The sequence below is a fragment of the Bifidobacterium asteroides genome (assembly GCF_019469425.1).
In the GTDB taxonomy this organism is placed as follows: Bacteria; Actinomycetota; Actinomycetes; order Actinomycetales; family Bifidobacteriaceae; genus Bombiscardovia; species Bombiscardovia asteroides_I.
Window position 1 is genome coordinate 1,095,630 of the sequence record NZ_CP048272.1, and the last position, 55,824, is coordinate 1,151,453.

Annotated in this window: 55 protein-coding genes and 4 tRNA genes (2 of these 59 running past the window's edge); 14 read left to right on the forward strand and 45 right to left on the reverse strand. The window is 60.2% G+C overall.

Going from position 1 to position 55,824, the window contains the following annotated elements:
- Window positions 1-29, forward strand: the 3' end of a protein-coding gene (locus GYM67_RS04435; protein WP_220237298.1) for an alpha/beta hydrolase family protein. 1,072 nt of this gene lie to the left of the window's left edge; only the last 29 of its 1,101 coding nucleotides appear in the window; the start codon falls outside the window, past its left edge; it ends in the stop codon at window positions 27-29.
- 69 nt (window positions 30-98) lie between these two features.
- On the opposite strand, the gene GYM67_RS04440 is transcribed toward GYM67_RS04435, so the two are convergent.
- From GYM67_RS04440 to GYM67_RS04460, 5 genes are all read right to left on the reverse strand, one after another.
- Window positions 99-773: a response regulator transcription factor gene (locus tag GYM67_RS04440; protein ID WP_220237299.1), complete on the reverse strand. Its 675-nt coding sequence runs from the start codon at window positions 771-773 to the stop codon at window positions 99-101.
- Window positions 770-2,050: a sensor histidine kinase gene (locus GYM67_RS04445; RefSeq protein ID WP_220237300.1), complete on the reverse strand. Its 1,281-nt coding sequence runs from the start codon at window positions 2,048-2,050 to the stop codon at window positions 770-772. Before GYM67_RS04445 ends, GYM67_RS04440 begins: the two co-directional genes overlap by 4 nt.
- A gap of 108 nt (window positions 2,051-2,158) precedes the next feature.
- Window positions 2,159-2,959, reverse strand: a complete 801-nt coding sequence (locus GYM67_RS04450) for an ABC transporter permease (protein ID WP_220237301.1) — start codon at window positions 2,957-2,959, stop codon at window positions 2,159-2,161.
- A complete protein-coding gene (locus GYM67_RS04455) occupies window positions 2,956-3,807 on the reverse strand; it encodes an ABC transporter permease (protein WP_220237302.1) in 852 nt (283 codons plus the stop codon). The genes GYM67_RS04450 and GYM67_RS04455 overlap by 4 nt, the downstream gene beginning before the upstream one ends.
- Window positions 3,804-4,823, reverse strand: a complete 1,020-nt coding sequence (locus GYM67_RS04460) for an ABC transporter ATP-binding protein (protein ID WP_220237303.1) — start codon at window positions 4,821-4,823, stop codon at window positions 3,804-3,806. Before GYM67_RS04460 ends, GYM67_RS04455 begins: the two co-directional genes overlap by 4 nt.
- A 330-nt stretch (window positions 4,824-5,153) precedes the next feature.
- Between GYM67_RS04460 and GYM67_RS04465 the strand changes: the two genes are divergently transcribed.
- Window positions 5,154-5,957: a MerR family transcriptional regulator gene (locus GYM67_RS04465; RefSeq protein WP_220237304.1), complete on the forward strand. Its 804-nt coding sequence runs from the start codon at window positions 5,154-5,156 to the stop codon at window positions 5,955-5,957.
- A 197-nt stretch (window positions 5,958-6,154) separates the two neighbouring features.
- Window positions 6,155-6,568, forward strand: coding sequence for a VOC family protein (locus tag GYM67_RS04470; RefSeq protein ID WP_220237305.1), 414 nt, complete (start codon window positions 6,155-6,157; stop codon window positions 6,566-6,568).
- Window positions 6,569-6,672: 104 nt separating this feature from the next.
- On the opposite strand, the gene GYM67_RS09400 is transcribed toward GYM67_RS04470, so the two are convergent.
- From GYM67_RS09400 to GYM67_RS04500, 6 genes are all read right to left on the reverse strand, one after another.
- Entirely contained in the window at window positions 6,673-6,795 is a 123-nt protein-coding gene (locus tag GYM67_RS09400; RefSeq protein WP_220237408.1) for a LuxR C-terminal-related transcriptional regulator, read from the reverse strand.
- Window positions 6,796-7,156: 361 nt separating this feature from the next.
- On the reverse strand, window positions 7,157-7,690 hold the full coding sequence (locus tag GYM67_RS04480; RefSeq protein WP_220237306.1) for a ClbS/DfsB family four-helix bundle protein: 534 nt from the start codon (window positions 7,688-7,690) through the stop codon (window positions 7,157-7,159).
- Between the two features lie 380 nt (window positions 7,691-8,070).
- Window positions 8,071-8,787: an ABC transporter ATP-binding protein gene (locus GYM67_RS04485; protein WP_258561577.1), complete on the reverse strand. Its 717-nt coding sequence runs from the start codon at window positions 8,785-8,787 to the stop codon at window positions 8,071-8,073.
- Between the two features lie 318 nt (window positions 8,788-9,105).
- A complete protein-coding gene (locus GYM67_RS04490) occupies window positions 9,106-10,161 on the reverse strand; it encodes a zinc-dependent alcohol dehydrogenase family protein (protein ID WP_220237307.1) in 1,056 nt (351 codons plus the stop codon).
- Between the two features lie 263 nt (window positions 10,162-10,424).
- Entirely contained in the window at window positions 10,425-11,102 is a 678-nt protein-coding gene (locus GYM67_RS04495; RefSeq protein WP_220237308.1) for an endonuclease III domain-containing protein, read from the reverse strand.
- 64 nt (window positions 11,103-11,166) lie between these two features.
- Window positions 11,167-11,841 (reverse strand): HAD family hydrolase, encoded by a 675-nt coding sequence (locus GYM67_RS04500; RefSeq protein ID WP_220237309.1) that lies wholly within the window; start codon window positions 11,839-11,841, stop codon window positions 11,167-11,169.
- A gap of 281 nt (window positions 11,842-12,122) precedes the next feature.
- Here GYM67_RS04500 and GYM67_RS04505 point away from each other — a divergent pair, with 281 nt between their 5' ends.
- The 3 genes from GYM67_RS04505 to GYM67_RS04515 are packed head-to-tail and all read left to right on the forward strand — an operon-like array spanning window position 12,123 to window position 13,502.
- On the forward strand, window positions 12,123-12,458 hold the full coding sequence (locus GYM67_RS04505; RefSeq protein WP_220237310.1) for a metalloregulator ArsR/SmtB family transcription factor: 336 nt from the start codon (window positions 12,123-12,125) through the stop codon (window positions 12,456-12,458).
- A gap of 11 nt (window positions 12,459-12,469) precedes the next feature.
- Window positions 12,470-13,222 carry an SdpI family protein gene (locus GYM67_RS04510; protein WP_220237311.1) on the forward strand — a complete coding sequence of 251 codons (753 nt, stop codon included), beginning with the start codon at window positions 12,470-12,472 and terminating at the stop codon, window positions 13,220-13,222.
- A gap of 37 nt (window positions 13,223-13,259) precedes the next feature.
- Complete coding sequence (locus tag GYM67_RS04515; protein ID WP_220237312.1) at window positions 13,260-13,502, forward strand: hypothetical protein; 243 nt, start codon at window positions 13,260-13,262, stop codon at window positions 13,500-13,502.
- A 169-nt stretch (window positions 13,503-13,671) separates the two neighbouring features.
- On the opposite strand, the gene GYM67_RS04520 is transcribed toward GYM67_RS04515, so the two are convergent.
- From GYM67_RS04520 to GYM67_RS04530, 3 genes are all read right to left on the reverse strand, one after another.
- Window positions 13,672-13,917, reverse strand: coding sequence for a hypothetical protein (locus GYM67_RS04520; RefSeq protein ID WP_220237313.1), 246 nt, complete (start codon window positions 13,915-13,917; stop codon window positions 13,672-13,674).
- Between the two features lie 232 nt (window positions 13,918-14,149).
- The gene (gene der / locus GYM67_RS04525; RefSeq protein WP_220237314.1) at window positions 14,150-16,258 is read right to left on the reverse strand and encodes a bifunctional cytidylate kinase/GTPase Der; all 2,109 of its coding nucleotides are present in this window, start codon (window positions 16,256-16,258) and stop codon (window positions 14,150-14,152) included.
- Window positions 16,255-17,028, reverse strand: coding sequence for a pseudouridine synthase (locus tag GYM67_RS04530; protein ID WP_220237315.1), 774 nt, complete (start codon window positions 17,026-17,028; stop codon window positions 16,255-16,257). The genes der and GYM67_RS04530 overlap by 4 nt, the downstream gene beginning before the upstream one ends.
- Before the next feature lie 171 nt (window positions 17,029-17,199).
- On the opposite strand from GYM67_RS04530, the gene GYM67_RS04535 reads away from it, so the two are divergent.
- A complete protein-coding gene (locus GYM67_RS04535; RefSeq protein WP_220237316.1) occupies window positions 17,200-18,372 on the forward strand; it encodes an MIP/aquaporin family protein in 1,173 nt (390 codons plus the stop codon).
- A gap of 29 nt (window positions 18,373-18,401) precedes the next feature.
- Here the strand turns inward: GYM67_RS04535 and GYM67_RS04540 are convergent, their stop codons facing one another.
- The 17 genes from GYM67_RS04540 to GYM67_RS04620 form a co-directional block, all read right to left on the reverse strand.
- Window positions 18,402-18,749 (reverse strand): DUF3017 domain-containing protein, encoded by a 348-nt coding sequence (locus GYM67_RS04540; RefSeq protein ID WP_258561578.1) that lies wholly within the window; start codon window positions 18,747-18,749, stop codon window positions 18,402-18,404.
- A gap of 161 nt (window positions 18,750-18,910) precedes the next feature.
- Window positions 18,911-20,284: an NAD-dependent succinate-semialdehyde dehydrogenase gene (locus GYM67_RS04545; RefSeq protein ID WP_220237317.1), complete on the reverse strand. Its 1,374-nt coding sequence runs from the start codon at window positions 20,282-20,284 to the stop codon at window positions 18,911-18,913.
- Between the two features lie 131 nt (window positions 20,285-20,415).
- Complete coding sequence (gene purH / locus GYM67_RS04550) at window positions 20,416-22,017, reverse strand: bifunctional phosphoribosylaminoimidazolecarboxamide formyltransferase/IMP cyclohydrolase (RefSeq protein WP_220237318.1); 1,602 nt, start codon at window positions 22,015-22,017, stop codon at window positions 20,416-20,418.
- Between the two features lie 52 nt (window positions 22,018-22,069).
- Window positions 22,070-23,446, reverse strand: coding sequence for a cell division protein PerM (locus tag GYM67_RS04555; protein WP_220235819.1), 1,377 nt, complete (start codon window positions 23,444-23,446; stop codon window positions 22,070-22,072).
- A complete protein-coding gene (sucD, locus tag GYM67_RS04560) occupies window positions 23,443-24,366 on the reverse strand; it encodes a succinate--CoA ligase subunit alpha (protein ID WP_220235820.1) in 924 nt (307 codons plus the stop codon). The genes GYM67_RS04555 and sucD overlap by 4 nt, the downstream gene beginning before the upstream one ends.
- Window positions 24,363-25,577 carry an ADP-forming succinate--CoA ligase subunit beta gene (sucC, locus tag GYM67_RS04565; RefSeq protein ID WP_220235821.1) on the reverse strand — a complete coding sequence of 405 codons (1,215 nt, stop codon included), beginning with the start codon at window positions 25,575-25,577 and terminating at the stop codon, window positions 24,363-24,365. The genes sucD and sucC overlap by 4 nt, the downstream gene beginning before the upstream one ends.
- Before the next feature lie 23 nt (window positions 25,578-25,600).
- The gene (locus GYM67_RS04570; protein ID WP_220235822.1) at window positions 25,601-26,185 is read right to left on the reverse strand and encodes an adenine phosphoribosyltransferase; all 585 of its coding nucleotides are present in this window, start codon (window positions 26,183-26,185) and stop codon (window positions 25,601-25,603) included.
- A 108-nt stretch (window positions 26,186-26,293) separates the two neighbouring features.
- Window positions 26,294-26,929, reverse strand: coding sequence for a preprotein translocase subunit YajC (locus GYM67_RS04575; protein ID WP_220235823.1), 636 nt, complete (start codon window positions 26,927-26,929; stop codon window positions 26,294-26,296).
- A gap of 66 nt (window positions 26,930-26,995) precedes the next feature.
- Entirely contained in the window at window positions 26,996-28,072 is a 1,077-nt protein-coding gene (gene ruvB / locus GYM67_RS04580) for a Holliday junction branch migration DNA helicase RuvB (RefSeq protein ID WP_220235824.1), read from the reverse strand.
- A gap of 3 nt (window positions 28,073-28,075) precedes the next feature.
- Entirely contained in the window at window positions 28,076-28,687 is a 612-nt protein-coding gene (gene ruvA / locus GYM67_RS04585) for a Holliday junction branch migration protein RuvA (RefSeq protein WP_220235825.1), read from the reverse strand.
- A gap of 42 nt (window positions 28,688-28,729) precedes the next feature.
- Window positions 28,730-29,311 carry a crossover junction endodeoxyribonuclease RuvC gene (ruvC, locus tag GYM67_RS04590; protein WP_220235826.1) on the reverse strand — a complete coding sequence of 194 codons (582 nt, stop codon included), beginning with the start codon at window positions 29,309-29,311 and terminating at the stop codon, window positions 28,730-28,732.
- 4 nt (window positions 29,312-29,315) lie between these two features.
- Window positions 29,316-30,071 carry a YebC/PmpR family DNA-binding transcriptional regulator gene (locus GYM67_RS04595; protein ID WP_220235827.1) on the reverse strand — a complete coding sequence of 252 codons (756 nt, stop codon included), beginning with the start codon at window positions 30,069-30,071 and terminating at the stop codon, window positions 29,316-29,318.
- 61 nt (window positions 30,072-30,132) lie between these two features.
- Window positions 30,133-31,419, reverse strand: a complete 1,287-nt coding sequence (locus GYM67_RS04600; RefSeq protein WP_220235828.1) for a glycosyltransferase family 4 protein — start codon at window positions 31,417-31,419, stop codon at window positions 30,133-30,135.
- A complete protein-coding gene (locus GYM67_RS04605) occupies window positions 31,394-32,404 on the reverse strand; it encodes a phosphatidylinositol mannoside acyltransferase (protein WP_220235829.1) in 1,011 nt (336 codons plus the stop codon). The genes GYM67_RS04600 and GYM67_RS04605 overlap by 26 nt, the downstream gene beginning before the upstream one ends.
- 4 nt (window positions 32,405-32,408) lie before the next feature.
- Window positions 32,409-33,083 (reverse strand): phosphatidylinositol phosphate synthase, encoded by a 675-nt coding sequence (gene pgsA / locus GYM67_RS04610; protein WP_220235830.1) that lies wholly within the window; start codon window positions 33,081-33,083, stop codon window positions 32,409-32,411.
- 3 nt (window positions 33,084-33,086) lie between these two features.
- Window positions 33,087-35,132 (reverse strand): threonine--tRNA ligase, encoded by a 2,046-nt coding sequence (thrS, locus tag GYM67_RS04615; protein WP_220235831.1) that lies wholly within the window; start codon window positions 35,130-35,132, stop codon window positions 33,087-33,089.
- 76 nt (window positions 35,133-35,208) lie between these two features.
- Complete coding sequence (locus GYM67_RS04620; protein WP_220235832.1) at window positions 35,209-36,039, reverse strand: PAC2 family protein; 831 nt, start codon at window positions 36,037-36,039, stop codon at window positions 35,209-35,211.
- A 162-nt stretch (window positions 36,040-36,201) separates the two neighbouring features.
- On the opposite strand from GYM67_RS04620, the gene GYM67_RS04625 reads away from it, so the two are divergent.
- From GYM67_RS04625 to GYM67_RS04640, 4 genes are all read left to right on the forward strand, one after another.
- A tRNA-Gly gene (locus tag GYM67_RS04625) sits at window positions 36,202-36,274 on the forward strand.
- A gap of 27 nt (window positions 36,275-36,301) precedes the next feature.
- Window positions 36,302-36,372: transfer RNA gene (locus tag GYM67_RS04630), tRNA-Cys, on the forward strand.
- 21 nt (window positions 36,373-36,393) lie between these two features.
- Window positions 36,394-36,465: transfer RNA gene (locus GYM67_RS04635), tRNA-Val, on the forward strand.
- Between the two features lie 31 nt (window positions 36,466-36,496).
- Window positions 36,497-36,569: transfer RNA gene (locus tag GYM67_RS04640), tRNA-Val, on the forward strand.
- A 653-nt stretch (window positions 36,570-37,222) separates the two neighbouring features.
- Here GYM67_RS04640 and GYM67_RS04645 read toward each other — a convergent pair.
- Complete coding sequence (locus GYM67_RS04645) at window positions 37,223-37,876, reverse strand: helix-turn-helix transcriptional regulator (protein WP_220235833.1); 654 nt, start codon at window positions 37,874-37,876, stop codon at window positions 37,223-37,225.
- 723 nt (window positions 37,877-38,599) lie between these two features.
- Window positions 38,600-39,475: an undecaprenyl-diphosphate phosphatase gene (locus tag GYM67_RS04650; RefSeq protein ID WP_220235834.1), complete on the reverse strand. Its 876-nt coding sequence runs from the start codon at window positions 39,473-39,475 to the stop codon at window positions 38,600-38,602.
- A 145-nt stretch (window positions 39,476-39,620) separates the two neighbouring features.
- On the opposite strand from GYM67_RS04650, the gene GYM67_RS04655 reads away from it, so the two are divergent.
- Window positions 39,621-40,415 carry a fructosamine kinase family protein gene (locus tag GYM67_RS04655; RefSeq protein WP_220235835.1) on the forward strand — a complete coding sequence of 265 codons (795 nt, stop codon included), beginning with the start codon at window positions 39,621-39,623 and terminating at the stop codon, window positions 40,413-40,415.
- A gap of 1 nt (window position 40,416) precedes the next feature.
- On the opposite strand, the gene dnaJ is transcribed toward GYM67_RS04655, so the two are convergent.
- The gene (gene dnaJ, locus GYM67_RS04660; RefSeq protein ID WP_220235836.1) at window positions 40,417-41,553 is read right to left on the reverse strand and encodes a molecular chaperone DnaJ; all 1,137 of its coding nucleotides are present in this window, start codon (window positions 41,551-41,553) and stop codon (window positions 40,417-40,419) included.
- Between the two features lie 84 nt (window positions 41,554-41,637).
- Window positions 41,638-42,711 carry a heat-inducible transcriptional repressor HrcA gene (hrcA, locus tag GYM67_RS04665; RefSeq protein ID WP_220235837.1) on the reverse strand — a complete coding sequence of 358 codons (1,074 nt, stop codon included), beginning with the start codon at window positions 42,709-42,711 and terminating at the stop codon, window positions 41,638-41,640.
- A gap of 184 nt (window positions 42,712-42,895) precedes the next feature.
- Here hrcA and tkt point away from each other — a divergent pair, with 184 nt between their 5' ends.
- Both tkt and tal read left to right on the forward strand, forming a co-directional pair.
- Entirely contained in the window at window positions 42,896-44,998 is a 2,103-nt protein-coding gene (gene tkt, locus GYM67_RS04670; protein WP_220235838.1) for a transketolase, read from the forward strand.
- 156 nt (window positions 44,999-45,154) lie between these two features.
- Window positions 45,155-46,264 carry a transaldolase gene (tal, locus tag GYM67_RS04675; RefSeq protein ID WP_220235839.1) on the forward strand — a complete coding sequence of 370 codons (1,110 nt, stop codon included), beginning with the start codon at window positions 45,155-45,157 and terminating at the stop codon, window positions 46,262-46,264.
- Window positions 46,265-46,382: 118 nt separating this feature from the next.
- On the opposite strand, the gene hemH is transcribed toward tal, so the two are convergent.
- From hemH to uvrC, 10 genes are all read right to left on the reverse strand, one after another.
- Window positions 46,383-47,306: a ferrochelatase gene (gene hemH, locus GYM67_RS04680; protein ID WP_220235840.1), complete on the reverse strand. Its 924-nt coding sequence runs from the start codon at window positions 47,304-47,306 to the stop codon at window positions 46,383-46,385.
- Window positions 47,299-48,696, reverse strand: a complete 1,398-nt coding sequence (locus GYM67_RS04685; RefSeq protein ID WP_220235841.1) for an MFS transporter — start codon at window positions 48,694-48,696, stop codon at window positions 47,299-47,301. The genes hemH and GYM67_RS04685 overlap by 8 nt, the downstream gene beginning before the upstream one ends.
- Before the next feature lie 4 nt (window positions 48,697-48,700).
- On the reverse strand, window positions 48,701-49,459 hold the full coding sequence (hemQ, locus tag GYM67_RS04690; protein WP_220235842.1) for a hydrogen peroxide-dependent heme synthase: 759 nt from the start codon (window positions 49,457-49,459) through the stop codon (window positions 48,701-48,703).
- 288 nt (window positions 49,460-49,747) lie between these two features.
- Window positions 49,748-49,996, reverse strand: coding sequence for a preprotein translocase subunit SecG (gene secG, locus GYM67_RS04695; RefSeq protein ID WP_220235843.1), 249 nt, complete (start codon window positions 49,994-49,996; stop codon window positions 49,748-49,750).
- Window positions 49,997-50,056: 60 nt separating this feature from the next.
- Window positions 50,057-50,839, reverse strand: a complete 783-nt coding sequence (tpiA, locus tag GYM67_RS04700; protein WP_220235844.1) for a triose-phosphate isomerase — start codon at window positions 50,837-50,839, stop codon at window positions 50,057-50,059.
- Between the two features lie 90 nt (window positions 50,840-50,929).
- On the reverse strand, window positions 50,930-52,126 hold the full coding sequence (locus tag GYM67_RS04705; protein WP_220235845.1) for a phosphoglycerate kinase: 1,197 nt from the start codon (window positions 52,124-52,126) through the stop codon (window positions 50,930-50,932).
- Window positions 52,127-52,205: 79 nt separating this feature from the next.
- On the reverse strand, window positions 52,206-53,165 hold the full coding sequence (whiA, locus tag GYM67_RS04710) for a DNA-binding protein WhiA (RefSeq protein WP_220235846.1): 960 nt from the start codon (window positions 53,163-53,165) through the stop codon (window positions 52,206-52,208).
- Between the two features lie 120 nt (window positions 53,166-53,285).
- Window positions 53,286-54,185, reverse strand: coding sequence for an RNase adapter RapZ (gene rapZ, locus GYM67_RS04715; protein WP_396019979.1), 900 nt, complete (start codon window positions 54,183-54,185; stop codon window positions 53,286-53,288).
- Complete coding sequence (locus tag GYM67_RS04720; RefSeq protein ID WP_220235847.1) at window positions 54,182-55,165, reverse strand: shikimate dehydrogenase family protein; 984 nt, start codon at window positions 55,163-55,165, stop codon at window positions 54,182-54,184. The genes rapZ and GYM67_RS04720 overlap by 4 nt, the downstream gene beginning before the upstream one ends.
- A gap of 61 nt (window positions 55,166-55,226) precedes the next feature.
- On the reverse strand, window positions 55,227-55,824 hold the final stretch of the coding sequence (uvrC, locus tag GYM67_RS04725) for an excinuclease ABC subunit UvrC (RefSeq protein WP_220235848.1). 1,703 nt of this gene lie beyond the right edge of the window; the window shows 598 of its 2,301 coding nt (coding positions 1,704-2,301); its start codon lies beyond the right edge, outside the window; it ends in the stop codon at window positions 55,227-55,229.

A 55,824-nucleotide genomic window follows, 5' to 3' on the forward strand; every position in this document is an offset into this window, starting at 1 on the left:
CGGACCTCTATCGCCAATATATGGATTGAGACGCAAAAAATACAGCCGGATGCGGTCTTCTTCCGTCGTCCAATGAGCGAGACCGTATTCGGTGTTGCTTATCGGTTTGACATGTCGGCCTGATACCAGAGAACGGCGATGTTGATCCGGTCCCTGACCTTGAGTTTGGCCAGTATGCGGCTGACGGTCTTTTTGACTGAGTTAGGCTGCAGCTGGAGGCGCTCGGCAATCTCCGCATTCGACAGACCTTGGCTGACCAGCGATGCGACCTCAAGCTCTCGTTTGCCCAGCTGATCGAATTGTTCGCGAGCCTCAGACTCATCATTGGCTCTTGGCCTCGGGACTCCTTTTCTGATCACTTCGGCCGTGATGCGCGGGGTGAGAATGGCATCGCCGGCATGAACCGCGTGGATGGCTCTGTTCAGGTCAACTGTCTTGACGTCTTTGAGCAGGAATCCGGATGCGCCCGTTCCTAAAGCCGTAAAGGCATAGTCGTCCTCGTCGTAGGTGGTCAGAATGAGAACACTGATTTCAGGATAGAGTTTCTTGATACGGCTGGTGGCGTCCAGCCCGTCCATGACCGGCATGCGCACATCCATCAGAATCACATCTGGCAGAGGCTGCTGATGCATAGCGGCTGTAGCCAGCTGATCCAGAGCCTCTTGGCCATTGGCCGCCTGTGCTACGACATGCAAGGCCGGATCCTTGGCGACCATCAGTGCCAGTCCCATGCGGGTCGGACGCTGGTCATCGACGATCATGACGCCGATCATGCGTGCTCTTCCTTGCTTGTATTGTTGGCTGCTGGTCCCGCTAGGGAGGGTATGCGTGCCTGTAATGTCCAACCGTCAGGACCAGGACCTGAGCTGAAGCTGCCGCAGTGCGCTTGCACTTCGGCTCTTAACCTGGCAAGGCCGGTACCGTTGCCATTGGCATTGTCGACATCATGGTTCAAGAGTCGGCCATCATCCCGAACGGTGATGTCAATGCCGCCCTGGCTGTTGTGATCCCAGGAGACCACAATACGGTTGACCTCCTGCCCGTGGCGGAGGGCGTTGGTGACAGCCTCCCTGGTAACGGTAAAAGCGAGGTTGGCCTGCCCGGGATCCTGTGGTCGACGGCCTGTCTCCGTCAGGGCAGTACTGATGCCAACATGTCGAGCATGGTCGAGGACGGGTGTGATGTCATCCCAGCTATGCCTCTCCCCTACGGACTGCAGTGGGTCGTTTTTCGGATCTTTCTCTGATCGCAGGGCTTTGACAGCAGTTCGGGTGTCCTCCAATCCCTGCCGTGCCAGATCGTTGATCATCAAGATGGCCTCATCCATTTCCGGCTTTCCGCTGGCATGATCCAGTCCCTCCGATAAGGCGATGATGGCGGTCAAGTCGTGACCCACGCTGTCATGCAGCTCGGCGGCAATCCTGGACTGATGCATGGCCTGGTCTCGCTCTCGGGTCAGGGTCAGGGCATGCGAGCGTTCCTCTTTCAATGCCTGCTCTGACATACGTGACTGCCTCACGGAGCGTGAGAGAAAGGCAATTGTCAGGCAGAGAGCAAAAGCCAATCCAGTCGGATACAGAAGGTCAGTGAAGTGGACATCATGATGCCAACTGGCAGAGAATGCAATGCTGAGCAGGCCTAGCATGGCCGAACTGCCCAGCCCAGATGCCAAAGTTGCCATGCTCTTGGCTTCTACAGCGCAGGCATAAAGGCTGACAATCCAAGGAATGACCAGGTAGGTGCATCCCGAGCCGTAAATTGCTGCAGATAGGGCAAGCAGGCCGCTGACCGTCAGGAGGATGGCCAACGGGTGCAGGCGACGCAGGCAGAGGGCCAGCACAGCCATAAGCATAATGACCACGAACAGAGGCAAGCCCCAGCCTGTATTCCTTAGGACTTGGTAGAGGGTCCCATTGGCACTGCTCGGGGCGAGAATCAGCCTGGTCAGCATCATCGTCTCGTAGAGAGCGCAGAAAAAGACCGCCACGAAGGCCATGTATGGCCGGTTCCACAATTGAATCCAGTCTTGAGCCTTCTTGCCTGCCCTCATCGGTGAGCCTCTTCCTGATAATCGCTGGTATTCCATTATGCTGTCAGACACTGAGAAGTGCGACCTAGCAAGTGTGGCATCCTCCATTTATGGATTGTGTACTTGAGACTAAATGGCTTTGCGGGCCTGGTGCCGGAACATGAGAAGGCTGAACAGTACCCAGATGATTGCCGCCATAGACGGAGCCATCATAGAGGCCGTGGATGCGATATTGCCCATGTCACGGGCTGCGGATGCAGTAGTAATCAGGGCCAGCGGATACGGCAACGCCAAGGCCGGTGCGGCAACCGACAGCGCACAGCCTGCCAGCGTGAGCAGAAACATGATGCTCATGGTCGAGGCGAAGGATTCGGCTCTAGCAGCTATGGCCTGGGTCAGAGTCATAATGGCCCACACTGCCAGCGTCATTGGTACGCCACGCATGAGATATGGGCCTAGTTCCGCTGGATCGAAGCCTCCTGCCAAAACACCCACGAGCATGAATTCGGCTTCGAAGATTACGACGGTCAGAAGGGAGGCCAGCAGTCCGTGCAGCATCTTACCGGCTATGGCAGTCCCAACCATTCCGGAGGCATTAAGACGCTGCCAGTTGCGTCCCTTGTGCTCGTTGGCTTCAACCTGGGCGGCAAAGGCCGCGACCAGGACGGGCATGAAGACCATGCTTGGAAGAAGGATCGCCTGCCCCCAGACCGCAGCCCAGGTCACCCCCTGAGCCTGAAAGTCCGGCTTGTAGCTCTGATACTGGTCCCAACCGTTGAAGATGCCTATGGCATTGAAGAGCACGATGGCCAGCCAGTACCAAAGATTGCCTGCCTTGCGGATCTCCCATTTAAAGGCGGCAGCGATCGATGGCCTGGGGCGATGAATCGTAGTGATGGTTATAGCGTTTGTTGGGTATTGCCTGGTCATCGGCGTGACTCCTTGACCTTAATGATGAATGCTGATATTCCCGACCAGACAATGCAGGCCAGAAAGCTGGTCAGGACCTTCTGCCATGGATCAGCGACCAAGGCCATTCTGGCAAAGCCGTCAGAGCTGGCTGAAGACATGAAGGGGCTGGCTGCGGAACTGATGCCGGCCGGAAAGAGCCAGCCCAGGCTTGGCATATTCATTGGACCCAGTCCAGTCCCGATTAGACCGGCTATCACACCCATACCCAGTCCTATGGCTTGTCTATCGATTGCCAGAGAGAGGACGAGTTGTATGGCTGTGACAGCCGTGGATGAAAAGCAGGCGATCAGTGCCGGAATGAGCATGTATGCGGCCAGACTGCCATCGAGACGGAACCCTTGTGCTGAAGCCGCCAGCGGTATCCAAGTCAGAGGAATCACGAAGCAAAGTGCAAGCGCGCATCCAGCAACTATGAGTTTGGCAAGAAACCTCCCAGCCGCACTCTGACCCAGTGAACGCCATTTGAGATCCATGCGCTCGCTGCTTTCCAGGACGGCAAGCCGGCTCGTCAGCAGGGCTGCAAGGATGGGTGCCAGCAGACCGACGGTCTGGAAGATCTCACCTTGGGCAAGAGCAATGGTGCGAGTGGCGAGGTTCGCAGATTCGGCTCGTTTCATGAATGCCAAACCCGACCATGCAGAAACTAGAGCAATCATGCCTAAGGCCATCCACCAAAATGAGGAGCCTTTCAACTTGCGAAGCTCCATCGAAAGCAGAACTAGTCGGCCTCTAGGATGGAGTAAACTTGGCGACTTTTCCGATAGGAATTCTCCTGGCCTTGTGGGAATTGATTCCATGGCGCTCATCGTATGCTCCTCTGTTTATGACCAGACGGGTTCATAGGGCACTGCGCTGCATTGTTCTGCAAGACACCGCTCTGTTGAATATGGTTCTGCGGTTTTTCCACCAATTCGAGGAAGGCCTCCTCCAAGCTCTTGCGTTCGGAAGCGACACGGTACACCTGCAGACCTTGCGATACCAGCTGAGTCACCAGCACCCCGATTTGCGAATCAGGTATCTCGGGAATGCGCAGGGAAGCGCTTTTCCTGACATATTCACAGTGAATGCCCCGGGCTTTGAGTGTCTCTGCCGCCAACTCTGGGTCAGACACCCGCAGACGGATATGCCCCCTCTCGCGCAGGTCCTCCAAAGACCCTTGGTAGAGCAGATGACCGTCGGCAATGATGCCAACCACCGGAGCCATCTTTTCGATCTCGGAGAGGATATGGCTGCTGATAATGACGGTGACTCCCTCGGAAGCGGCCAGGTCCATGATCATCTGCCGCACTTCGACAACCGCCTCAGCATCCAAGCCATTGGTCGGCTCATCCAGGAGCAGGAGCTCCGGCTGCGAGATCAGTGCCATGGCGATGCCCAGCCGTTGCTTCATCCCCAGGGAGTAGGTACCCGCCTTCTTTTTCTCGCATCCCTGCAATCCCATCTTTGCCAGTGCCCCTGTGGCAGTCGAAACTGGCAAACCCAGATAGTCGGCCACCATGCGGCAGTTGTCCAGGCCCGACAGGCTTGGGTAAAAGCTGGGTCCTTCAATCATGGAGCCCACACGTCCCGGCTGTATCGGGCTATCGTTTCCAACCTGTTGACCCAGCAGCCACATGCTTCCTGCAGTTGGTTTTGTCAAACCAAGAAGGAGCTTCATGGTGGTCGATTTTCCGGCTCCGTTTGGTCCCAGCAGTCCGTAGATCCCGCCATCCGGCACCTGTAAATTCAGGCTATCCACGGCTTTGAAACCACCATAGGCCTTGACCAGCCCCTGTGTGCGCACAGCCAGCTGCGAGTGATTGTGTCCGTCTGCATATGCCATTGTGCTTCCTCTTCCAATCGGAGTTCAACTGATTCCTATGCAAGTTCGGAGCGCACAGGCCTTCAACGCCGGAAAAGAAAATGTCCCCTGCAGGGGACATATCGATGCTGACGAGGCGAATTTGTATCCGCAGGAAAGACACCTGACTGGATTTAGTCATCTTCATGATTAGATAAGGAATTTTTTTGCAAGCGAGCAGAACCAAAAGCGACTTCTTTAAGAACCTGTCATTGGGATGCCTTAGACCTGTTTGCGCATGCACTCCCCCACCCCACCTCCACGAAACAATCGATTTGACCTTGACATAATGGCAGGGTTTAAGGTCAAGGCATGACAGGAGAGAGTAAGCGCAGTGGCAAGGGCTATAAAGACGGCTTGAACATCGGTCAGGTCTCTGAGCTGACCGGGGTCAGCCGGAGAATGCTGCGCCATTGGGAAAGGGAAGGACTGATTTCTCCCATTCGTAGTCAGTCAAATTACCGGCAGTATATGCAAGAAGATGTCGCACGGCTGGAGCGAATTGTGATCTATAGGGAGATTGGATTCAACGCCCGACAAATCAAGGCAGTGCTCAATTACACGCCACCCCGAGCCCTGGACGAGTTGCTGGGCGAGCGCTTGCGCATTGAGGAAAGAGTTCAGCTTCTTAGGAAAGCTGCAGATCGTTTGGACCGTCTCATAGCCCTCACCGAGGGGAAGTCGGGTAATGATTCAGCTGCTGCAAAAAACAATCGAGAAAATCAGTACTTTTCAGAAGCGCACGAACGCTGGGGGTCCAGCAGGCAGTGGCTTGAGTATGCGGAGCGAAAAGCTTCGCGCTCCGAGCAAGAGCAGAAAAAGGACATGGCCCGGCTCAGGGACGTGGAAAGCAAGCTTGCACAAGCCAAACGGAAAGGTCTGGCTCCCACCTCGGATGAGGTTCTCAAGCAGATTGATGAGCATCGGCAGGCTCTCTCATGGTTCCACGTGACCCCGTCCATGCACGTCATTATGGGGCGTATGTATATGGCCGACGTGCGTTTCAGGCGCCATTACGAACAATTGGAACCCGGATTGGCGCAATGGATGCTGACCGCTATTGAATCTGCAGCGTATGCAAACGGGATAGATCCGGCCACCGCCAAATGGGAATAAGACAGGTCAGCATGTTCCGTCTGAGCAACAGATTCTGTTTCACAACCCAATCGGAAGTCCCTCAACGAAGAGACGAGGCAACCATGCATAGTCATAACCAGTCCAAAGCTTCTGCTTATGCAGGCGTAAGCATTAGTCCTGTGCCGGAGCCAGGGAAGGATGCGGAACCGCCTGAGCCTTACAGGGGCATCTATCTCATGCCCATGTTCATGTGCTTGTACAGCCACGATCTAGAAGAATCAGAGGTTTTCTGGACGCAGGGACTGGGCTTCATCAATCTCTACACCATGCCAGGCATGATGATTCACTTGAGGCGCTGGGCCTTTCAAGATGTGCTGATCCGCAAGAGTGGTTCCAATGTAGGCGGCGCTTATTCGGACATGGAGTCCATAGGAAACCTAAGCATAGCAGTCACCGAACAGCAGATCGGCAAGATTGTGGAAATATGCGAGCACCTCCGTCCGGGCTCTACTTCAACACCTGCTCGTAAGCCGTGGAACTCGCTTGAAGCTACGATTCTAACTCCGGAGGGTCTGGCCCTTACCCTCACAGCCGCCATGGCTTTCGACAAACAGCGGACTGACGCTTATCTGAACAGGCGCGCTCAATGAGCAAATATTACCCCCCCCCCCCTTGAACTATGATTCGATTCCACGGGCAACGATTCAATGTCGCGAACGGCGGACGGGGAAATCAATATATTCTCAGTGCCGGTTTACCCCCCGGATCTAAAAGTTGCTTCGAAGATGTATAGGTGCCCTGCAATTTGCCGATTGGCAGTGCCTTTCGCAGCCAACCGCAGAACACGTGTCTCTTGTTCAGATAATGCAGGTGTGATTACTGGGCGTCATGCCTTGCTGACTGCTTCCACGGAGGTCGTGTTCATAACAATGGACCCAGCAACAGCTTCGTTGATAACTGGAGCAAGACATGAGGCTCCTACGTCTCTCCGCAGATAATCATGGCCTTCGGCCCCTGATGTCGGCAGAACAGGGAGGGTGCTCTAGTTGCATTGCCAGTCGGGTGGGCAGCACGGTGATAGAAAATGCAAGTGCACACATCCTAGATACGGTTTTAAATATTGCTATCACGAATATGTTGAGAGATTGCTTTTTGGGTCGCCTATCCTGTGAATCTGGTCGCAAGGCAACCTATTACCGTCTGCTTATGAAACAGCTCCTTATCAGATATCCGAGCGCCTATTTTAGCCCCTTCAAGTACTTACGTATCTTCTTCAGGGCCCAGTTATAATGGCTGGAGGTCGAGGAGATGAAGGCAGAGCCCAAGGTAGAGTTTCCGGTCCATGGAAGGACGCCCTTGGTGAACAGCTGCTCATTGGTGAACGATTGCGCCAGGGCCATGACCTTCTTATGGGATTCGACGAACAGATCCAGAGCCTGATCGCAGGTGGTGTCATTGTGTTTGTCCCGCAGTTTCACATTCAACTCGCCGTAATTACGCCAGTTGTAGCCGTCAGGAAGAAAGGCGTGGGTCCTGCCCTGCTGGTTGTCCTCCACCCAATTCAAAAGAAGCTGATGCCACTCGTGGAGATGGACGAGCACATCTTTGATGTTCCTGTCGCGTGCCCAGTGGGCCCCCTTCTCCTTGCTCAGGTCGAAGGAAAAGCGGCCATTGCGTTCTTCAGGTGTCAGCGACTCAAGCAACGCCATGAGTGTGTCAAAGCCCCCTTCGGCCGCCTCGATGAGTTCTTCCTTGGTGGTAGGTCGTGCCATGACGGTCCTCTATTTCTCTCTGGTTGATAAGGTCTGACCGGTTCATTGTCACCTGTCTCGGTTTGTCATCGACTCTACACTATTTGAGCCTTGCAAATGCTCATGTGTAGGGATCAATCGCATGCGCCAGTTGATGTCGGCGTTGATTCAGTGCTGAGTTCATAACCCCATAGCATCACAACTACGGTGATGATCAGGCTGAATACTAAGGCAGGACCAATGTGGGTGGATCCAAGATCCTGTTCCGGGCCCCTGATAGCTCTGATCAATGATTGTGGAAACTGCGAGGATCGAGCAGAGGACAGTCTGGGATACGACCATGGACAGCAAGACGGCGCTCCAGACCATGGGTGCTGCTTTGAGTTCGGACAGAGCGCCTCTCATGCCATGGGCGCTTTCGCAGAGAATGACTGGCTGATGCGGCCATCGCGCACGGCAAACAGCCGATCGCACTGACCTGCCACCTCATTGTTATGCGTCACCAGTACGATGGTTTTCTCTTCGTGATTGGCGAGTTCCTTCAGCACTGATATGACCTTTTCTCCGGATTCTTGATCCAGAGCACCGGTTGGTTCGTCCGCGAATACTACATCTGCGTCGGATAGCAGGACGCGGGCCAGGGCAACACGTTGCTGCTCGCCGCCCGACAGCAGGGTGACGCTTTTCTTTTTCTGATCGATTAGGCCAAAATACTTCAAGAGGGAATCCGCCTTCTTTCTGGGAAAGCGGGATCCGCGAAGGGTGAATGGCAGAGCCAGATTCTGTTCGACTGTCATGCTGGTGATCAGGTTGTAGGACTGGAATACGAAGCCCAGATGTTGGCGTCTGAACTTGGTCATGGCCGACAGTCTCAGACGGGTTATGTCCTTGCCCAGCAGCCGCACGGTTCCGCTGGTGGCCTTTTCCAGCCCGGCCAGGCAGTACAGCAATGTTGATTTGCCGCTGCCTGACGGCCCGATGATGCCGGTCATCTCCCCCGGATATGCGGTGAAGGCGATGTCATTGAGAATAGTCAGGGAATCACCGCGGCGCGGGGAGACCACCATGGACAGCCCTGTAGCTTCAACCGTTGGCGCAGGGCCTCTGCTCTTGCTCACGTTGGCGTCATTCATAGTTGCATCTTTCCCTTGGATGATAATCGCTGGCCTTCCAGGTCAGAGCCTCTACGCTCAGCAATGTAGATTCGCCTTGTTGGTGTCATATGCCCTCGTACATCACTTGAACCTGTATGACGGTCATCCTTGTCGCCATCTTTCAATTCCATTAATATCAGCGCAAGAGGGGATGAAACACCCTGAGTTACCCTGATTCGTCCCGGATTTTTTTGGAATAACGGCATGTTCATGCAGGCATGCTTACTCGGCATCACTAGCAGAGCCGGCAGTGCCGAGTATCAGCTGATTATTGTCGCAGTCTCATTCGCTCACAAGCAGCAGAGATTTGATGGCGGTGCGCTGGTCCATGGCCTCATAGGCCTCCTGGATGTGATCCAGGGCAAAGCGCTCGGTGAAAACTTTGCCTGGCTGGATGCCGCCCTTGAGCACTTGGTCAAGCAGCAGATGGTTGTCATATGTGGTGACTGCGGCTATGCCTCCTCGAAGACCGACATTGCGCCAGAACAGCTTAGAGGTATCCATGCTGACCTGCTGCGGCACGCCGACCCTGCCGACTACTGCGCCGGGTCGGGTCACCCTGACGGCGGTTTCGGTGGACAGTTCGGTGCCCACGCATTCCAGGACGGCATCGGCTCCGGCTCCGTCGGTGAGCGCCATGACCTGCTCTATAGCAGCTTCGCCGCGTTCAGGCACGATGTCGGTGGCCCCGAATTCGCGCGCCAACTTCTGGCGGTCCTCATGCCGGCTCATGGCGATTATGCGCTCGGCCCCACGCAGTTTGGCCGCTATGACTCCGCACAGACCCACGGCTCCATCGCCCATGACCACGACCGTGTCGCCCTCCTTGACTTGGGCGGTGGCGGCTGCATGATAACCGGTGGCCATCACGTCGGAGAGGGTGAGCAGGGAGTCGAGCATGTCGTCGCTGTAGTCCTCAGGCTGGCCTGGAATCTGCACCAAGGCCCAGTCTGCGTTGGTGAACCGCAGATACTCGCTCTGGTAGCCGCCACTCCCCTGCCTGTTCGGGTCAAGGCAGTCTCCGTCGAAGCCAGCCCTGCAGGCAGCGCAGTGCCCGCAGCCATGGGTGAAGGGCGCTATCACGAAGTCGCCCGGCTTGACATGGGTGACATCGGAGCCAACCTTCTCGACCAGGCCGATGGCTTCATGCCCTACATGACTGCCTGAGGGCATTGAGGAAATCCCCCGGTACCACCACAGGTCGGACCCGCACACGCAGGCGCGGACGACCCGAATCACGGCATCTCCAGGCTTTCCGATGGTCGGCATCGGCGCTTCCTCCAGCTCGATGCGGCCTGGCTTCACAAACTTTGCTGCCTTCATACTCATGCTCCCCATTCTTCACTACCTGGCGTATCCGTTTGCCAAGTATGCGGACGAAACATAGTCTACGGAGTTCAATCCACTTGAAGTCAAGTCAAATCCTTACTGTGCGCGATTCACGGGGGTGCAGAGAAGATTGTCAGGTGAAGATGCGGTCATAAGAGCCACCATGTCAGGGTGCTGCATAGAGGTGGCATATAGGAAGTATCTCATATGCCTTGTGACAGATCGCATGCATCTCTGCACGCACGTCATGGATCGAATCACAAGGAATCAACTTACTTGGAGGAGCTTTCGGGACCGCCAAGTTCCTTGAGGAAGGCGGCATAGACTTGGGGATTGCGATGGTTTTTGCTTGCTTGGACGATCAGCCCGTGATATTCGCGTAGATCGTTGAGCGGCCATTGATCAATCTGAATAAAATCCGCCTCGTACTCCTCACCCTCCTGGTATGACCGCAAGCAGGCCCACCCCAGGCCGTCCAGCATCCGGCGTGCGTAGGCGTCCCAGATGAAGCAGGGCTGGCCGAAGGCATAGAGCCGTATAACATCCGCCGTCTCGCGCCCGACACCGGGAATGGTGAGCAGACTGTCACGCAGACCTTCATCCGCGCATTCCTCCACGTCGGCCGTGCAGATGCCATGGGCCAGCAGCCACTGAGCCAGGGCCTTGCATGTGCGCGCCTTGGCCGTCATGAAGCCGCTGGACTTGATTAAGGTTGTCAGCCTCGCCCGGTCGACGTCGGCCATGTTGCATGGGTCAAGCAGATCGGCCTTGCGCAGCTGCTGGATGGACATGGCTGCGTTCCTCCAGGCTGTATGTTGGACCAGCACCGCTCCAATCATCATTTCGAAGTCGGTCTCTGCTGGCCACCAATTCTGCAATCCCAGACGAGCGAGCAAACGTGAGTACAGCCACTGTGAGCAACCGGCATTTATCCTGCCTGAATCGCCCATAACGCCTCCACCAAATTCTTGACGCTTTCATGGTAACAGCTGGCTGGAGTCGGTGCTGAGCGAGTCAGAGAATGGCAGGAGCCTGGGCGAAGTCTGTGATAGTGCCATCGGCCTCAGAGCGAATGGAGTCCCAATCCATGTCCGAGGACTGGTCGTACATGGCCCAGACTTTCATTCCAGCGCGCTTGGCAGAATCGACGGCGACCAGAAGATCTTCGAAAACCGTGCAGTGGTCAGGCGCAACGCCCAGCATCCGCGAAGCCAGCAGGTAGATTTCCGGCTCCTCCTTGCCGATGCTTTTGACGTCATCCACACTGCAGACCTGGTCGAAACAATCGGTCATCCCAGCGTGTTTCAGGGCAGCCCGTCGTAGGCGCGGCGGGAGGCTAGTTGCCACAGCCAGGGAGGCGCCGCTGGCCCTCAGCGCATTCAGGTAGTCGAGTGCGTGTGGCTTGGGTTGCACAGCTGTGGCGTAAAGCAGGAGTGCGTCCTCGTTCCACTCCTCCACAAGCTCGTCTGGGCACTCGTCAAGGTGGAAGCGGTCGATGGTGTATCTAGCGATGGCATCGGTCTGCATGGAGGCCACTACAGATGAGTAATCGTCCGGCATAGGAATGTTGCGGCGAGCAAAGAAACGTTGGTCGATTTCCTTCCAGACTCCCATGGAATCCAGAAGCGTGCCGTCGAGATCGAAGATGGCAGCCTTGTCATTGTTGACTTTTATTCCATTTTCGTCCATCCCGAAGTTCTCCCATTCATTGAAGTTCTCATAGTAGCATGACCTCAGATGCGCTCTGGCCCAGCGGCCTTGAGCCAATCTTCTCCCCGATCAGCCTCGGCTTCAGAAGAGTAGTTATGTTCAACAGTCTAATGTTGCCGCGCAAGGCATCAATCCAGGAGATTGTCAATTATTTTGCGCTCAGTGATAGAAAAGCATATAAAAGTTGAAGAAAATATACAATATTGGTTGAAACAATGTTAGCATGCAAATACTAGAGAAAATCATCGAAAAGGAGACTTATGGCTATTCAAGAAACAACAGCGGCTCTGGCTGATCCCCTTCGCCGTAGTGTGCTAGATCTCTTAGAGCAAGGTGGCATGGAGGCTGGGCGCCTGGCCGAAAAGCTGGGAATGACTCCGTCCAAGCTGTCCTATCATCTGAGGAAGTTGAAAGAAGCTGATCTGATTGTTGGCCACAAACAGGGCACCAGGGTCATTTATGAACTCAATCTGAGCGTGCTGGACAGCACCATTCAGTGGCTTTACCGTCTGCGGACTAGCGCCAGCGACAAGAGAAGTCTGCCCGCGCAGCAGACAGTGAGCGACGCTGGTCCGACGGCGGTTTCGGAGTTTTAGAGGAGACTCTCATGGCTGATGGAGAGAGGACCGAAGCAGCCAAGAGCGACAAAACGGGTCGGTTCGTCCCGACCCTGGTCGTGGCTCAGTGGTTGCCAGGGCTGATCATGCTCGGCATAAGCCGCTTAGTGGTCAATCGTCTGCCCAATGAAAAGGTTCCGCTTCATTGGAACGCCCAGAATCAAGTGGACAGCTGGGGCTCTCCCCAGGAGCTGGTCTGGATGCCCTGCATGTTTCTGGTCATTGCGCTGATTTGGACCATTATTATGCTCTTCCTGCGCGCAAACTTGATTAAACGTGGTGATGAAGCGGGGCATACTTTGACCGTTTTTCTGCTGGGTGGGCTATGCATGCAGATTATTCTCGCGGTTATAGATATGTTCGCCATAGTTGCTGCTGATCCTCATTGGGATTGGTGGCCAACGAATTTCGGCATCGATAAAGTGGCCATGCTATTGACCGGTCTGACTCTCATGGTCATCGGCAACTTCGCTCCTAAAATCAGACCCAACGGTGTCAGCGGTTTCCGAGTGCCAGGTGCATATGCCAGCCGCGAGGCCTGGCGCCGCTGTCAGCAGTTTGGCGGCGTGCTCTTCATGATTCTGGGTGTGGTCATGATCTTGGCTGCTCTGGCTTATGGCGGATTCAGACTCTACTGGATCTGTGGAACAGCTTTCGCAGTCGTCCTTGTGCTCATATTTGCCTATGGTTCATACGCGGGCAGAAAGTATGCCGAGCAGGGAGAACCTGTTTCCCGCCGCTAGTTCTTGTATGCAACCAGTGGTTTGAAGGAGGCTGTAAATGAAGGATCAGGATACAAGTAAGAACTTCCTGAATTCGCTGGAAGGATTCGAAGCTGATTTGGACCAAACCAAGTACCCGGCTACACGGTCCTTCATCAGCAGCATCATTTCACGAGTCAAGCTGCAACAGTCTGGACAGGCGTCGGCTTTCACCCTGGAAACTGTATTAGCAGACACAGCACAAACCTTGTACTTCATTGAAACAAGGTTGGATGCACTAGAGCACAAGGTTGAAAGCTAGTACATTCCTATCGGGGATCGTTGGGGATATGAGAGCATCCCCGGTATCTTTCTCATCTGACTAAACCGATAATGACTGGCTGCATATCCAGCAATCGTCTGCGTTCACATTCTTGAATCTGTATAGCTATTGGGTCGGGTTAGGTCTTGTGAAGGTATGTTCTTCGTTATTAACAATCCTCAGTTTTGCTTAAATTGATGAATTCGTATATGCCATCATTCGATTTTTGCAATTTCGAACCATCTACTCTAAACCCTGCTCTCTGATAGACTTTAATCGCACTTTTATTGAAGCTGGCTACATCCTCTGGATCATTCTCCATGTCATAAAAACTATATCTATCCTTATAATGCCATTTTCTGGCAATCTGGTCTGCATTTGCCTGAGTTAAGTGTGTTATTTTCTTAAATTTCATATTGAATCCTTACTCAATCTGCAGACTCAGAATTAATATCGGTTGCAATGACACAAAGACTTCGCTTAAGTATCCCCACAGTTAATCAATAAAACCTGAATTGTGGGATAGACACAAATCCCACTATGCATTGCGCTGCGACTGGAGTGTGATGGTCGGGGTGCCGCTCACGAGCTGCAGGGTTATGGAAAGGTCCCTGGGCCGACTAAGGAGCCAGGCCGGGGACCTTTTTTCATTTACGCTTCTTCTTCTCGCGGATATGCACGGAGATCTGGATGGGAGTGCCCTCGAAGCCGAACTCCTCGCGCAGGCAGCGTTCCAGATAGCGACGGTAGCCGTGCTCCAGGAAGCCGGTGGCGAAGATCACGAAACGCGGCGGCCTGGTGGAGGCCTGGGTGGCGAAGAGGATCCTCGGTTGTTTGCCGCCTCGCAGTGGATGCGGGTGGGCGGCCTGAACCTTGCCCAGGAAGGAGTTGAGCTTGCCGGTCGGTATGCGCTTGTCCCATGATTTTAAAGCGGTGCGCATGGCCCTGGCCAGCCGGTTGGTGTGCCAGCCGGTCTTGGCAGACAGGTTGACCCGCTCAGCCCAGGTGACCCGGTCGAACTCGGTCTGCCAGAGCCGCTCGAGACGCTGACGGCCAAAGTCGTCCAGCAGATCCCATTTGTTGAAGACCAGGACAATGGCCCGGCCCGCATCCACGGCCTGGCTCATGACCTTGAGATCCTGGTCCGCAATGGGCTGGGATGCGTCAAAGAGGATGAGGGCCAGCTCCGAACGTTCGATGGCCGCCTGGGTGCGCAGACTGGAGTAGTACTCGGCTCCCGAAATCTTGTGCAGGCGGCGTTTGATGCCTGCAGTGTCGATGAAGAGCCAGTCTTTGCCCTCCACCTGGACGATCTCGTCGACCGGGTCACGGGTGGTGCCGGCCAGATCGTGGACCACTGCCCGCTCCTCATGGGCCAGCTGGTTGAGCAGGGAGGATTTGCCCACGTTGGGCCGGCCGACCAAGGCCACGCGGCGCAAGCCCTCGGGGGTGAGGAATCCAGAAGTTTTGTCGGCCTTCCTGAGTTGTTCCAGTGCTGTGTCCAGCAGATCGCCTATCCCCCGACCGTGCATGGCGGAGATGGCATAGGGTTCGCCCAGGCCCAGCTTCCAGAATTCGGAGGCGGTGTAGTCGGCCATCCGGTCATCCAGCTTATTCACAGCCAGAACCACCGGCTTGCCGGCGGCCCGCAGCATGGTGACGATCCGCTCGTCGCTGGCGGTCAGCCCCACTTGGCCGTCCACGACCAGAATGACGGCATCAGCCAGCGATACGGCCACTTGGGCTTGGGAGGCAATGGCGGATTCGATACCCTCCACATCGCTCTCCCATCCGCCGGTGTCCACCAGTTTGAATCGGGTGCCGGCCCACTCGGCCTCATAGCTGACTCGGTCCCGTGTCACGCCAGGGGTGTCCTCGACTACGGCGGCACGGCGGCCGAGAATCCTGTTGACCAGGGTGGACTTGCCTACGTTGGGCCTTCCGACCACAGCCAGCACGCCTACGGCCTTGGCGCCTTGGTCCTGGTCATCCCGCTTCTCGGAGCCGCCCTCCAAAAGGGCACGGTCCTCTTCATCCAGCTCATAGCCGTCCAGATTGCGGGCGTACTCGTCGTGGGAGTCTTTCTCCATGGCCGAAGAGACCAGGTCGATCAGGACTTGCAGTGTTTGCTCGAAGGTCAGATCGGAGTTGTCCAAGGTGGTCACACCATCGGCGGCGTCCAAGAAAGAGGTGACCTTAGAATCTCGGGCATCCCGTGCGGCCAGATCCTCAGCGCCGGCTGACCCTGACCGGGCCTGGCCGCTGCGGCGGGCCTGGCGGACCTCCTCACGTGCTGTCAGCAGCACGCGGACCTGGGCATCCGGGGCCACCACCGTTGTGATGTCTCGCCCCTCGGCCACTACTCCGCGCTCCTGGTCGGCCATGATGGCCCGCTGAGCGGCGATGAGTACACGGCGCACGGCTGGAATTGAGGAAACCACAGAGACGTGCTCGGAAACCCTGGTGGAGCGTATATCCTGATCCACGTCCTGGTGGTCCAGACTGACACTGGGATGCTCCGGGTCCAGCCCCATGACCAGATGGCCGCCGGTGATGGAATCGGCTACGACCTCGGTGATGGTCTCCTTATCGGGCTGGTCCGCGTCCAGGTCTAGCCCGCGTTCCATGCACCAGAGGGTGACCGCGCGGTACATGGCGCCCGTGTCCAGGTAGGCCAGTCCAAAATGCTTGGCTAGGGCCCGCGAAGTGGAGGACTTGCCCACTCCCGCAGGGCCATCGATGGCGACAGTGATCACAGTCCGACCTCCTTATCCAGGGCCTTGATCTCAGCCGCCGAGAGCACCCTGTAGGAGCCCGGCCGAATCTCGCCCAGTCGGATGGGGCCGATCTGGGTGCGCACCAGCCGGGTCACCGGGTAACCGATGGCTCCGAAAATGCGCCGCACTATCCGGTTCTTGCCCGAATGCAGGACCACCTTGACGATGGTGTGCTCGCGGTTGTGGTCGATGATGGCGCAATGGTCCAGGCGGATCAACCCGTCGTCCAGCTCCACCCCTTGGCTGACCAGCCTTCGGCAAACATTGCCGCCAATGTGGCCGCTGAGCGTAGCTATATAGGTCTTCTCCACCTCGTAACGCGGATGCATGACATGCTGGGCCAGCTCCCCGTCGTCGGTCATGAGAATGAGGCCTTCGGAGTCATAGTCCAGCCTACCCATGTGGAAGACGCGCTCGTAGCGGTCCCCGATGATGTCGCGCAGGGTGAACCGGCCCTTGGGATCGTCCATGGTCGAAAGGACCTTGCGGGGCTTGTTCAGCGCCAGCGTGACGTGCTTGTCGTTCAGGTGGATGCGGGATCCATCCACGCGAATTCGCTGATGGGAAGGGTCCACCCGGCTGCCCAAGGCGGTGACCAGCTCACCGTCGACCTCGACCCTGCCCTGGGTGATGATCTGTTCGCATTTGCGACGAGAGCCGAATCCGGCCTGGGCCAGCACCTTCTGGAGGCGGATACCCTCCTCCCCCTGTTCGCGCGCTCTGATCGCCTGTGTGTATGGATGTGGCATCGTTCTCCCAACGTGGCCTGATAGATATGCAACTGATACCGTTCTGAACGACCGCAGCCGCCGAAGAGGTCATATCATACTATATCGGAGCCTAGGGAAGTGTTGTTGGCTTGCCCTAAGCTAGAAACTGTCGTTGTTCATTGTCGTCGAAGGGATTGCAAGGTGGGGAACATGACTATGGAAGCAAGTGCTGAGCCGGTCCTCGAACAGGCGGACGGGAAGGTTGCTGCAAAGCCGGTCCGCAGGCGGATCAGGCCCCGTGATGTTCGCTGGATTCGTGCGGCCGCCGAGCTGGCGGGCACCTTCCTGATCTGCGCGGTCATCTACTTGTCATACAGCTTCGGCCAGTTAGTCATGGGCCAGCCCAGCGTGGCGCTGCCGGTTCTGGGAACCGCCCTGACCTACCTGGTTGTGACGGCCATGCTGGGAGGCGTCTCCGGTGGGCACTTCAACCCCGCCGTGACCGTGGCTGCCATGTTCACCTCGCAGATCAGCATGGTGGACGGGCTGATTTACATCGTCGCCCAGGTGATCGGTGCCATTGGCGCCGGTGCGGTCGCTATCGCCCTTATTCCTGTCAGCAAGTCCGTGCCTGACAGGACCTGGCTCATGTTCTCGGTCAACGGCTTTTCCGGCGGTTCGCCCGCTGCAGCCACCCTGAGCCAGCAGCACATCGCATTCGGGGCGCCCATGGCCATCGTGACTGAGCTCATTGGCTGCATAATCGTGGTGGCTGCAGCCATCACCACCCTGCGCTCTGACGGACGCGCCCGTCGCAACCATGCTCTCTATACCGGGCTGGCCTATGGTGTCGGCGCACTGGTCACCTACCCCATCACCTGCTCGGGACTGAACCCCGCTCGTTCCACCGGCATCGCCATCTTCGCGCAGTCCAAGCACATGTCTGTCAGCCCGATCTCACAGCTCTGGCTCTTCTGGATCTGCCCGCTGCTGGCTGCCTCTCTGGTCGCCCTGGTCATTATCATGACCAGCATCATCACCGACAACATGGCTATGCGTGCCATTGGTGCCGCCACTGACGCTCAGCCGGAAGCGCAGGCACAAGTAGATGCTTTTGCTCCCGGTGTCCAGATTCAGGCAGGCGAGGATATGCAGGCCTCCGCTCCGGTTCAAAACCCCGCTGCTGCCGGCACAGCCACCCCTGCAGGCGCCAAAGCCCAGACTGTCGATGTATCGGCGCTATCCGATGTTGATGCTGACGAGGATGCCGTTGCCCCTGTCGAAGCAGGAACCATTCCCGATCTGCAAGTCAAACCCCTTCACACTGCTTCCGAAAAAGAAGACGGTGACGAGGAGCCCACAGACAAACCCGCTGAAGAATGAACTATTGAGGACTGAAAGCCTGAAAGGGGTCACAGAAGCAGCTGAATGCTGAAGTAAGTGACCAGAAGGCCAATGCCCAAGCCGAAGCTGATGAAAGCGTCAAAGGGTACTGACCGCACCTTCCAAGGACTGCGATCCTTGAGAATCAGGCGCAGGGCGCCGCAAACCAGAGCCGCGATGGACACCAGTCCAGTCGCGGCCCAGGTGTACCCGTAGAAAGCAACGAGCGCGGCGACCAACACGACCAGAAAGATGATGCCCTCGCAGACAGGACGGCCCTCTTGAGCCTCTGAGACGAATGGATGGCCTCTACCGGATGTCTTGGGCGGCTGTGAGGGCGCGAGGTCCGGGTTTTCGGCATTATCTGTGTCTGCCATGTTCCCCAGTTTCCGCATTCTCGAGGACCTCCATCTGCCCACTGCACTTGCTCTGCCGGTTCGAGCCTACCAGCGCTGTTGACGCAAAGCGACCGTACCGCCATCGTACTTGGACGATGATGGCACGGTCGCTGTTTCAACAAGGAGTCAGAGCAGCCTGATCAGTTGTTGTGTTGGAAGATCAGATGCTCGTTGGCGAAGGTGTCGAAGCCCAGGCTGTAGAGCTCGCGGCCATAGCCGGAGTTCTTGACGCCGCCGAAAGGCAGCTCAGGCATGGTCACCCAACTGCCATTGATGAAGGTCATGCCGGTTTCGATGCGACTGGCCAGGGCATCAGCGTGGTCGGAGTCTTGGGAGAAGATTACGCCGCCCAGGCCGTAGCTAGAGTCATTGGCCAGATCCACGGCCTCGTCCTCGCTGGCCACCTTGTAGATGGTGGCCACAGGACCGAACATCTCCTGGTCATAGGCAGGGTTGTCACGGTCGATGTCCGTCAGGATAGTGGGGGTGAAAAAGGCCCCAGGCGAATCATAGGGCTTGCTGCCGCAGGCGACCTTGGCTCCGGCTGCCACGGCCCGGTCGACCTGCTTAGCCAGATTGTCACGCGCCGAAACCGTGCACATGGGGGCCAGCGTGGTGTCGGGGTTGTTGGGATCACCCAGAACCATATGCGAGAAGGCGTCGACCATGAGCGAAACGAAGTCGTCGTAACGGTCCTCCATGACGATGAAGCGCTTGGAGGCACAGCAGACCTGTCCGGCATTCATGAGCCTGGCCCCGGGTGCCACTTGCTTGAGGGCATTCCAATCAGCATCATCCAGGATGATGAAGGCGTCGTTGCCGCCCAGCTCCATGGAGGACTTCTTCAGGTGGGCGCCGGCCGACTTGGCCACGGAGGCGCCGCCGCGCTCCGACCCGGTCAGAGCCACGCCAGAGACACGCGGATCGGCGATGGCACGGTCCACCTGGTCATAGTTGATGAAGAGGTTGGTCAGGCTGCCCTCGGGGGCTCCTGCCTTGGTCACGGTCTCTTCGAAAGCCACAGCCGAGCTAGGCACGTTGGAGGCATGCTTGAGGATCATGGGGTTGCCCAGAATGAAGTTGGGGGCAAACACGCGCATGATCTGGTAGTAGGGGAAGTTCCAGGGCTCAACCATGACCAGGACGCCGGTGGCCTGCTTGACATAGTAGGCTTTGCCAGCAGGGTTGTCCAGGGGGACGGGAGCCAGCAGCTCCTCGGCCTGGTCGGCGAAGTAGTCTGCGATGTCCGCGCACAGCTCCACCTCGGCACGAGCCTCACCCACCAGCTTGCCCATGTCCCTGGTCATGTTGGTTGCCAGGGCGTCTTCATCCTGGCGAAAGAGCTTGGCCACCTGGCGCAGTTGCGCTGGACGGTCGCCGGGGCCCTCCTGCTTGCGCCAGGTCTTGTAGAGGTCATGGCCGCGGGCCAGTGCGTTCTCCAGGTCGTCGTCGGTGGCATCTGGATAGGTCTTGATCAGTTGGTTGTTAAAAGGATTGACTGTCTGATAGGTCACAATATCTCCTTCGATTTATGGATGCCCAGTCAGCATCATCGCTGGTCAGTTCATTCAGCATATCACCGCATTGGACCCCGCAGTCAAGGTATTTGTCACAAAACGACATTCGACCGCGAGGTCAGGTTTTATCAGTGGAAGAAGTGGCGGGTTCCTGTCAGGTACATGGTCAGATCGGCATCCTGGGCGGCCTTGATCACCTCGGGATCGCGGATGGATCCTCCTGGCTGCACCACGGCCTTGATGCCAGCCTGGATCAGGTACTCCAGACCATCTGCGAAGGGGAAGAAGGCGTCGGACGCGGCCACTGAGCCCTCGGCGCGCTTACGGCCCTCATCCAGGGTATTGGCCCTCTCGACCGCCAGGTGGCTGGAGTCCACCCTGTTGACCTGGCCCATGCCGATACCCACGGTAGCTCCCTGCTTGGCCAGGAGCACGGCGTTGGACTTGACCGAGCGGATAGCCCGCCAGGCAAAGGTGAGATCATCCATGGTCACCTGGTCGGCGGGGTTTCCGGAGACCAGACGCCAGGTGGACGGGTCGTCTCCCGGGGCGTCGATCAGGTCGGGTGTCTGCACCAGGGCTCCCCCGTCGATGGGACGGATGACCGGACGAGGACGTGGACGGCGTTCCACAGAGAGGATGCGCAGGTTCTTCTTGGTTCGTAGCAGGTCCAGGGCCTCCGGCTCATAGCCTGGTGCCACGATCACCTCGGTAAAGACCGGCTTGATCTGCTGGGCCATGGTCAGGGTGACCGTGCGGTTGGCGGCGATGACCCCGCCATAGGCGCTCATGGGGTCGCAGGCATGGGCGCGGCGGTGGGCCTGGGCGATGTCCGCCCCTACGGCCAGACCGCAGGGGTTGGAATGCTTGACCACGGCCACCGCGGGCAGATCGGCAAAGTCCCATACCGACCGCCAAGCCGCGTCCGCATCCACATAGTTGTTGTAGCTCATTTCCTTGGCTCCCCTTAGGTGCTCTGCCGCGGCGAAGCCGTCCCGGTCCAGCGGATCCAGGTAGAGGGCTGCCTTTTGGTGGGGGTTCTCCCCGTAGCGCAGCTGGCTGGCCAGGCGCCAGGTGCGAGTCAACGCCTGAGCTGGGCCCGGATCGTCAGCTTTGTCCTGCTTGTTGCCAACCCATGTGCGCGCTGTCCACTCGGCGATGGCCGCGTCATAGGAGGCGGTCACCGCGAAGGCTTTGGCAGCCAGACGTCCGCGCTCAGCCAGGCTGAAACCGGTGCCGGAAGCGGTGCGCTCGGCGGCCAGGGCATAGTCGTCCGGGTCGGTGATCACAGCCACGCTAGCGTGGTTCTTGGCAGCGGCCCGGATCATGGCGGGTCCGCCGATGTCGATGCGTTCCAGGCACTGATCAGCATCGGCGTCCTCAAGGACGGTCTGTTCAAAGGGGTAGAGGTTGACCACCACGAGGTCGAAGGGGGCTATGCCGAGATCCTTGAGTTGCTGGGCATGGTCAGGGTCGGTCATGTCGGCCAGCAGCCCGGCGTGGATGTGTGGATCCAGGGTCTTGACCCGGCCGTCAAGGCTCTCGGGAAAACCGGTGACCTTTTCCACCGGAGTGACCTGGACACCCAGATCCTGCAGTGTTTTGGCCGTACTGCCGGTGGAGACGACCTCGGTGCCTGCCTGCCGGAAGGCCGATGCCAAGGCCTCAAGGCCCTGCTTGTGGTAGACCGAGACAAGCGCTCGGTTGATGGTTCGATTCGTGGTGACCATGGAAACTCCTACTCCTATGCTTGAATGCCGAGGCGCCCCGCCACCTTCGGACCTACTTGCCTGGTCTGCGGGTGGACGAAACCTGTCGTGGTGTGTCTGCTCGGTCGGTTGCCTTGGGCTCCTTTCCCACCTGCAGGCGTGATTGGTTGTGTTTTTCCTCGTTCTCCGCCTTGGCGGAAGTTTTTTTGTCAACTGCCTGGCGCAAATAGTTGATCAGAGCGTCCTTGATGATGGCCAGCGCAGCAATGACAAGGGACAGCAACCATACTCCCAGCAGGCCGACCCCCAGGGAGGTCCCGATCATGCGCACGGAGGAGGCTATGGGCACGCCCACCCCGGCCAGTCGCTGACGGCCCAAGGCCCCGTTGGATAGCTGGAAAAGCAGGGCAAGTCCAAGCAGGGTGACCAGCCAGACCAGGACCATGGCCAGGGTTGCCATAAGGAAGCAGACTGCTGTATCTCGGGATCTCAGTCCTGCTTGTCGCACGGCAGCGAGTATTCTGACCCCCCAAGGCCCCGTCAGCAAGAGAACACCTGCGACTACGCCGAACAGCAGGGGTAGGTTGAGCAGGAGCATGCGAACCTCCTGCCTGGAGACCGGCTCTGGGAAAAGCCCAAAGATTGGCAGAGAGGGTAGACTTGAGGCGTGGCCGGACCAGAGGGTGAAGGTGGCCAGCTGGCCTATCTTGAAACCGTCCCCGAAGAGCCAGGAGGCAGCCCAGATAATCAGATTGGGCAGCCATGCCAGGGACGCCAGGCTAGTCGTTACAGCCGAGGCAGTGCCCATACGCGTCAGTTTGAACAGGCGGCCCACGTCTGCGTGATAGAGGGCGATCCAGACAATCAGGGCGATCAAGCCTGCGGCCAGCATGGCAGCCAGGAGCATCAAACCGGCCGTGAGCCCGAGCCGAATGGTCCTGCGGACCTGGATTGGCAGAGCCTCTTTGATTCGTTTGGCAAAAGCCTGTCGGAATGGTTCAGAGCGGGCCCAGGCCCAGCCATAACCCAACAGGAAAACCAGGCTGGTCCGCAAAAGAATGACCGGGGAGGTGTCCGCCTGGATGGTCTGGCTGCCTTGCATGAGGATGAGGCTGCACAGCATCCAGACGACCAGGCCGGCGATGCAGCCGCCGACGGACATGCCCATGCGGCCGACCAGGGTGCGGATCACCCATATCAGCAGGCCAGTCAGCAGCAGCGGGATGATGGTTAGGGTCAGGGCTCCGGCTGTGAATCCACAGCCTTGGGTGAGCAGGGTGATGGTTTCTGTCAGGGCCACGGTGGCCATGGACAGTGATGGCCCGCCCTCCTCAATGGAAATCATGAGCAGGAGCAGTGCCATGCAGGCACCGAGGGCGACGGTGTAAATGAGTATGGCTAGAAAGGCCTCTAGGGCTCCCCGGAGCCATGCTTTCACCCTGTCGGTCATATGATGGCATGCTCCCGCAGCAGGTCGCGGGTCAACCGGGCAGTTTCGCCCGGTGTGGTGCCCACCTTGATGCCGACGGACTCGAGCATTTCCTTCTTGTCTGCAGCCGTGCCCTTGCCGCCCGAGATGATGGCTCCGGCGTGGCCCATCTGCTTGCCCTCGGGTGCGGTGAAGCCGGCGATATAGGCCACGATGGGCTTGGTCATGTGGGTGGAGGCCCAGTGGGCGGCCTCCTGTTCGGCCGAGCCGCCTATCTCGCCGATCATGATGCAAGCCTTGGTTTCAGGATCGCGGTTGAAAGCATGCAGAGCCTCCAGCATGGTGGTGCCCACAATGGGGTCGCCGCCGATGCCCAGGCAGGCGGTGAAGCCGATGGAGGACAGCTCCCCCATGAGCTGATAGGTCAAGGTGCCGGACTTGGAAACCAGTCCCAGCGGGCCTCGACCGGCGATGCCCTGCGGGATGATGCCCAGATCCACACCGACGCCGTTGGGCCGGTCGGACATGGTCATCAGCCCCGGGCAGTTGGGGCCTACGATGCGGCAGCCGCGTTCACTGGCCAGGGCCACGCAGTAGGCGGTATCGGCCACGGGAATGCCTTCGGTGACGACCACGATCAGTGTGATGCCGGCCTCGATGGCCTCGACCATGGCATCTTTGGCGAATCTGGGCGGAACGAAGACCACGGAGGTACGAGCCCCGGTCGCCTGACGGGCGGCTGCACAGTCGGCGTATACGGGTACATGCCGTGCCTGGCCGTCCGGACCGTCGAAGTCAACTGTCGTTCCAGCCTTGCGGGCATTGACCCCAGCCAGGATATTGGTGCCGGCCGCCATCATGCGGGCCGTGTGGACCATGCCCTGGTGACCGGTCATGCCCTGGACCATGACGGGGGCGGCGTCTTCGATGAAGAGGGTCATCGTCCCGTCTCCTTTCCTGCTTGATCGGCCAGGGCCACAGCCTGGTCTGCCGCCTCCTCCATGGTGCGGGCCACCCTGAGCCTAGGTTGCTGGGCCTTGGCCAGGAGGTTCAGTCCCTCGGCAGCCTCATTTCCGTCGAATCGGACCACGATGGGTCGCTCGTCGTCCTGATCCTGCTCGCCCGCAGCGTTTACGGCGGACAGGATGCCCTGGGCCACCTGCTGGCAGGAGGTGATGCCTCCATAGACATTGACCATTACCGAACGGACCTGAGGGTCAGAGAGGACCACGTCCAGGCTGCTGCGCATGACCTCAGGCGAGGCGCCGCCGCCAATGTCGAGGAAGTTTGCGGGTCCAATACGAACGTCCTGTCGGCGTCCTGACCCGGCGACCGCATCCAGGGAACTCATGACCAGTCCTGCGCCGTTGCCGATGACGCCCACCTGGCCGTTCAGATGGACGTAGTGCAGGCCTGCAGCTTTGGCTTTGGCTTCCAGGGGGTCGACCTGCGCCGGGTCTGCGAACCTCTTCCAGCCGTCGTGCCGGAAGGCCGCATTTCCGTCCAGGGAGATTTTGGCATCGAGGGCGTCCAGGTGCTTGGTGGCCTCGTCATCCGGGTCGCCCACCTTGGCCAGAGGGTTAATCTCGACCAGGGTCGCGTCGCTGTCCTGGAAGGTGTGCCACATGCCTAGAAGTATCTGCGTAGCCTGCTCCAGATCCGCATGGTAGAAGCCGATGCGCTCGGCCATGGTGCGGGCAGCCTGCCTGTCGAAATCCTCCAACGGGCCGATGTGCAGGCGCCGGACTGATTCGGGGTGCTCGCGGGCGATGGTCTCCACCTCGGTGCCGCCGCTGGCTGTGGCCAGGACGTCATAGTCCCGGGAGGTGCGGTCCACTGAGATGGACAGGTAGTACTCGTGCAGGATGTTGCGGGCTTCGGTTACCAGGATTCCACTGACCGGATGGCCGTCGATGTTCATGGGCAGGATGGCCTCGGCCAAGGCCACAGCCTGCTCGTGATTCTCGGCTCGTTTGACGGCTCCCGCCTGTCCCCTGTGACCGATGGTGGCCTGGCCCTTGATCATGCAGGGGTAGCCGATAACGTCGGCTGCCTGGCCGGCCTCTTTTGCAGTTGAGGCATAGACGGCCCTGGGCTGGGAGATCCCATGCTCAGCGAGCAGCTGCCTGGCCTGGTATTCGTACAAATCCATGGTGAAGGTCCCCCCAATCGTGCTCAGGCGGGCATGTTCATCAGGCAGCTGACCGGGTAGGCGCCCAGGGCCTTGCGACCGTCCAGACCGTTGAGTTCCATAACGAAGCTGAAACCAGCCACTTGGCCTCCAGCCTGCTCCACCAGACGTGCCGCTGCCTGGGCGGAACCGCCGGTGGCGATCAGGTCGTCAACAATCAGGGCTCGCTGGCCAGGGCGCAGCGAGCCCTGCTCGATTTCGATACGGGCGCTGCCGTATTCAAGGGCGTATTCCTGGCTGTAGGTGGGCTCAGGGAGCTTGCCGGCCTTGCGCATGGGCAGGAAGCCCTTGCCTAGATCGCAGGCCAGCTGGGGGCCGATCAGAAAGCCGCGCGCCTCAAGCCCGGCTACCAGATCGAAGTCCTCTGGCTTGACGGGCAGAGTGCGTTTCATGGCATCGAGGATGATGGACAATCCTCTGGGATCCGACATGGCGGGAATGAAGTCCCTGAAAAGGATCCCCTTCTTGGGAAAGTCCGGAATGGTACGGATCAATGAGATCAGATAAGCGGCGTCATCATCGCCCACCTGCTCAAGTTCTCCAACCTTGATATCGTCCGATTGAGCCATGATCTTCTTTCTGTTTTGCTCCTTGAAAGCGGTTGCCGGGGCCATCATACGCGCGCCGGGTTTCCGCTCAGAGTCAGCCTGACGGAAGGTGTGGCGCGCGTATAAGTTTCAGGACTTGGCGGAAGCCGAATCCGAAGCCTCGGAGGCAACGGACTCTTTAGAGGGGTCAGGATCCTTGGACGCATCCGATTCGTCAGCGTCATCTGGCTTCTCAGCATTCTTGGCCCTGTCCGATTCGTCTTCAGGCTCCGACTTGGATTCGGCCTCACTCTTGGGCTCTTGCTCGGCGGATTCCTTGCCCTCTGAGGCGGCAAAGCTCTGTGCGGCCGTATTGTCGGCGGCGGTGTCTTCACCATCGGCATTATCATCGTCTTCAGCGTCAGTGACCTCGGCGGGGGCATCCGCATCTTCGGACTGGCCCTCCACCTGCGTGGGCAGGGGGTTGCCGTTTTCGTCAACCTCGTCATCGTGGATGTAGGCCGGGACGATGGGCGGCTTGGTGATGGCCTGAATGCGCCAGCGGGACTGCGAACCCTCGGAGTCGATGACTACCTGCTCCTTCTCCAAATCAACGGAGACGACCTTGCCCAGAAGACCGGTTGTGGTGGCTACCTCGTCACCGGGCTGCAGGGACTGGCGGAAGTCCTGGACGGCGGCCTGCTGTTGCTTGCTCTTCCGGGAGCTTCCCCACATCATGGCGATCATCAGGGCAATGATGACGATCATGAAAAGCATGGATCCCATGGTTGTTTCCACTCCTTGTTTTGACGGGCATTAAACGGCGATGTGCATTACTGTGAAGTCAACAGTCTAGAACAGCTTCATGACATCCTCAGGCGGTTTGCGGCCCAGATGCTCCCAGGCCTTGGAGGTGGCCACACGCCCCTTTGGCGTGCGTATCAGGAAGCCTTCGCGCACCAAGTAGGGCTCACAGACTGTCTCGACCGTCTCCGCCTCCTCGCCCACCATGGCGGCCAGGTTGTTCAGGCCCACGGGTCCGCCGTCGAAACTGTTGACGATGGCCTTGAGTACAGCCAGATCCAGGCGGTCCAGTCCCTCGGAGTCTATCTGGTAGAGGGCCAGGGCCTGCTTGACATCGTCAGGGCCGACCTCGGGAAGATCGTGGACTATGGCCCAGTCGCGCACACGGCGCAGCAGGCGGTTGGCAATCCTGGGCGTGCCACGTGAGCGCAGGGCCAGCTGATGGGCAGCGTCATCCTGCAGAACGATGCCTAAGACCTTGGCTGAGCGCTCGACCAGCTTCTCCAGCTCCTCCTCCGGGTAAAAATCCAGGTGAGCAGTGAAACCGAAACGGGCCCGCAGGGGCGAGGGCAACATGCCCTCGCGGGTGGTGGCGCCAATGACCGTGAATCTGGGCAGGGTCAGCGGAATGGAAGAGGCACCGGGGCCCTTGCCGACCATGACATCCACCCGGAAGTCCTCCATGGCGATGTAGAGCAGCTCCTCGGCGGCCCTGGGCAGGCGGTGGATCTCGTCGATGAAGAGCACCTCACCGGCCTCCAGGGAGCTCAGAATAGAGGCCAGGTCGCCGGCGTGCTGAACTGCCGGCCCCGAGGTAACACGGATGGGCACCTCCAGCTCGTGGGCGACGATCATGGCCAGGGTGGTCTTGCCTAGGCCTGGAGGACCTGCCAGCAGGATGTGATCCGGAGCCACGTCCCGCTTTTTGGCGGCCTTCAGGAAGAGGCCCAGCTGGGCCTTGAGCCGAGGCTGCCCGATGAATCCGTCCAGGGTTTCCGGACGCAGCTCCTCGTCGCTGACCGGTTCGCCTTCGATGGGCTGGGCCGAGACCATCCGCAGGGATTCCTCCTGGGCGTCGGCATTTTGGGAATCGATGTACCCCGTAGACAGCTGCTTGTCAGCCATGGGTCAGCGCCCCCTGTCCAGCCGGGTCAGGGCCTGTTTGAGCACCTTGGGAATGTCGGTCGACTGCAGTGGCAGGGTGTAGCCGCCCTCGCTGCAGGTCTGTTCCACGGCCTGCTCGGCATCATGCTGTAACCAACCCAGGGAGAGCAGTCCCTCGACCACCTGGTGGGCGCCATCGTCAGTCCGGGTGGGTCCCTGTTCGCCCCTGCCTGTGTCCAGATCCAGCTTGCCGGAGAGTTCGAGGATGATCTTCTGAGCGCCCTTTTTGCCCAGGCCCGGCGCCCGGGACAGGGCTGCAGCATCGCCATCGGCCACAGCCTGGGCCAGCTGGTCCGAGTTCAGAGTGGCGAGAATGGACAGTGCCACGCGGGGACCGATGCCGCTGACCTTCTGCAACTGGGCGAAGAGGGATTTGGAGGTGCGGCTGAGGAATCCGTAGAGGGTCAGCGCGTCCTGGGTCAGAGAAAGGGCGGTGTAGACGGTGACTGTGGACTCGGCCCGCATGGAGGCCAGATCCGACTGGGGCATGCGTACCTCGAAACCCACCCCCGAAACATCAATCACGGCAGAGCCCGTTTCGATGGCGGCCACCCGCCCGGTCAGCATTGCCAGCATTTGATCACCCCTTGACGGAATCGAACGTCTGTTCGAATCAGCTTACATGTCTCGCTGGACTCCCCGGTGCTTGCCATACTTGGCGGAAGCCTGTGCCCACTGGCGCTGGGCCTGGGTCAGATGCTCTTCGCGCTCCCCGCCCTGAATGGCTCCGGCGGGCCTTAGGGCGTGGCAGATGGCCTGGGCCAGAGCGTCGGCGGCATCTGCGGGTTTGGGCAGCTGGTTAAGACTAAGAATTCGGGCCACCATCCGCTGCACCTGGATCTTGTCGGCTTGGCCGTTGCCGGTCACGGCCATCTTGGCTTCGGTGGGTGTGTGCAGGGCCACGGGGATCCCTCGCTGTGCCGCACCCAGCATGGCCAGTCCGGCTGCCTGTGCGGTTCCCAGCACGGTGTTGTGATTGGACTGGGCGAAGACCCGCTCGATGGATACCACGTCGGGGCTGTAACGGTCCAGTGCGGCCGTCAGCCCCTGGTAGATGGTCAGCAGCCGCAGGTCCTGGCTCTGTTCGGGGTCTGAGCGCACGACGTCCACATGAACAAAGGAAAGCCGGCGCGATGCACCGGCTTCAATGATGCCAACGCCGCATCGGGTGAGCCCCGGGTCGACGCCGAGAACAATCATAAGGTCACTCGTCGTCCAGCTGGGCCATGACCTCGTCGGGCGCTGTCCAGTTGCTGTAGATCTCCTGCACGTCGTCCAGGTCGTCCAGGTTGTCGATCAGCTTGGAGACCTTGCGGGCGGATTCCAAGTCCAAGGTGACCTCGCTCTTGGGATTGAGGACCAGGTCGGCGGAGTCATAGTCCATGCCCGCCTCCTGCAAGGCCTTGCGGACGTTGACCATGTCGCCGGGGGCAGTCAGCACGGTGTAGCTCTCGCCGTTGTCCTGCACGTCCTCGGCCCCGGCCTCGGCGGCCTTCTCGAAGACCGTGTCGTAGTCCAGGCCCTCCGAGGGGACGATAATCTGACCCTTGCGCTCGAAGTTGAAGCTGACTGACCCGTTCTGGGCCAGGGATCCGCCGCCCTTGGTCAGGGTGGAACGGACCTCGGCGGCCGCACGGTTGCGGTTGTCGGTCAGGCATTCGATGATGATGCCCACGCCGGCGGGAGCGTAGCCCTCGTAGACGATAGTCTCGTAGTTGGCTGCTCCGGCCTCCTCGCCCGAGCCGCGTTTGACGGCCCTGGTGATGTTGTCTGCGGGTACGGAGGACTTCTTGGCCTTGACGATGGCGTCGTAGAGTGTGGGGTTGCCGTCGGGGTCACCGCCGCCGGTGCGGGCAGCGATCTCGATGTTCTTGATCAGCTTGGCGAAGAGCTTGCCACGCTTGGCGTCGATGGCTGCTTTCTTGTGCTTGGTGGTCGCCCACTTCGAATGCCCTGACATATGTCTCCTGACGGTACGAATGCGTAAACGAATGGAATTCTAGTTCCGCTCTTCGACAATTTTACGAGTTTTCAGGCCCTTCCGTAGGGGCTTCATCGTAAAGAGAACCAGCCTTCCGGCCTACCAGTCTGCCCAACAGGCCACGGCGATGATCAGGCCGGGCCGCCAGGGCACGGGCATAGACATTTAGAACCTGGTCGGTGACCCGCTCCCAATCGTAGTCGCTGGCCCGACGCATTCCGTGCGAGGCCAGATCCAGGCGGACACTTCGGTCGTCCAGCAGTCCAAGGACCACCCGGGCGCAGTCCAAGGGGTCTCCGTTGGCGAACAGACGCGCGTTGTGGCCGTTCTGGGAGACATCCTTGAATGCTGGCAGGTCCGAGGCCACCACCGGGCAGCCTGCAGCCATGGCCTCGACCAACACGATGCCAAAGCTCTCTCCCCCGGTCTGCGGGGCTACATACAGGTTCAGGCTGTGGTAGAAGGAGGCCTTGTCCTCGTCGCTGATCCGACCCAGGAAGGTGAAGTGCTGGGCCAGTCCGGGATCGACAGTCTCGAGTATTTTCCGGGCCTCCCCTTGGCCGTCTCCCGCACATAGGAAACGGGCTCCCGGCACGCGCTGCAGAATGGCAGGTGCTGCCTGGGCCAGAATCTTGAAACCCTTGCGCTCCTCCTTCATCCGTCCCAGGAATCCGATGGTGGGTTCCTGCTCGCTCCCCTGCCATTCCGGGCGCGGCCGGGCATTGCGCAGGACTTTGGTCTCGATGCCGTTGGGGATGATCTGGCTGGGTATGCCCGGCTCCAGCAGATTCTGGGCAGTCTGCATGGCCGATGGGCTGACGAAGATGGCCTGGCTGATGCTGGCCAGGTACCTCCGCAGGTAGCGCCTGGTCAGCCTCAGGGCCAGAGGCGTCGAATCGAAGGCTGCATGGAAGGTGGCCACATAGGGGCAGGGAACAAATCCGGGCCTCAGAGGCTTGTGGCTCAGGGATGGCACCTCGGGCTCGTGCAGGTGCAGGATGTCGAAGTGGCCCTGTCTGACCCACTGCCGGGTCTTGTGGCCGGCCGCGCCGAAGTAGCTCAGGTTGGCCACGGATCCGTTGTATGGAATGGAGAAGGAGGAGCCGGTGGTGTGCACCCAGAGGGGCATGTCCTGGGTGCGTCGGCCCGGGGCCAGAACCTGCACCTGGTGGCCACGGTCCATAAGATGCCTGGCGAAGTCGCGGATGTGCAGTTGGACGCCGCCCGGGGTCTCGAAGGAGTAGGGCGAGATAATCCCCACCCGCAGAGGCGCCTTGATTGCGGCTCGCTCTGGCTCCTGCTCAGGTCTTTGTTCGGGTGCCTTCATGCCCGTCACCTCCCTTGTTCTTGGATGCCTGGGCCAGGATGAAGTCCGGCAGGTCGTGCATCCGAGAAAGATCCAGATCCTCGAGGAAAATCGGCTGGAGCATGTGCCAGTCCTCGGGATGCTCACGAATGCCCTGGGCCCACTGATCCACCCAGGCCTGTGTCAGAGAGTTGATCGCCTGCTCCCGGGGCATGTCCAAGTAGGGCTCTATGGCGATGGGCCCGTCCACCTGGCATATATAGCCATAGGGGGACTTGGCCTGCCGACGACGCTCCCTCGTCAGCCTTTCCCTGTGCATGTTGACGGTATACAGGGGCAGACGGGCGTCCAAGGCAATGACGGCAGGACCTGCGGCCACGCGAATCCAGGAGTCGAAGGCCTTGGCGAAGACGCCTCGGCGGCTCAGATCACGGTCGGCCAGCAGGGGCACCACCTGGTCCGGCTCCCGCAGCACGGTTGTCAGACGACCGGTGATGTCCGGCTCGCCGGTCAGCAGGATGTTCATGCCCAAGCGGCGACGGATGTCTGCGAAGGTGTTCAACATCTCCTGGTCCCGCAGTCGCTCGGCAACCGTGGTGACCTGGCCGACCGTGGAGCTGGCCCAGAATCCGGCATAGTCCCAGTTGCCCTGGTGGCCCATGCCGATGGGCAGGGAGCACAGGCCGATGTCGCGCTTGGCCGGATCAGGATATGCGCTGCCGCCCCCGTGTATGCGTGCCAGCAATTGCTCCTTGGTGCGGGCACCCACTGTCAGGGCCTCGACAAAGTAGACGAAGTAGGAGCGCATGCCCTGGCGCGAGGTGTGCCGCAGGCTACGACGGTCGGCCTCTGGCATGACATGGGCCAGATTGCGCTCCAGCTGTCTGACGCCGCCCATCCGCAATAGCCAGCAGAGGTCGGCTGCTGCCAAGAAGAGGCCGCGCACCAGCCGCTCGGGCACCAGACGCGCGTGCTGCGCCAGAAAGATGAGCAGTCGGTCCGGCATAGGCTCACTCGTGGTTGGGGTTGGCGGGCTGTGGGTTGCGGCTCATGTCCTTGCCGACGTGGCTGATCCGCTGCCAGACGGTGACGATGCCCAACAAGGCCAGCAGGACCAGGAAGCAGCTGAGCACGGCTAGGGGCAGCCCGGCTCCAGTCAGGGCCATGCCAACCAGGATGATGACCAGCCGATCCGACCTGGTGGCAATGCCATTCTTAGCCTCGAACCCCTCGGCCTCGGCCCGGGCCCGGGCGTAGGAGGTGACGAAGGAGGTCATGATGGCGAAGAGCGCTGCAGCCATGCCAACCTGGGCCCAGATGTCTGGACCCTGGTGGCTGCCATCTGCCACCCAGGCCAGCTCGTGGCGGCGCAGGTAGATGATGACCCCGGTCAGGACGGCCCAGTCGGCTATCCGGTCAAGGGTGGAGTCCAGAAAGCCTCCGAACTGGGTGCCCCCGCCGGTCAGCGCGGCCACGGAACCATCCAGGGAGTCGAAGGCCACCAGGATGGCCAGGACGATGGCCCCGGGCAGGAGCCAGCCGGTGAACCCGGTCACGATGGCGACCAAAGTGGTGCCTACGGCTCCGCTGATCGTGACACCGTTGGCACTCACGCCCAGACGAACCAGGCCGCGGGCGATGGGGGCGATGATGCGCTTCCAGGGGCGCCGTAGATGCTCGAACATCGGTCAGTCCTGACTGCAGGAGGTGTTCGCTCGGAAGTCGTCTGCCGAGTTGATCTGAGCACGGACCTTGATGGCCTCGTTGATCCAGGCGCGGGCCTGCTCCACGGGCACGCCGTTGAGCTGACTGCCGTCGCGGAAACGGAAGGAGACCGCGTTCTTGGAGACATCCTCCTCGCCGGCGATCAGGATGAAGGGGGCCTTGGACTTGGCCGCGTTGCGAATTTTCTTGCCGAAACGGTCGTCGGAGCGGTCGATCTCGCAACGGACCATGTCATCGCGCAGCTCGTCCAGCAGATGCTCCAAGTGGGGGGCGAATTCGTCGGCCACGGGCACGGCTTGCACCTGGACCGGGGCCAGCCAGGCTGGGAAGGCGCCGGCGTAGTGTTCCAGCAGGATGGCGAAGAAGCGCTCAATGGATCCGAAGAGGGCCCGGTGGATCATGACCGGCCGCTGGTGGGAGCCGTCGGCGGCGATGTACTCCAGCTGGAAGCGCTCGGGCAGGTTGAAGTCCAGCTGGATGGTGGAGACCTGCCAGGTGCGCCCGATGGCATCACGTGCCTGGACGGAGATCTTGGGCCCGTAGAAGGCGGCGCCCTCGGGGTCGTCAACCAGTTCCAGCCCGGAGTCCTTGGCCACCTCGGCCAGGGTGTTGGTGGCTTCCTCCCAGACCTCGTCGGATCCGACGAACTTGTTGGGATCCTTGGTGGACAGCTCCAGGTAGAAGTCGTTGAGGCCGAAGTCCTTGAGCACCTTGAGTACGAACTGGAGCAGGTTGGTCAGCTCCCCCTTCATCTGGTCCCGGGTGCAGTAGATGTGGGAGTCGTCCTGGGTCAGGCCGCGCACACGGGTCAGGCCGTGGACTTCGCCGGACTTCTCGTAACGGTAGACGGTGCCGAACTCGAACAACCGCAGGGGCAGCTCCTTGTAGGAGCGTTGGCGGGACTTGAAAATCAGGTTATGCATGGGGCAGTTCATGGGCTTCAGGTAGTAGTCGAAGCCCTGGCGGGTGACCTTGCCGTTGGAGTCCTTTTCCTCGTCCAGGTGCATGGGCGGGTACATGCCGTCCTTGTACCACTGCAGGTGGCCCGAGATCTCGTAGAGGTGGCCTTTGGTGATGTGCGGGGTCTGCACGAAGGAGTATCCGTTGCGCCGGTGCATCTGCCGGGAGTAGTCCTCCATGGCGTTGATGACGGCTGCGCCCTTGGGGTGGAAGACTGGCAGGCCGGGGCCGATTTCATCCGGGAAGGAGAAGAGGTCCATTTCGGCCCCCAGCTTGCGGTGGTCGCGGCGTGCGGCCTCCTCCAGACGGGCGGTATAGGCCTTCATGTCGTCCTTATTGGCCCAGGCGGTGCCGTAGATGCGCTGAAGCATGGGGTTCTTCTCGTCCCCGCGCCAGTAGGCGGCGGCCGTGCGCATGAGCTTGAAGCAGCGGATGTAGCGGGTGTTGGGCAGGTGGGGGCCCCGGCAGAGATCCTTCCAGACCGTGTTGCCCTCGCGGTCCAGGTTGTCGTACATGGTCAGCTCGCCGCCTGTGGCCACCTCGGTGGCCTCTTCGCTGTTGATCTCGGCCTCCTTGGCACCGATCAGCTCCAGCTTGTAGGGCTGGTCGGCCTCCTCCTTGCGGGCCTCCTCCTCGGTGACGACGCGCCTGCGGAAGCTCTGGGAGGACTTGATGATCCGCCTCATCCGCTGTTCGATCTGCTTGAGGTCGTCGGGGGTGAAGGGCTTGTCCACGTCGAAGTCGTAGTAGAAACCATCCTTGATGACGGGGCCGATGCCCAGCTTGACGTCCGGGCGGATCTCCTGGACGGCCTGGGCCATGACGTGGGTGGCCGAGTGCCGCATGATGGCCAGTCCCTGGTCGCTCTCCAGGGTGATGGGCTCGACCTTGTCGCCTTCGTGCAGAGGTGTGTAGAGGTCGCGTGGCTGCCCGTTGAGGTCGACGGCAATGATGTCCTTGTCGTCAGCAAAAAGCTGGACGCCAGTCTGATCCGCCGCCACCTCCTTCCGTTCGCCCTTGACGATGATGGAGATGCTCGACTGTGTCATGAATGCCGTCCTTGCTATCGGAGCCCGCGTTACAGGGTGCAGGCTGGACATGGTTATCGAGCCACAGCCTAAGTCGTCACTCAGACAAGGAGGGGCCTTTGTTGCCCATGGAACGCAGGTAGTCCTCGGCTTCCCGGATCAGCTCTTCGGCGGCCGGCTCGTCCATATGGGCCTGGTCGGCATCAATCTCCAGACGGTGGACGTAGTTGGCCAGGTCGTCATTGCAGCGCAACAGCATTCCGGCCTGGGCCTTCCACTCGGCTGCCTTGCGGGGCAGCTCCCCCTCGTCAAGGTGGACCCCAAGCATGGCCGAGAGTCTTTGCAGCAGCTGCAAGGTACCCTGGGCGCACTCGTCGCTGCCCAGATACTGTGGCACAGATACCCATATAGACTCGGTGCTGTAGCCGTCCTGGGTGGCAAGAGCATCCAGGACGGTGGGGATGCCTATTGGGCCGGAGTGGCCGTCGGTGTCGGTCTTCGGCTGGTCGCCAGCCAGATCGTCGATGGGCAGGGGCCTGGTATGGGGGCAGTCGGCGAACATGGCACCCAGGGTGATGATGGCCTCCGCCTCATCGTCTTCGGCCCAATGAATGCTGCGCCGGCAGAAGTCGCTCCAGTGGTAGTTGGGCTCCGGGCCCATCTCCAGCAGGAGGGTGTGGGTGTCATCAATCTGCACACGGTAGATCTTGGTGGAGGGCCAGATAATCCGCCGCCTACCCTGCACATGGCAGAGCATGGGCCTTGACATCTGGTAGTCGTAGAACCCGTCGCCCGGAATGCTGCCGATCTCGTGGGACTCGTAGACGTTCAACAGGTGGCGGATGACGTTGGTCGAGGCTGAGCACGCATCGTTCCAGCCATCGAAGGCGGCCACCATGGTGCTGTGCTGCCTGGCTTCTTCACTCATACCTCTCACCCTACCGGTAGGAAGCCTTGTATTTCGCGGCTTTGCCGTCAGCGGAGGGTGGCTCTATGACGCGGCGACACGCGCTCTTTGCCAAGTGCGAGGGTCTACGCTACAGTAGTGCAACGTGCTTCGGCAGTCACCGCTAGGGTGAAAGTTGAATGTGCGGGCATAGCTTAGTTGGTAAAGCGCGACCTTGCCAAGGTCGAGACCGCGGGTCCGAGTCCCGTTGCCCGCTCGAGGTTTCGAGCAGTTTAACCAATACGGTGGGTTAGCCAAGCGGTTAGGCAGCGGCCTGCAAAGCCGTATAGACGAGTTCGACTCTCGTACCCACCTCTCTCGAAACGAGAATGACCCGGGCGGTTGGCGCAGAGGTAGCGCACTTCCCTGACACGGAAGGGGTCACTGGTTCGAATCCAGTATCGCCCACGAGGATCACTTCGGTGGTCTTTCCCAATCCGGGCGATTGGCGCAGCGGCTAGCGCACTTCGTTCACACCGAAGGGGTCGCAGGTTCGATTCCTGCATCGCCCACCTGGATGCATAGTTTCTCCCCCATCTTCTCTCTGAAAATCCATTAGTAGGCAGGGATGTTTGATCCGCTTTTTGTCCTATCGGGCTCTTCTGGTCATGGGCTTTTTGGCTAATAATTTATTTGTGGTGGTTCAAACCGGTTTTCTCAATGCCGCGGCACGGCTTTGGCCCCCTGTCTTGGGCGTCTCCCATCGACGGACATCCGATATTCCCCTGTTTGAACCAGATCGTGCGCTCTATTTCCTGACTGCTGCGAGTTCGGACGATGAACATCATTCGTATTAGGTTCAGACTTTGAACCGAACGCTTGGCATGTCCGTGGCTTTGTGATAATTTACTCTTATCTGCAGGTCGGGGGACCTGCCAGAAACAGGAGTAACCCGAGGTGTCCTTAACGAGGTGATAGCATGCAGAAAGGCCGGGGCCTATGAGGGCAAGTCGTTGCCGTGGCTGAATCTGTCATTCCCCCCACAGCTTGAGGAAACCGTGGACTCTTTGTTCTACCTATGTGATACTTGCGTGGCCCGCGTGTCGGGTCGCGTTCCGGTTGTCGTGCAATTCACGGCGGCCGTGATGTAAAGCTCCCCCGGCGGCGCAGAATTATACCCCCCTCTCCTGCCGCCGGGGGTTTTACTTATTAGCTGTTTTGGTCCCTATTTCAAGGCCTGCAAGTACCGGTAGAGGGTGGGAATGGATATCCTGAGTTCGGGTGCCACAATTCCTACCGCGCCCTTGATCAGGAAAATGCCTCGGTCCTTGATGTTGCTGATGATGTTCAGCCTGTCCTGTTTGGTCAGCTTATCCATGGGAATGTTGAACTGGCGGACCGCCTCCCTGGTGATCCTGCGGATGTTCTCCTGAGGCTCTTCAGTCATGTGGCTGCGGGAGGCTTCTGTGGAGATCTGCACATCGTCGGAGTCGGTTTCGGTCAGAGTCTGCAGCACATGGGCCGCCTGCTGCAGCTCGGTGATGTTGATGCTGATGCAGAGCAGGCCGATGACGGTTTGCTGCCTGTCGTGTATCAGGTATGAGGAGACGCGGAACTCGTGCATGTTCAGGCGGCGCCCGCGGTAGTCGGAGACGAAGTCGGCCCCATCACGTTCGGCCCGCATGGCCAGTTGGCGGGTCTGGTTGGTCACGGTGTCGCCCAGGGTGCGTCCGGAAAGCTGACCATTGCGAATAAACACTATGGTATTCTCGAGGCGAGTGATGTCATGCACGGCGATCTCGGCCATGGGGCCGAAGGAATCGGCCATGAATTCTGCAAGGGGAAAAATCTCTTCAAGGTTGTCAACTGTGAAATGCATGGCTGATCCTCAACATCCTAACAGGGCGGTTTGTAGCCGCCGGTTGGTGCTGCGGGAAGCGAAAGGCTTGGGAGGGAGTGATATGTTCCATTACTTCTATACCTGCCAGACGGCTTCCTCTAGTTCCGTATACTAGACCTTCTCTTTTGCACTTCGGCTCCCGGTCCGCCGTCCATGGCCCAGCTGATCCACGGGGGTAACCAAGCGCCGAGGGATTTTCATGTTAACGCAAGATGATGGTTAAAAGCTGCTTTTGCTGCCCGGCTGGTCGTCCGGGGCGGGTGCCCTTTATGACCGATATTCCTGAATCGGGCATGTGGAGTAAGCACAGATTCCCAAAAATCCCGGGAAAGTCAATGATTCCGGAAGCTGATTGCTGGTCCTCGTTATGGATTTCAGGCAGGATGTGAACTCAATGTGAGCCTGATCACGTGTGTCGATGTCAGAAGGCCCTGAAGCCTGCCATGCCCTGGATGGCCTTGTTTGCCATTTACTATGAGGAGGGGCATCAGCACCAGTGCCGTCATGAGCTATTACAGGCCAAACCTATATGGCACAACCGTTGCAAATCTCCCAGAAAAAATCGGGATCCCCGTTGGCCGCGCAATGCATGCAGGTCTGTGTGCTGACTCCACTGCCGCGAAACCACGGGCAGTACATGAAAGAATGCTGTCACGCGGCATTGGGATCGTCTGATCCTCGGCGAAGTTCTTCATCAGGGGGTCAGCTGGCTGCAACGCCGCCCACGGCAGGCAGGGCGCCGACCATGAGCATGATGGCCACGAAGATTGCCAGGCCGATTCGGTAGATGACAAATCCCCGGTAGGAGAAGCGTGAAACGATCTTCAAAAAGGCGATGATAACGATGTAGCCCAACAGAAAGCTGACCACGGTGGCGCAGATGGTGGCCCCCCAGCCGGGGAAAGCAGCATCTGCATTGATGTTTTTCAAGGACTTGACCGTCTCTAGGATTCCGGCGCCGAAGACAGCGGGAATGGCCATGAGGAAGCTGACCCGGGTTGCGGCCTCGCGGGTATAGCCCAAGCCGCGGCCGAAGGTCATGGTGCCGCCCGAACGGGATACGCCGGGGATCAGGGCCAGCATTTGCCCGATGCCGAAGAGCAGGGCATCACGGGCGTTCATCTGCCGGATCTCCTTGGTCTGACGGCCATGGCGGTCGAAGTAGTCCAGCAGCAGGCCAAAGACGATCAGTACCACCACGGTAATCCAGAGATTGCGCAGCTTGGTCTCGATTATCTTCTGGAAGAGCAGTCCCGCCACGACGATGGGCAGGGTTCCCAGAATGATGTACCAGCCCAATGCTGCGTCATGGTCCTTGGAGCCCATCCGCTCCCGCCAGGAGGAGCCGTCCTTGCCAGCCAGGCAACGGAACCAGTGGGTCAATATGCGGACAATGTCATGCCGAAAGTAGAGCAGAACCGCCAGCTCGGTGCCGAATTGAATGATGGCTGTGAAGGCCGCGCCCGGGTCCTGGCCCAGCAGGCCGCCCACGATGCGGATATGGGCGCTGGATGAGACGGGAAAATACTCCGTCAGGGCCTGCACCAGGCCGAACAGAATGGCTTCGAAGAAATTCATGGACCCCTCTTGCTATGTCGGACAACAATGGCAAGCATAGCCACCGCGCAGGGCAGGAAGAGCCAAGGGGCGGGCATGTCTCGCAGAATGCCCACAATGGATCTTGTCGGAATCGACGACTCGACGATTAGGGGTGTGGATCATCATGGCCAAGACCTACAGAAAATCCAGGGGCGGGGCCCCGGCGGGATTCTTCGAGTGCGAAGGGCGCGGTCTGCAATGGCTGGGCCAGGCTCAGGCGCAGGGCGGTCCCCGAGTGGTGGATGTCTACGATTGGGGCCCGGACTATTTGGACATTGAGGAGGTAACCTCCGCCTCCCCCACGTCTGGCGCGGCCTACCGCTTTGGCGCCCAGCTGGCCCATATGCATGATGTCGGGGCCGACCACTTCGGCTCTGCGCCCGAGGGCTACACGGGCACCTGCTACTTCGGGCCCCTGCAGGATCCGCTGCCCATGGACGTGGGCGCCTGGGACGACCCGGCCACCTATTGGGCCAAGGGACGGCTGGAGCCCATGGTGGGCATGGCCATGGATCGGCGGGCGCTGAACCGCGAGGACATGAAGATGACCCAAGAAGTGATCCAGGCCCTGCCGGAACTGCTGGGTGCCGCCGCCGATGACAAGCCCGCCAGGGTCCACGGGGACCTGTGGAGCGGCAACGTCATGTGGGCCAGGAAAGACGGGCAGACACAGGCTGTCCTGATCGACCCTGCGGCCCACGGAGGCCACCGTGAGGAAGACCTGGCCATGCTGCAGCTGTTCGGCATCCCCTACCTAGGGCAGATCCTGGACGGCTACCAGAGCGTGCATCCCCTGGTGGCCGGCTACCAGAACCGGACTACGCTCTGGCAACTCTACGCCATCGCCGGGCACTGCGCCTTCTTCGGCGGCGGCTATGTGAGCGAATATCGGTCCATGTGCCGGTCGCTGCTGGGATGACTCAGCTGAAGATGTCCTTGAGCTTGCCGAATATTCCCTTGCGGCCTCCGGCTCCGGCAGGCTTGGCGCTCTGCGGGACCTGCTTGGCTTCGGAGTCGTGGCTGTCGGCGAAGTCCTCAATCAGGCGGCGCTGATTGTCGTCCAGCTTGGTGGGGATCTGGACCAGCACGTGGACAATGATGTCGCCGCGCTCCTCCCGGTTGCCCAGTCTGGTGACACCTAGGCCCTTGATGGTGATTTCCTGGTCGGGCTGGCAGCCGACGGGAATCTCCACCTGTCGCTGGCCGTCGAATGTCTCCAGGTCCACCTGGTGGCCCAGCACGGCCCAGGTCATGGGCACGGCGATCCAGCAGTGCAGGTCCTGGCCACTGCGAGTGTAGTGCTTGTCGGGCTTGATGGCGATGTCCACGTACAGGTCGCCGGCCGCTCCGCCGCCTTCGCCCACCTCGCCTTGGGAGGCCAACCGCAGGCGTGAGCCGTCGGCCACGCCTGCCGGCACGTTGACGCCCACCTCGCGGCGGGTGCGTACACGGCCGTGGCCGTTGCAGACCGGGCAGGGGTGCTCGATGACGGTGCCGTGGCCCTCACACCGCTCGCAGGGAGCCTGGCTCATCATCTGCCCCAGCAGGGTCCGCACCACCTTCTGGGCATAGCCCTTGCCATGGCATACAGGGCAGGTCACTGGTGAGGTCCCCTTCTGGGCCCCCGATCCGCCGCACTCCTGACAGAGGCCATAGGTGCTGATGGGGGTGCGTACCACACCGCCGAAGATGGCGGTCTTCATGTCCACAGAGACCTGGGCCAGGGCATCCCGACCGGGTTGGGTGCGCGGAATGGGTCCCTGGGTCGTGCCACCGAAGCCGCCGCCGAAGAACTGGTTGAAGACGTCGCCCATGTCGAAGGGGCCGGCTCCCTGGGAGGCCTGGGGGTCATTGGGGTCCACGCCCGCGTCGTACATGCGCCGCTTCTCAGGATCCGAGAGCACCTCGTAGGCGCTGTTGACCTCCTTGAACTTGTCCTCGTATTCACGCCCGGCGATGTCCGGGTGGTACTTGCGGCTCATTTTGCGATAGGCACGCTTGATGTCCTGATCGCTCGCGCCGCGCTCGACTCCCAAAACCTCGTAGTAATCTGCCACCGATCATCCTTTTCGTTTGATGCCCTCTCGACCCATAGTTGCATGGGCCCACGATACCTATGACTTATGCCGCTGCCTTAACGGTCATGGCTCCCCGTCGCCGGCCAGGAAACCGGTCAAATACGAGGCCACGGCACGAACCGCGCTCATGGTCGCCGGATAGTCCATATGGGTCGGGCCGATGGAGCCTACGAAGGCCACTGGCTCGTCGGCTTCTGAGCCGTCGGTCTGCCTGGACCTGGCATGTCCGTATCCACTAGTGACTACCGAGGCGTGGACTAGCTCGGGAGTCCGGGTCTCGGTGCCGATTGCCACGCTGACCCCGTTGCTCTCGCGCGAAAGCTCGCTCTGGGCCCGCATGAGCCGCATGAGCACCACCTGCTCCTCCAAGGCGTCCAGCAGCGAGCCCAAGTCCCCCAAGGAGACGGCCTGGCTGTGGGTCAGCTGGGAGGTGCCGGCCATGTAGAGGCCACTGGTCTGCTCTCGGGTGGCCATCTCGTCGAAGACCGCAGCCACCAGGCGCAGCGTGGACTTGTCGCGGCCCTCGGTAAGGGAGTCGGCCAGTATGCGGCAGCGGTCGGCTGCACGGTCCAGGGGCAGGTCCTGGCACTGCCGGTTGATCTGGTCGGACAGGTCCGCCAAGGCGTTCGGGTCCTCCTGCAGGGGCCCGTGCAGGGTGCGCTGGACCACCCGGCCGGTATCGGTGATTACCACCATAAGTACGGTCCCCCGGCTCAGTCCTATAAGCTCGGCCCGGCGCAGGTTCGAGCTGGCCAGGGAGGGCGAGGCCACCACGGCGATCTGCCCGGTAATCTGAGCCAGAAGCTGAGCGGCGTGCTGCAGGGTGTCCTCCAGGTTGACCGACCCAGACAGAAAAGCGTTGATGCCCCGGCGCTGGGCTGCGGACAGGGGCACGATGGTGGCCAACTTGTCGACGAAGTAACGGTAGCCCTTCTGGGTGGGGATGCGGCCGGCCGAGGTGTGGGGCTGAACCAGGTAGCCCTCGCTCTCCAGGGCCGCCATGTCGTTGCGCACGGTGGCGGAGCTGACTCCAAGCTGATGACTTCTGGTGAGCGAACCCGACCCTACCGGCTCACGAGAACGAATGTAGTCCTCGACGACCGCGCGCAGCACCAGCATGCGTCTGGTATTAGGCAATGTCGCTCCTTCCGTCATGATTTCATTATTAGCACTCGGGCCATGAGAGTGCCAAAACGTCGCGCGAAGAGCCGAATTGTGTCGTCTCAAACCGATACGATGGAAACGCATTGTGAAGGTAATCGAACATTTTCGACACAAGTCGAACATGAAGACCTCTAGATTGGAAGGAAAGCAGCACCATATGGCAGATTTCACATGGTCCGAACTTGATGAGCGGGCTGTCAAGATGGCCAAGGTCCTCTCGGCCGACGCGGTCGAGAAGGCCGGAAGCGGCCACCCTGGTTCCCCTATTTCGTTGGCGCCCATCGCCTACGCGCTCTACCAGCACTTCATCCGTCACGATCCCAACGACCCCGACTGGGTTGGGCGTGATCGGTTCATTCTTTCCGGCGGCCACGCCTCGCTGACCCAGTACGTGCAGCTCTACTTCTCCGGATACGGACTGACCCTGGACGATCTGAAGCGCTTCCGCACCGCAGGCACCCGGACCCCCGGTCACCCCGAGTACGGCCTGACCCCCGGCATCGAGATGACCACCGGCCCGTTGGGCCAGGGTCTGGCCTCGGCTGTGGGCTTCGCCTATGGTCAGCGTTACGAGCGTGGTCTGCTGGATCCTGACGCACCCGAGGGGCAGTCCCCCTTCGACCATAAGGTCTGGGTCATCTGCGGCGAGGGCGACGTCGAGGAGGGCGTCTCCTCCGAGGCCAGCTCCCTGGCCGGCGACCAGCGCCTGGGCAACCTGACCGTCATCTTCGACGCCAACCACATCCAGATCGAGGGCGACACCCGCATCTCCCTGGGCGAGGACATCCTCAAACGCTACCAGGCCTACGGCTGGTACACCGACGAGTTCAGCTTCATCCAGCCCGACGGCTCTTACAAGGAGGATGTCGAGGGCCTGGCTGCCGTCCTGGAGAAGGCTGAGCAGGTCACCGACCGGCCCAAGTTCATCAAGGTGGACACCCTGATGGCCTGGCCGACCCCCGGTAAGACCAACGATCCTTCAGCCCATGGCTCTGCCCTGGGCCCTGAGGCCGTCGCCGCCCTGAAGAAAACCCTGGGTTACGACCCTGAGCAGAGCTTCCAGATCGACGAGGAGGCCCTGGCTCACGCACGCGAGGTCGCTCAGCGCGGCCTAGCCGCCCACAAGGACTGGGACGAGAAGTTCCAGGCTTGGCGCAAGGCCAACCCCGACAAGGCTGCCCTCTACGACCGCATCCATGCCGGCAAGCTGCCCGAGGGCTTCGACAAGGCTTTGGACGACTTGGAGGCTGGCTTCGAGCCCGGCTCCAAGGTGGCCACCCGCAAGGCTTCCGGCGCAGCCATCAACGCCTTGGCCCCCATCATGCCCGAGCTTTGGGGGGGATCCGCTGATCTGGGCGGCTCCAACAACACCAACATCAACGGTGCTGTCTCTTTCGCTCCTGAGGCCGACGAAACCGTCCAGTGGCCCAAGGCCAGCAAGTACGGCCGCCAGCTGCACTTTGGCGTGCGCGAGTTCGCCATGGGCGCCATCACCAACGGCATCCTGCTGGGTTCGGACACCAGGCCCTACAACGGGACCTTCTTCCAGTTCAGCGACTATGAGCGCCCCTCGGTGCGTCTGGCGGCTCTGATGGACATCCCCAACTTGTATGTGTGGACCCACGACTCCGTGGCCCTGGGCGAGGATGGCCCCACCCACCAGCCCATCGAGCACCTGACCGTCATGCGTGCCATCCCTCAGATGGAGGTTGTGCGCCCGGCCGACCAGTACGAGACCGCTGAGGCTTACCGCGCCTTCTTCGAGAAGGGCAACACCCATCCCACAGCCATGATTCTCACCAGGCAGGGCGTGCCCACCTTGAAGGAGACCAAGGCCAAGGCCCGTGAAGGCGTTCGTAAGGGCGCCTACGTGCTGGTCGACACCGAGGGCCAGCCGGATGTACTGATCATGGCCACCGGCTCCGAGGTGCAGCTCGCTGTGGCTGCCTCCAAGACCCTGGCTGAGCAAGGCGTCAAGGCCCGCGTCATTTCCGTGCCCTCGCTTGAGTGGTTCGAGGAACAGGACGACGAGTATAAGGAAGCTGTTCTGCCCGCCTCCGTCAAGGCTCGCGTCTCCGTTGAAGCTGGCCTGGCTACGCCCTGGTACAAGTACCTGGGCAGCTATGGCAAGCCCGTCTCCATAGAGCAGTTCGGTCTGCAGGGCAGCGGCGACGAGAACATGCGCGACCTGGGCATCACCGCCGATCATGTGGTCGAAGCAGCACAGGCCTCCCTGGAGGAAGTCCGTCGGGCACGCTGAACCCGGCATCGTGATTAATCGGGGGCCGTCCGCGACGCCGGCCCCCTCCCCTGCAGAGCACGTCCGAAACGCGGGCCTGGGGGAATACAGAAATAGACTTCCCGGTAGAGCATAGTGAATGTGATTCCATCGGGAACCCAAATAAGGAGTGACAAGATGGCAGAAAATGCAAACACCCAGCGCACCAGCGATTCAGGTGTCTCGATCTGGCTGGACGACCTGAGCCGCACCCGCATCGAGTCGGGCAATCTGCAGCAGCTGATCGCCGAGCGCAATGTGGTGGGCGTGACCACCAACCCCTCGATTTTCCAGAAGGCCTTGAGCCAGGTGGGCCCCTATGACGAACAGCTCAAGCAACTGGGTCGCATACCCGTTGAGGAGGCCGTCCGCGAGCTAACCACAACCGACGTGCGTAACGCCACCGACATCTTCCGCGAGGTTGCTGAGAAGACCGATTACGTGGATGGACGCGTCTCTATCGAGGTCGATCCTCGTCTGGCCCACAACACAGAAGAGACCGAGAAGCAGGCCGAAGAGCTCTGGAACAAGGTCGACCGGCCCAACGCCATGATCAAGATTCCCGCTACCCTGGAGGGCCTACCCGCCATCACCGCCACTCTGGCCAAGGGCATCTCAGTCAACGTGACCCTGATCTTCTCCCTGGAGCGCTACAAGCAGGTCATCGACGCCTTCATAGAGGGTATGGTCCAGGCTGACAAGAACGGCCATGACCTGAAGCACATGGGCTCGGTCGCTTCCTTCTTCGTCTCCCGCGTGGATACTGCGGTTGACAAACTGTTGGAGGCCAACGGATCTGACGAGGCCAAGTCCCTGGAGGGCAAGGCCGCTGTGGCCAATGCCCGCCTGGCCTATGAACTCTTCGAGAGGGCTTTTGACAGCGATCCTCGCTGGGCTGGCCTGGAAGCCAAGGGCGCCAAACGTCAGCGTCCGCTCTGGGCCTCCACCGGCACTAAGAACGCCGCCTACTCCGACTGCAAGTACGTGGACGAGCTGGTGGCCCCTGACGTGGTCAACACCATGCCAGAGAAGACCCTGAATGCTCTGGCTGATCACGGCAATGGCGCTCCCTCGGTCAAAGGCACCTATCAGGAGAGCCACCAGGTGATGCAGAAGCTGGCTGACCTGGGCATCAGCATCAAGGACGTGACCGACAAGCTGGAGGCCGATGGCGTCGCCGCCTTCATCGACTCCTGGGATTCGGTCCTCTCCGACGTACAGAAGGGCATCGATCGCGTCAACGGCTGAGCGCCTGACTGACAGCCGTCGCGAGCGACTATCGATTGTGCCCCGCCGGTTCAAACCGGCGGGGCACAATCGATATCTCAACAAAATTTCAAGTAGATATGTGACTACTCTTATACGACTACTCTGTCTTGGTCTCTTCGACCACCTGCTGCAGGGCGCCAATCAGGGCGGAGCTGTCGTTGGGCAAGTTCAACCTGGTCAGGGTGCCGCCGGCTGATTCAATGGCCTTGGTCAGCTCAATGTCCACGTCATAACAGATTTCCAGGTTGTCGGCGATGAAGCCGATGGAGGCGGAGACGATGGTCTTCATGCCGCTCTTGGTGATCAGATCCTTGGCCACCTCGACGAAATCAGGACCGATCCAAGGCTCTTGGGTGCGGCCTGCAGACTGCCAAGCCAGTATGTACTGCTCCTCATTGAGGCCGGCGGCCCGAGCCACGGCATTGGATAGGCCGATGACCTCATCCTTGTAGGGGTCCCCTCCCTGGATGATGCGCAGGGGCAGGGAGTGGGCGCTGAAGATCACCTTAGCGTCTGGCCTGTCGGTCAGATGCTTCTTGGCCACCAGCTGATCGCTCCAGAAGTGGATCAGTGCCTGGTGGTTCCACCAGGACCGCACCGGCAGATATTCCATGCTCGGATGGGCCTCGATGGCCTTGCGGGCGCGGTTGTGGTAGTCCTCGCTCGAATAGGAGGAATACTGAGGGGCCAGCGGCAGGCCAATCACCCTGGTGATGCCTTCGGCGGCAATCTGGTCGACTGCATCCTTGATGAAGGGTGCGATGTATTTCAAACCTTCGTAGACCTTGTAGGCGCCGGGATGGGCCTTGTCCAGCGCAGCCTGAAGACCGTCGCGCTGGGCTCTGGTGATCCTGGCCAGGGGCGAGGGCAGGCCGATGGCCTTGTAGCGGCCGATCAGCTGGTCCATGAGCGGCTTGGGTGGCTCCTGCCCGTGGCGGATGTTGGTGTAGTACCCCTTGATGTCTGACTCCTGGTAGGGGGTGCCGTACGCCATGAGGAGGACAGCTGTAGGTTCAGTCATCAGCGACTTCTTTCTGTGAAAATGGAATGCAGTTTGTCAGGCCGATATTGACCAGGGCTATGACGATGACCACCAGGAACATGTTCCTGTAAGAGGCCAGACCAGCCTGTCCGCCCACCTTGCCAAGTTCAATGGCCGAGGCGAAGAGCAGGGGGGCGATGGTAGTGCCGATCTTCTTGCAAGCGGACAACCCGCCTATGGCCTGCATACGGTTCTCGAGTCCGGCCAGCCTTCCGGCGATGACCTGGAGCGGCGAGGACATCATCGAGCCCATGCCGACCCCCATCAGGAAGGACATGAGCATGAAGAGCTGCAGGTCATGAAGGGTCAGTGTGATCACCAAGGCCATCAGGCCTATCAGCGACGATGAGAGGACGAGCGTCGTCCGGAAGCCGAACTTGTCGACCAGGAGCCCGCCCAGCCAGGATCCGACCACGGAGCCGAGCCCAACGCCGACCATGACCATGCCGGCTGAGCGGACCGGAAGCCCGAATACGGAGTGTACATAGGTTGGGATGTAGACGAAGAGGGAGAAGAACATGCCTCCCAGCGTTCCCAGCAGCAGGGTGATCCCATAGGAGGGCAGCTTCAGCAGGCGGATGGGCAGGAAGGGCATGGTCTCCTTGGAATCGCCCAGATTACGTTCATGCACAAGGAAGACCGCGCCGGCCGCCACTGCGATCAGGAGGCATCCGATGATCAGGGCCAGATAGGTGGTTCCGTACTGGAGGAAAGTGATCGCCACCATCAGCAGAGCCAAAGCGATGCTGAAGGAGCCCAGGCCCAAGTAGTCGATCTTCCAGGCACGGTCAGTCTGGGAGTCGCCCATCATGAACCAGGCCAAAATAAACAAAATGGCCAGGAAGGGCAGCATCATGAAGTAGTAGGCCCGCCATCCGTGGGTGACGCCCAAGAGCCCGCCAGACAGGACCGGGCTGACCATGGCGGAAAGACCGGCGATGATGCCCACCGTGGATACCCTCCTGCCTTGGTCGTTCCTGCGGGCGCGCTGCAGAAGGACGTTCATGGACAGGACCATGATGCCGCTGTCTCCCAGCGACTGGATGAACCGGCCCAGCAGCATGACCGTATAGTTGGGCGAGACCGCAGTCATCAAACATCCAAGGAACCAGAAGGCCAGCTCCCAGAGGAAGACCTTCCTGGTCCCGTGGGCATCGGAGAGGTTGGAGGTGATGGGGGTACCCACCACCAGGCCCAGGGTGTAAAGTCCGACCACCCAAGAGGAGCCCATGGTGGTCAGGCCGAAGGTCCGGGTGATGGACGGCAGCATGGTCGGCACTGCTCCCCCATCCAGCTGGGTGATGAAGACGATGACCATGAAGAACCATATGGGCGTGGAAAGGATCGATCTTCTCTCCCCTGTCGGCATGGTGTTACTGTCCAATCTGGTCCGTGAACAGTCTGTCAATGCGCTCAGGATCAGCCCGAGTGCCTACCAGGAAGTAAGGGAATTCGCCGTAGATGGAGCTGGCTTCGATGTAGCGCATCTCAGTGACAATTTTCTTGAACTCGAGAGGATCGTCAGCGAACAGGGTGACACCCCACTCGTAGTCATCCAGGCCGATGGATCCTGTCAGGATGATGGAGACCTTGCCAGCGTAGGAGCGGCCGATCTTGCCGTGGTCATGCATGTAGGCCTTGCGCTGGTTGTAGGGCAGCGTGTACCAGTTGGCGCCGGGGACGCGGGTCTTCGACATTGGGTAGAAGCAGATGTAGCGCTTGTCGGGAGTCTTGGGGTGAAGGCTCGCATTGACGTAGGACCAGCCTCGGTCTGTGGTTGGCTTGCCCGAGTAGAGGCCCACCTCAGTGACGGAAACATAGGAGATGGTCGGCTCCAGATAATCGGACAGGCGCAGCTTCTCCAGGGAGGTCTCGACCCCCTGCAGCTGGTCCAGGGTCTCCCTGAGGACCATCAGGCCCAGGTCGGCCTTTTGCCCGTTGACCTGGAACCAGTAGTGGCTTCCCTGGCCCTGGGACTGCACCGCTTCCAGCTGTGCGGCCAGGGCTTTGAACTCTTTCAGACATTCCCGGCGTTCGTCCTGCGGCACTCGACGCCACTTGGCCCAATCGATTTTCCAGAAGAGGTGGAGACAGAACCAGCCCTCCAGGCTCGGTGCAGCTTGCTCAGCCATGAGCACTTCCTTTCGCTTGCTTAGCTTGCACGACATTGTGTGATGCGCCGCTCGTTGGGCACACCATTTTTTACTCTATCCTTCAGGCGGCTGATTCGTTGGATTATCGCTGCATTGTGAATGACATATTGTGGTAATGGTCAAGGACTATGAGCCTCGCGCTATTGCTGGAGAAAACAGTTATAAAGAGAGCAGTTAAAAAGAAGCAGTCATAGGAATAGGACACCCGGATAAGGAAAAACCCCGGTCACTGCCGGGGTCAGGTATTTCATGTATTGGTTGCTGAAATCAGGCCAACTTGTACTTGGAAATGAGGTCCAAGGCGATGATGATGGCCACCCAGATCAGAGCCACAATAATGGTCAGCCGATTCAGGTTCTTCTCGGCTGCGCCCGAGGTGCCGGCGTTGGAGCCGATTCCGCCGCCGAACATATCGGATAGGCCGCCGCCCTTGCCCTTGTGCAGCAGAATCAGCATGGTCAGCAGTATGCTGGCGATGATGACGACGACTTGAAGCACAATCTTGACAATGGTCACGGCACATACCTCCATGTAAGGAACTCGGGACTAGTATACATACACCCGAGGAAAAACGCATCAGCCCTTAGCTGCCAGTCGCACAATCCGCGCGAACTCCTCCACATCCAGGGAGGCGCCACCCACCAGAAAGCCGTCCACGTCCGGCTGGGTGATCATCTGGGAGGCATTCTTGGAGGTGACCGAGCCGCCGTAGAGGATATGTACGGCCTGGCCGGCAGGCTCTCCAAATGTGCTTGAGATATGGTCGCGAATTGCCCGGGCGGCCTGCTGGGCCGTGTCAGGAGTGGCCACCATGCCGGTGCCAATGGCCCAGACCGGTTCGTAGGCCACGATCAGGTTTTCCATGTCTTCCTTGGCCAGGTCACGGGTGACGTCGTTGACCTGACCAACGGCGAAGTCAAGTTGGATGCCCTGACGGCGCTCCTCGTAGCTCTCCCCCACGCAGAGGATGGGCTTCATGCCTGCAGCCAGAACGGCTCGGACCTGGTCGACGATGTTGGCATCGTCCTCGGGATGGTACTTGCGCCGCTCTGAATGGCCCACGATGACATAGTTGCAACCCAACTGAGCCAGCATGTCGGCGGACACATCCCCGGTGAAGGCCCCTTGGGCAGTGACGGAGACAGCCTGGGCCCCATACTCGATGGGCAGGTTATCGGCCTCAACCAGCACCTGCACGGAACGCAGGGCGGTAAAGGCGGGCATCAGAGCCACCTGGCAGCGCCTGCGGTCGAAGTGGGCGTCGCGCAGGAGCCAGGCCAGCTTCTGCACGAAATAGGTGGCTTCCAGGTGGTCGAAATTCATCTTCCAATTGCCGGCCACCAGGGGAATGCGTGCCATACCAGACCTTTCCATCCGCGTACCAACAGCAATGCCGGGCCGCCGGATGCGAAACCCGGTGACCCGGCATTGCCCGCTTGTCTGCCGATTTTACTCCAGCACCTTCAGACCCGGAAGCTCCTTGCCCTCAAGGAACTCCAGCGAGGCACCGCCACCGGTGGAAATGTGCGAGAAGCCGTCCTCAGGGAAGCCGAGGTTGCGCACGGCCGAGGCAGAGTCGCCGCCACCGACGATGGTGAAGGCTCCAGCCTTAGTGGCATCGACCAGGCCCTGGGCCACAGCCCGGGTGCCATCGGCGAATGCCGGGAACTCGAAGACGCCCATGGGTCCATTCCAGACCACGGTCTTGGAGTCCACAATCTTGTCATGGAAGAGCTTCTGGGAGTCAGGGCCGATATCCAGACCCATCTTGTCTGCAGGGATGCCATCGGCGGGAACCACCTGGTGGGGTGAATCCGCCTTGAACTCGTCAGCCACCACGATGTCGGTGGGCAGGACCAGCTCCACGCCTTTCTCGCGTGCAGTGGCAATGTAGCCCTTGACAGTGTCGACCTGATCCTCTTCCAGCAGTGAGGAGCCGACCTCATAGCCTTCAGCTTTGAGGAAGGTGAAGACCATGCCGCCACCGATGACCAGACGGTCGGCCTTGCTGAGCAGGTTCTCGATGACGCCCAGCTTGTCAGAGACCTTGGAGCCGCCCAAGACCACAGTGAAGGGCCGGTCGGGGTTCTCAGTCGCCTTGGATAGTGCCTTGACTTCCTTCTCGACCAGCAGGCCTGCTGCGGAGGGCAGGAACTTGGCCACGGAGTAGTTTGAGCCCTGGGCGCGGTGGACTACGCCGAAGCCGTCTGAGACGAAGACGTCGCCCAGGTCGGCGATCTTGCGGGCGTAGGCGTCACGCTCGGCCTCGTCCTTGCTGGTCTCCTCGGGGTTGTAGCGCACGTTCTGCAGCAGAACCACGTCGCCGTCGTTCATGGCGGCCACCTTGGCATGGGCATCTGGGCCATAAGTGTCCTCAGCCAGAGGAACCTGCACGCCCAGCAGCTCGCTGAGGCGAGCGGCCACGGGGGCCAGGCTCAGCTCGGGAACGACCTTGCCCTTGGGCCGACCCAGGTGGGCCATGAGGATAACCTTGGCGCCCTGGTCACGAAGCTGCTTGATTGTTGGCAAGGCGGCGCGGATGCGGCCGTCGTCCGTAATGGTGGTGCCGTCCAGCGGCACGTTAAAGTCCGCGCGGACGAGCACGCGCTTGCCCTTGAGATCACCGAGGCTCTTCAGTGTTTTCATGCGTATCCTTTCTGACCGCGGGTCAATGCGCCCGCTCCCCTGCCATGGTACTCAGGCAGACCGACCTGTGTGAGCTATCTCACTCTTGTTTGGCCAGTTCCTCGGTCTTCTTCTTTTCGACTTTGGTGGCCAGCTGCAGCAGACGGCGGATACGTCCGGCGATGGCATCCTTGGTGACCGGTGGGTCGGCAAGGCGGCCCAACTCTTCGAGGGAGGCCTCTCGGTGATCCAGACGAAGCTGGCCGGCCGCACGCAGATTCTCAGGTATGTCGTCGCCAAGGATTTCGAAAGCTTTGGTGACTTTGGCGCTGGCCTCGACGGCAGCCTTGGCCGACCGGCGCATATTGGCATCGTCGAAGTTGGCCAGGCGGTTGGCCTTGCCGCGGGACTCCCCATCGCTGCGCTTGCCGGTCCACTCCCTGGAGGACTTGGGGGCGCCCATCAGGTTGAGCATGCGCTCGATGACGTCCGGGTCGCGCAGGGTGACGCGCTCGGAGCTGCGCACCTGACGGGCCTTGGCGTTGATGCCCAGGCGGCGGGCGGCGCCCACCAGGGCCAAGGCGGCTTCGGATCCAGGACAGACGATCTCTAGGTAGGAGGCCTTGCCCGGGTCGGACAGCTCCCCGTGGGCCAGAAAAGCCCCTCTCCACGCGGCCTTGACCTGGGCGATGTTGCCGGAGACGATGTCGGCGGGAAGACCACGAACCGGATGCTTGCGGCGGTCCAGCAGTCCGGTCTGCAGGGCCAAGGCGCCGCCCGCCCGTAGCACACGGACCGAGTAGCGGGTCAGGTTGCCGGTAGGGGCCTGCCTCTTGACCTGGATCAGATCGGAATCATGGCCGTAGACGTCCCTGATGGTGTTCTGCAACCACTGCGCTGCCAGCAGGGAGTCGAATTGCGCTTCCACCACAATGTGGCGTTGAATGATGTGCAGACCGCCACCGAAGCGGATCATGGCCGCCGATTGTGCTTTCTTGGCAGAGGGGGGTTCGTTGTCAATCGCGGCCAGCTCGCTTTTGACATCATCAAGTAGGGCCAAGAGCCGTCCTCCTACGAAAAAATACTAAAAAATGAATACTTCTTGGCCGCGCGACACACCTGCCACGCCGACCACCGGATTACTGTGATACCGAATATCTTGGACAAATTGCGCCTTTGGCTATCCGCGGGAACGGTGCGGCAGCTCGCGGGCCGAGACGGTCACCTCCATTCCGCAGGATCGCAGACGGGCGGCCAGAGCGTCGGCCATGGCCACTGAGCGGTGCTGTCCGCCAGTGCAGCCAAAGGCGATGGTCACATAGTGTTTGTCCTCGCGTGCATAGCCTCCAAGTGCGGTCAGAATGGCGGTGGTGTAGGCAGCCAGGAACTCCTTGGCGCCCTTGCTGGCCATCACATAGTCCCGAACCGGGCCGTCATGACCGTTCAAGTCCCGCAGTTCAGGGACCCAGTAGGGGTTGGGCAGGAAACGTACGTCGGCCACGAAGTCGGCATCGATGGGTAAGCCGTACTTGAACCCGAAGCTCATGATGTGCACGCCCACGGTGGTCGGGCCGGAGCCCAGGACCATTTCGTACAGGCGGGTGGAAAGCTGATGGATGCTCAAGTTGGAGGTGTCGATGACCATGTCGGCACGCTCCTTGAGCCCGCTCAGCAGGCGGCGCTCCTCCTGGATGCCGTCGATCAGGCGGCCCGAGCCCTGCAGGGGGTGGGGTCGGCGGACGGACTCATAGCGCTTGACCAGCACCTGGTCGGAGGCATCCAAAAAGAGGATGCGGCAGCGCACGCCGAGGTCGTCCAGATGGCTGAGCACGGCCGACAGGTCGTCGAAGTAAGAGCGGGAACGGACGTCGATAACCGCAGCCAGGCGGTGCAGGGAGCTTCTGGCCGAGGTCATCATGTCGACCAGGGGCACCAGCAGGCGTGGGGGCATGTTGTCGACCACATACCAGCCCATGTCCTCCATGGAGTCGGCAGCGCGGGAGCGGCCTGCGCCGGACATGCCCGTGATCAGCAGTACCTCGAAGCCTGCGAAAGGCGGTTTTTCCGTCGTCACCGTCATGCCTCCCTCAAGGCTTGGTCCATAGCGGACACCGGAATAGTGGCCAAGGGTCTGTCGGTCATCAGTGCCACCTGACGCACGGCTTGATAGAGCAGCATTCGTTCACCGCTGATGGTCCGGGCGCCAGGCCGGCGGCAGAAGGCCTTCATAAGCGGAGTGGGCCGAGGGTCATAGACCACATCCAGCAGGACCGGGCCCAAGCGTCCGCCATCATCAGCTTCCTTGGCCTCGGGAGCTTCAGCTGTACTGAGCAAATCGGCCAGGGGGTCTGCTGCACCCGAGGGCAGGGTGGAGACGACAATGTCGGCCCTGGTCAGGCCCTTGTCGGCTGCCTCAGCCTGGCCCATGGCGATGACGGTTGGTTTGGGCAGTTCCAGTCGTGAGGCAAGGTCGAGCAAGTGGTCGCAGTGTTCTGGGTTGCGAGCCAATAGATCTACACGTTCGACCCCCAGCACCTTCAAGGCGCAGAAAGCGGACTCGGCTGTGTTCCCGTTGCCGATGACCAGGGCCTGCGCTCTCCCGTACGGTTGGCCGGGAAGCTGGCCCTGCCGACCCTGACCGGCTGCCTCCAGCAGGGCGGCCAGATCCTCAGGGTCTTCATCGGCCCGGCAGCGGTCGGCAACTTCCAGCAGGGCGGCCACGATTCCCTCCACGTCGGTGTTGTAGAGGGACAAGCCCTTGGCGTGGCCGCCCTGCTGGAAGACTGCTGTGTTGGCTACTCCTAGGGTCTTAGACCAGCAGTCGCAAAAGCCGCCCAAGGGGCCGACAGCACTCTTCAAGGGCATGGTCAGGCTGAGACCGGCCCAGGACGGGTCAAGGCCGTGGATAAAATCTGCCAGGTCGTCAGCGTCCATGCGCACACGGTCGTAGCGCCAGCCGTCCAGGCCTAGTGCCGCATAAGCTGAACGATGCAGGAGAGGCGAAAGGGAGTGGCTGATGGGGTCGCCCAGGACGGCACAACGGTGATCAGGCCCATTCATATCTGCAATCACGCACCAATCAGGATCAGGGCACGGCTCTTTGCCAGCCTCTTGAGCCATTTTATCGCCGGCTGCCCCCGGCCTGATCCTGGTCACTGTGCAAGGCCTGGTAGATGGCCTCGGCCTTGGCTGAACCGATGCCCTTGACGGCCTCCAACTCCTCCTGGGAGGCCTGACGCATGCGTTTGACTGAGCCGAAGTGATTGAGCAGCTTCTTCTGGTAGGCGGGGCCGATGCCCGGAATCTCATCCAGGGCCGACCGCAGGGCACCCTTGCGCCGGGTCTGCCGGTGGTAGGTGATGGCGAAGCGGTGGGACTCATCCCGCACCCGCTGCAGCAGGTACATGCCCTCGGACTGACGCTTGAGGATGATGGGATAGTCGTCGTCAGGCACCCAAACCTCCTCCAGGCGCTTGGCCAAGCCGCACAGGGCCACATCGTCCACACCACAGTCGTGCAGGGCCCGGGCTGCAGCGGTCACCTGGGGCTTGCCACCGTCGACCACGACCAGGTTGGGCTTGTAGGCGAAGTGGCGGGCGGCGGCGTTCTGCTGGACGATGGCCCCCTCCTCCTGCTCCACCAACTCGGGTGCCTTGCCGCTGGCCTTTCGCTCGGCCTCCATGCTGTCGCCGCTGTCGCCCGCGATGTTGCCGTGACGA

What these genes read in the sequence shown, in the direction of transcription:
- GYM67_RS04440 (WP_220237299.1), bottom strand. Translation starts at nt 773, where the DNA reads ATGATCGGCGTCATGATCGTCGATGACCAGCGTCCGACCCGCATGGGA.
- GYM67_RS04445 (WP_220237300.1), bottom strand. Translation starts at nt 2,050, where the DNA reads ATGAGGGCAGGCAAGAAGGCTCAAGACTGGATTCAATTGTGGAACCGG.
- GYM67_RS04450 (WP_220237301.1), bottom strand. Translation starts at nt 2,959, where the DNA reads ATGACCAGGCAATACCCAACAAACGCTATAACCATCACTACGATTCAT.
- GYM67_RS04455 (WP_220237302.1), bottom strand. Translation starts at nt 3,807, where the DNA reads ATGAGCGCCATGGAATCAATTCCCACAAGGCCAGGAGAATTCCTATCG.
- GYM67_RS04460 (WP_220237303.1), bottom strand. Translation starts at nt 4,823, where the DNA reads ATGGCATATGCAGACGGACACAATCACTCGCAGCTGGCTGTGCGCACA.
- GYM67_RS04465 (WP_220237304.1), top strand. Translation starts at nt 5,154, where the DNA reads ATGACAGGAGAGAGTAAGCGCAGTGGCAAGGGCTATAAAGACGGCTTG.
- GYM67_RS04470 (WP_220237305.1), top strand. Translation starts at nt 6,155, where the DNA reads ATGCCCATGTTCATGTGCTTGTACAGCCACGATCTAGAAGAATCAGAG.
- GYM67_RS04480 (WP_220237306.1), bottom strand. Translation starts at nt 7,690, where the DNA reads ATGGCACGACCTACCACCAAGGAAGAACTCATCGAGGCGGCCGAAGGG.
- GYM67_RS04490 (WP_220237307.1), bottom strand. Translation starts at nt 10,161, where the DNA reads ATGGGGAGCATGAGTATGAAGGCAGCAAAGTTTGTGAAGCCAGGCCGC.
- GYM67_RS04495 (WP_220237308.1), bottom strand. Translation starts at nt 11,102, where the DNA reads ATGGGCGATTCAGGCAGGATAAATGCCGGTTGCTCACAGTGGCTGTAC.
- GYM67_RS04500 (WP_220237309.1), bottom strand. Translation starts at nt 11,841, where the DNA reads ATGGACGAAAATGGAATAAAAGTCAACAATGACAAGGCTGCCATCTTC.
- GYM67_RS04505 (WP_220237310.1), top strand. Translation starts at nt 12,123, where the DNA reads ATGGCTATTCAAGAAACAACAGCGGCTCTGGCTGATCCCCTTCGCCGT.
- GYM67_RS04510 (WP_220237311.1), top strand. Translation starts at nt 12,470, where the DNA reads ATGGCTGATGGAGAGAGGACCGAAGCAGCCAAGAGCGACAAAACGGGT.
- GYM67_RS04515 (WP_220237312.1), top strand. Translation starts at nt 13,260, where the DNA reads ATGAAGGATCAGGATACAAGTAAGAACTTCCTGAATTCGCTGGAAGGA.
- GYM67_RS04520 (WP_220237313.1), bottom strand. Translation starts at nt 13,917, where the DNA reads ATGAAATTTAAGAAAATAACACACTTAACTCAGGCAAATGCAGACCAG.
- GYM67_RS04530 (WP_220237315.1), bottom strand. Translation starts at nt 17,028, where the DNA reads ATGCCACATCCATACACACAGGCGATCAGAGCGCGCGAACAGGGGGAG.
- GYM67_RS04535 (WP_220237316.1), top strand. Translation starts at nt 17,200, where the DNA reads ATGACTATGGAAGCAAGTGCTGAGCCGGTCCTCGAACAGGCGGACGGG.
- GYM67_RS04540 (WP_258561578.1), bottom strand. Translation starts at nt 18,749, where the DNA reads ATGGCAGACACAGATAATGCCGAAAACCCGGACCTCGCGCCCTCACAG.
- purH (WP_220237318.1), bottom strand. Translation starts at nt 22,017, where the DNA reads ATGGTCACCACGAATCGAACCATCAACCGAGCGCTTGTCTCGGTCTAC.
- GYM67_RS04555 (WP_220235819.1), bottom strand. Translation starts at nt 23,446, where the DNA reads ATGACCGACAGGGTGAAAGCATGGCTCCGGGGAGCCCTAGAGGCCTTT.
- sucD (WP_220235820.1), bottom strand. Translation starts at nt 24,366, where the DNA reads ATGACCCTCTTCATCGAAGACGCCGCCCCCGTCATGGTCCAGGGCATG.
- sucC (WP_220235821.1), bottom strand. Translation starts at nt 25,577, where the DNA reads ATGGATTTGTACGAATACCAGGCCAGGCAGCTGCTCGCTGAGCATGGG.
- GYM67_RS04570 (WP_220235822.1), bottom strand. Translation starts at nt 26,185, where the DNA reads ATGGCTCAATCGGACGATATCAAGGTTGGAGAACTTGAGCAGGTGGGC.
- GYM67_RS04575 (WP_220235823.1), bottom strand. Translation starts at nt 26,929, where the DNA reads ATGGGATCCATGCTTTTCATGATCGTCATCATTGCCCTGATGATCGCC.
- ruvB (WP_220235824.1), bottom strand. Translation starts at nt 28,072, where the DNA reads ATGGCTGACAAGCAGCTGTCTACGGGGTACATCGATTCCCAAAATGCC.
- ruvA (WP_220235825.1), bottom strand. Translation starts at nt 28,687, where the DNA reads ATGCTGGCAATGCTGACCGGGCGGGTGGCCGCCATCGAAACGGGCTCT.
- ruvC (WP_220235826.1), bottom strand. Translation starts at nt 29,311, where the DNA reads ATGATTGTTCTCGGCGTCGACCCGGGGCTCACCCGATGCGGCGTTGGC.
- GYM67_RS04595 (WP_220235827.1), bottom strand. Translation starts at nt 30,071, where the DNA reads ATGTCAGGGCATTCGAAGTGGGCGACCACCAAGCACAAGAAAGCAGCC.
- GYM67_RS04600 (WP_220235828.1), bottom strand. Translation starts at nt 31,419, where the DNA reads ATGAAGGCACCCGAACAAAGACCTGAGCAGGAGCCAGAGCGAGCCGCA.
- GYM67_RS04605 (WP_220235829.1), bottom strand. Translation starts at nt 32,404, where the DNA reads ATGCCGGACCGACTGCTCATCTTTCTGGCGCAGCACGCGCGTCTGGTG.
- pgsA (WP_220235830.1), bottom strand. Translation starts at nt 33,083, where the DNA reads ATGTTCGAGCATCTACGGCGCCCCTGGAAGCGCATCATCGCCCCCATC.
- thrS (WP_220235831.1), bottom strand. Translation starts at nt 35,132, where the DNA reads ATGACACAGTCGAGCATCTCCATCATCGTCAAGGGCGAACGGAAGGAG.
- GYM67_RS04620 (WP_220235832.1), bottom strand. Translation starts at nt 36,039, where the DNA reads ATGAGTGAAGAAGCCAGGCAGCACAGCACCATGGTGGCCGCCTTCGAT.
- GYM67_RS04645 (WP_220235833.1), bottom strand. Translation starts at nt 37,876, where the DNA reads ATGCATTTCACAGTTGACAACCTTGAAGAGATTTTTCCCCTTGCAGAA.
- GYM67_RS04650 (WP_220235834.1), bottom strand. Translation starts at nt 39,475, where the DNA reads ATGAATTTCTTCGAAGCCATTCTGTTCGGCCTGGTGCAGGCCCTGACG.
- GYM67_RS04655 (WP_220235835.1), top strand. Translation starts at nt 39,621, where the DNA reads ATGGCCAAGACCTACAGAAAATCCAGGGGCGGGGCCCCGGCGGGATTC.
- tkt (WP_220235838.1), top strand. Translation starts at nt 42,896, where the DNA reads ATGGCAGATTTCACATGGTCCGAACTTGATGAGCGGGCTGTCAAGATG.
- tal (WP_220235839.1), top strand. Translation starts at nt 45,155, where the DNA reads ATGGCAGAAAATGCAAACACCCAGCGCACCAGCGATTCAGGTGTCTCG.
- hemH (WP_220235840.1), bottom strand. Translation starts at nt 47,306, where the DNA reads ATGACTGAACCTACAGCTGTCCTCCTCATGGCGTACGGCACCCCCTAC.
- GYM67_RS04685 (WP_220235841.1), bottom strand. Translation starts at nt 48,696, where the DNA reads ATGCCGACAGGGGAGAGAAGATCGATCCTTTCCACGCCCATATGGTTC.
- hemQ (WP_220235842.1), bottom strand. Translation starts at nt 49,459, where the DNA reads ATGGCTGAGCAAGCTGCACCGAGCCTGGAGGGCTGGTTCTGTCTCCAC.
- tpiA (WP_220235844.1), bottom strand. Translation starts at nt 50,839, where the DNA reads ATGGCACGCATTCCCCTGGTGGCCGGCAATTGGAAGATGAATTTCGAC.
- GYM67_RS04705 (WP_220235845.1), bottom strand. Translation starts at nt 52,126, where the DNA reads ATGAAAACACTGAAGAGCCTCGGTGATCTCAAGGGCAAGCGCGTGCTC.
- rapZ (WP_396019979.1), bottom strand. Translation starts at nt 54,185, where the DNA reads ATGACGGTGACGACGGAAAAACCGCCTTTCGCAGGCTTCGAGGTACTG.
- GYM67_RS04720 (WP_220235847.1), bottom strand. Translation starts at nt 55,165, where the DNA reads ATGAATGGGCCTGATCACCGTTGTGCCGTCCTGGGCGACCCCATCAGC.